Genomic DNA, 42,252 nt, shown 5'->3' with positions numbered 1-42,252 from the left:
GAGGGTGTGGGAGAGTAGGTCACCGCCGGACAATCTTTGATTGTCGGGATTGGGCTCCACGCATACGCGTGGGGCCCTTTTCTGCGTTACGGGGTTGGACGCGTGGGTGGGGTGTGGGTAGGTGCGGGGAAGGACCGTGGCGGGCCAGATAAGGACCGTGGCGGGCCAGATGTGGAAGGACTGTAGCGGCCCGCTGGGGCGGGCGGTTGGCGGCTTAAGGGCCGCGGAAGGGCTGTAGTCCGTTGGGGCTGTTCGGGGCTAAGGGCCGCGGCGCGCTGGGACCGTAACGCCGACCGGCATGGGACGGACGCGCCGACCGGTCGTTGATCGACGACCTTTGTCGGCCGATGAACTAGAGTCGTCCGCCATGGCCGAATCCTCCCCCTACCTGACCGCGACCGCGGACGCCTACAACGCTGTCGCCGACCTCTACGCCGATCTCGCCCGAGACTCACTTGACCGCCTGCCACTGGATCGCTCGATAGTCGCCGCGTTCGCCGAACTCGTACGGGCCGCCGGACCCCGGCCCGTCGCCGAGGCCGGCTGCGGTCCCGGGTACATGACGGCACACCTGCGTAACCTCGGGCTGGACGCCTTCGGCGTCGATCTGTCTCCCGCACTGATCGACATCGCCCGCAAAGACCATCCTGACCTGCGTTTCGAGGTCGGTTCGATGGGCGCCTTCGATGTGGCCGACGGCGAGCTGGGCGGTCTGCTCTCCTGGTACTCCGTCATCCACATCCCGCCACCGTCGCTGCCGCCGTACTTTGCCGAGTTCCGCCGAGTGCTGGCCCCGGGTGGTTACCTCCTGCTCGGCTTCTTCGAATCCGAGGGCGGTCCGGTGCTGCAGTTCGACCATAAGGTCACGCCGGCCTACCGGTGGCCGATCGACGACTTGGCCGACCTGGCCCGCAAGGAAGAGTTCGTCGAGGTGGCGCGGATGCTGCGCGAGCCTTTGGAGGATGAACGATTCCGCCGCGGCCACTTGCTGATGCGCAGACAAACCGCCGACATGTGCTGATGCGCGCACGATAGGCCCCGATACCACACACCAGACGGGCGGGTACGCGGGCGGCCTGGCACGGAACGGGCACGCCCGCTGCCCGAATGCGCCACGAAACGCCTCTCAATAACTGCGACCTGCCCCAAGACCGCAGGCACACAGATCCAGGCCGACTGGAGGTCGACAGGGGACGCGCTCGAGTGGACGGTCGCCCGTCATCGTGGGTGTCAGCGGCAGCAACTCGTGATGCCCACGCCCAGCCGTTAACGTCTCCTCGACGGTAGCGCGATGTCCGCATTCAGGCGTTACTGGCCCTCGGCGATAATGCGGCTTCCCACTCAAGCGTTGGCGGCTCCTCGACGGGAGTGCGATGACGCGTCCGAGCTTCACCGTGTCCGGCACTTGAGTTGACGCATCCGAGCTTCACCGTGTCCAGCACCTGAATTGACGCATCCGGGCTCAGCTCCACGGCGTCCATCACCTGAGCTAACGCGGTGTGACCAGGCCGGCTTCGTAGGCGGCGATGACGAGTTGGGCGCGGTCTCGGGCTTGCAGCTTGGCCAGCAGGCGACTGATATGAGTCCTCACGGTCCCAGGGCTTAGCCGGAGCTGGTCGCTCAGCTCAGCGTTGGACAGTCCGTGGGCGATCAAAGTGAGCACTTCGCGCTCCCGATCCGTCAACTTGTCGAGCCCGTGGAAGACCGGCTGGGCCGGCCGCCGGACGAACTCCGCGATCAATCGCGTAGTAACGCTCGGCGCGAGTAGCGTCTCGCCCGACGCGACCACCCGGATCGCCTTCAGAAGATCGTCGGGGGGTGCGTCCTTGAGCAGGAATCCGCTGGCGCCTGCCCGCAGCGCTGAATAGACGTACTCATCGAGGTCGAATGTAGTCAAGATGAGCACCCGGGTATCCCTGGCGATCTGCTTGGTCGCGGTGATGCCGTCCATTTCCGGCATCCTGACGTCCATGAGCACCACATCGGGAGACTCCGTCCGCACGAGCGACACCGCTTGCTGTCCGTCGGCCGCTTCCCCGACCACGGTGAGATCGTCCTCCGAGTCGATCAGCAAACGGAAGCTGCCACGCAGCAGTGCCTGATCGTCGGCGACGAGCACTCGAATCAAGAGATCTCCCACAACACGCCCACCATCAGCGGGCTTGGCCTGATCCGCTGGGCACTGTCCCAGTCGACGCCGCCTTCTGTCTTTATGCCACTCAACACCACGGATGCCGACTTACGCTCACGATCCACCATTGCGCGCACCATGGCGGATCAACCCCTGGCGCTCGCGCACAGATCGGGACGGTCCGGCAAACGGTGGGAGCGTGGTCGAACGCAGGTGGCGGGCACTGCGCTTACCAGCCGGAACGGTCCCTCCACTGCCGACTTAACGCCACTCGCCGGGACACTCTCCACAGATCCGCCGCTGTCCCGGGACATCGCCGTCTTCGAGCTGCGTCGCACGGGTGTGGCGAAGCTCCCCAGAGCCCAAGCACGCTGAGGGATGGCGCCGCCCGGAGCATGGCGCCGTCCACCATAGGGTCCCGGGAATCCGACGCGAGGCGGAGCTGTACGCCGGGATTTCTGGTGACCGGGGTGAGCCGAGGCGGTCAGTGGAGCCGTACGTCGCGATCTCTGGTGATCGGGATGAGCCGGGGCGGTCAAGGGATCTTCCATGATGCGTACACCCCGAACCCGCTCCCTGGCAGAGGCCCGGCCTCGAAGGTGCCGCCGTTCAGCGCTGCTCGTTCGCGCATACCCGTGAGACCGTGTCCGCCCGCCTCGCCCGGCAGTCGTCGCTGCCCCGCCCCGTCGTCGACGACGGAGATGCTCAATATCCCATCGATGACCGACACGCTGGCCCGGCAATGGGCGGGAGCGGCGTGTCTGACGACATTGGTGATCGCCTCCTGCACGATGCGGTAGACGGATAATTCCATGCTTTCGGGCACGGCCCCGCTCACCGAGAGGTCGACGCGCACGCCGGCCTCGGCTGCCCGGTGTGCCAGCGACGGCAGGTCGGCGAGGCCGGGCAGCGGCGCGTTGTCGGGTGCGCTGCCGGGTGCGCGCAGCGCGCCGAGGAACTGGCGCATCTCCGTGAGCGAGCTGCGCCCGATCTCCTCGATGGCCCGTAACGCCTCGCGCCCTTCCTCTGGGTGTTTGTCCATGACCTTGGCCGCCACCCCTGCCTTGACAGTGATCATGCTCATCGAATGGGCGACGACGTCGTGCAGTTCACGTACGATCCGCAGGCGCTCATTGACCACTGCCTTCTCGGCCTGCCTCCCGGCCTCGCGCGCGGCGAACTCACGGCGGGTGCGCGCTGTCGTGCCGAGGCTCCAGCTCGCTGTCAGGACGAGCCAGGCCATGCCGACGACAAAGACGGGGTCCGGCCAGCCGTCCGTCCGTGGTGCTGTGCTCATCGCCGAGGCCAGCAGGGCGCCTCCGGAGACGAGCAGGGCCGCCACGAGGGCGATCGCCGAACGCCGTGCGGGCCGGGTGCACGCCACCAGGTAGACGGTCAAGGCCGCCACCATGACAGGCATCAGCCGGTTCGCCTGCAGCGCGAGCACCGGGAGGCCGCCCATGAGCGCACCGTAGTGCGCGGACTCCGGCCAGATCCGCCGCACCGCCACCGGTATCGCGAGCAGCCAGCAGCTCAACGCTGACACGGTGCTCACCTCCAGGCCGGGCGGATTCATCGTGGACGCCAGCGCGAGCAGCACCGCGACAACGGTGTCGGCCATAATGAGCAGCCTGTGCGAGGGCCGTCGGGCGAGCAGGTTCACGGCCCGACGTTATCGATGAACGAGCGCGGGCGAATCGGAGCACGGGCCGTCAGACCGCAGTCGTACTCCGCTCTCGCAGGCCTGCACCGTACGACCCTGGTCGGATAGGCAAGATCGGATCTGGCTCCGATGTGCGCACCCGCCGCCGTGCAGCATCGTGGCCCGCATGAATCGACGCGGACTCATCGCCCTGTGCCTCGCCGCCTGCCTCGCCGTGTCATTCGGCGGCATCGCGCTGGCCTCGGCGCGGGCGTATCGCCTCGTCTGGAAGGAGTGTGGTGACGGCTTGCGCTGCGCCGAGCTGGTCGTTCCGGTGGACTGGGCCGATCCGGGCGGGCCCAAGACCTCGGTGCATGTGGCCAAACTGCCCGCGACGGGCACGAGCATGGGGCCACTGATCGTTAACTTCGGGGGTCCGGGCACCAGCACATCAGTGCTCAGGCGGAAAACCGATCCCGATACCCCACCGGAACTACCGGTCCTGCTCAACGAGCTGCAGCGCCGGTTCGACGTCATCGCCATCGACCCGCGTGGGCTGTCCGAGCCCCAGAGCGGCAAAAGAGTGAGTTGCGCGGAGCCAGATGCCTCCGTCTACGGCTTGATCCCGGCGCGGACGAAGCAGGACTGGGACGCCCACGCCGCCAAGAACGCCGCCCATCAAGCAAGCTGCCGCAAAATGGCCAAGTCGGCGTGGTACAGCATGACGGCGTGGAATGTGGCACACGACATCGACGCGCTACGCGCCGCACTCGGTCAGGACAAACTCATCTACGCGGGCAACTCCTACGGAACCGTCTACGCCCAGGCCTATCTGGAGCTGTTCCCGCAGCGGGTCGGCCGAATGTACTTCGACGGAACCGCCGATCACACCCAGCAGGGGCTCGAGCCTTGGTTGCGTAACTATGCACGGACGCAGGAGCGACATCTCACCCGCTTCCGTGACTGGTGTGCCGGCCGCACCGACTGCGCCCTGCACGGCAGGGATGCGGGCAAGGCATGGGACGAGTTGGCCGCAAGAGCGCGCCGCGCGCCCCTACCGGCGTCGGCCGGACGAACGGTGTACGAGGGGCAGCTGTACGCAGGCGCGGTCAAGGGCATCAACCCGGCGCTTTGGCCGCTGTTCGCGACCGCCCTGCGCAAGGCCCTCGACGGCGACGCCGGAGACTTCCTGACAAAGCTGGCGCCGGATCAGGGCGGCTCGTCCGTGAGCCAAGACTCCTTGTGCAACGACTTCATGCCGAACCTGCCGACGTACGAGGAGTTCCAGAGCATCGAGGCCAGACTCCGTGAAATCGCACCGAGGTTCGGCTGGATCGAGGGACGCTTCGAGCTCGGGCGGTGCTGGGGGCGCAGCGGCGGCGCGTCCTGGGCGCCGCACCCGTTGCGCGTCAAGGACGTCCCACCGATCCTCTTCGCGATCGGGGAGCTCGACAACAACACCAACTATCTCGGGCAGCACCACGTCGCTGAGCAGATTCCTTCCGCGCAGGTCCTGTGGCACGGCGACGGCCACGCGTCATGGGCGACCAACACCTGCCTGCGGCGGCACGTCTTCACCTACCTGACAACGGGCGCGCTGCCCGCCCAGGGCACGCGCTGTCCCGCCGAACGCATCCAACGGGTGGGAAAATGATCGAAGTCGCAGATCTGACGAAGGTGTACGGCTCCACGCGGGCAGTCTCGGGACTGACGTTCGACGTCAAGCCCGGACAGGTCACGGGCTTTCTCGGGCATAACGGGGCCGGCAAGTCCACCACCATGCGAGTGATCCTCGGCCTTCATGCGCCCACGTCGGGCAAGGCGTTGATCAACGGCGTATGCAAGCGCGACCTTCATGATCCCATGCGTCAGGTCGGTGCCATGCTCGACGCCGCCGAGGTGCAGGGCGGGCGCAGCGCATTCGATCACCTCCAAGCGCTGGCGTATGCCGGCGGGATCGCGCGCGGCAGGGTCGTACAAGTTCTCGAGGAGGTGGGCCTGGCCGGAGCGGCGCGTAAGCGAATCGCTGGGTTCTCCCACGGGATGCGGCAGCGGCTCGGCATCGCGGCGGCGCTGCTCGGCGACCCGGGCGTGCTCATTCTCGACGAGCCGGTCAATGGCCTCGACCCCGACGGAATCCGCTGGCTCAGGACGCTGCTGAGATCGCTGGCGGCCGAAGGGCGCACCGTCCTGCTGTCGAGCCATCTGATGACCGAGATGTCCCTCACCGCCGACCGGCTCATCATCATCGGCCACGGTCAGCTGATCGAGGACACCACGACAGCCGAGCTCCTGGCGCGCTTTCAAGAGGGCGTATTAGTCCGATCGCCCCATGCGGACCGCTTGGCCAGGGTGCTCGAAGCCGCTGGGGCAACCGTGCGCCCCGCGCAGGAGACGAGCGTGGGCCCCGAGCAGAAGACGGGCGCGCCCCCCGTGCAGAAGACGGGCGCGCCCCCCGTGCAGAAGACGGGCGGGGGCCCCGTGCAGAAGACGAGCCCCGTGCAGAAGACGGGCCCCATGCAGAGGACGGGCGGGGGCCCCGTGCAGAGGACGGGCGTGCCCGCCGCGAGCGAAATCGCCGCGTCTCCGGCCTTCCTCTCCCAGGTCAGTGGGGAGTTGCTGGTGTCCGGCTTGCCCGCGGCTGCCATAGGCGACGTCGCCCTGGCGAACGGCTGCGCCGTCCACGAGTTGGCGCCGCGCCGGACGTCGCTGGAAGAAGCCTTCATGGAGATAACCCAATGATCAACCTTGTCGCGTCGGAATGGCTCAAGCTGCGCTCGCTCCGATCCACGTACTACGTCTTGGCCGCCACGCTCTCGGCCCTGGCGCTCACCGGCTTCGCCGCTTTCTCGATCTCGCACTACTTCGACACCAACGGTTTCGGCGGGGAGCCCGTCGGCACCGGGCTCAGCTTCAGCGCCGACATCACCCCCATACTCTTCGGCATGCTGGGCGTGCTCGCCATCTCCGGCGAGTACGGCACCGGCATGATCAGGCTGACGCTGACCACGGTCCGGCGCCCGTGGATGGTCCTCCTGGCCAAGGCTGCCGTCGTGGCCGGCGTAGCCGCGGTCGCGGGCCAGGTGGTGGCGTTCGCCACATACTTCACCGCACAGGCAGTGGTGGGTGGGCGCCCGATCGGCGCCTCGTTCTCCGAACCGGCCGCCTTGGCCGAGGTGCTGGCGACAGGCACCGGGTCCGCAGTCGCCGCGGTGATGGGGTTGGGCCTGGCCACGATCCTGCGGTCGACACCGGGAGCGCTCATCGGGCTGGTCGCCCTCCTGCTGGTACCGACCGGGATTGAGCGCTTCCTCCCCGCTCCTTGGAACGACTGGATGAGCTCCCTGGCGGTCCCATCGCTGACGAGGCAACTGGCCGGCGTTCCCGACTCTGGCGGCTTCGGCCCCGTCTCGGCCACCACCATCCTCACGAGTTATGTCGTGATCTCCCTCCTAGCGGCAACCCTGGCGATCACGCGTCGCGACGCCTGACCACAGCTGACCGAACGGATCGCCTTGCCGGAAGGGCCTACGCGGCGGATCGCTTGCCGGAAGGGAGCAACACGATCGAGACCGCACCGATCATCCGTATCGTCAATCGTGCGGGGCGCTTCTGCTGTGAGCGGCGCCTGCTCAACCCGCTGAGGACACAGGCCCTTTGGTTGTCAGGTGGGGCGGCTATGAACGCGAGTCACCTCGTCGGGACTGATACGGCGCATTCACCAGATGAAACGGGGCTCACTCGTTGAAGCCCAGTTCACCCCGCTGCGCGAGTTCACTCTCAACGGCACCGACCACGTTTCCCACCGTGAGCAGGGCAGCATGATCCGCCGTTACACCGCCTGGCGCAACCGCTACACCCATGACGAGCGCCTACGCAGGATCGTCAAGAGGACGAACGTGGCCTGACGCGGCACTGGCAGCCCACGGCCTGGAGGCGGTCATCCGCCGATTCCGATGCCGGGCGGGCAGGCGACGCTCTCGAAGGAGCCATCGGGGCGCTGGAGCTCGCACCCGCTCTTACTACCGCCGTCCCAGAAGCCGAAGAAGAAGAAGACCACGCCGATCACGATCGCGATGAGCCCAGCGACTATGCCGCCGTAGCTGCCGCCGGTGTTCTCCGCGGGCATGGCCGTGGTCGGGTCCTGTGGGTCGTAGAGCACCTCGGTCTCGTCGCCGGTGCCGAGGTCGGAGGTGGTCGCCGCCTCGGTGGTGATCTCTCGCCCCTCCAGTGTCGTGAAGGTCAGGACCGGCCACTGGTTCGCCCGTAAGTGCTCGCCTCGTCCCGTGAACCTGGTCCGAACGTCGCTGACCACGCCTTGCACTCGCTGCGCCTGCCGTACGAATCGCTTGCCGTTGATGATCCCTCTGATCGAAACCAGAATGAGCACTAATCCAAATGCCACGAACAGCAACGGGGCGTACTGGAACAGGTCTTTCAACGCAGATCTCCTCGGGTTGGTCTGCACGTTAGAACGTTTCGGCGAACCATGGGTTCCCGTCGGCGGTGTAGCGGTGGACTCCCTACGCGAACCCGCTCAGCCACCTGAGCAGTCTCAAGTGATCATGCTGACCGAGGCGAGGTTCCAGCGCTGCGCCTCGACGACGTGGAGCGCGCGCACCTGCTCACCCTGGCCGGTCCCGTACGGGAGCGGCGGCGCACGGCGCCAGCCGCCGCCCTGGCCTCGTGAGCTGACACCGATGCACTGAGAGGGGTCACATCCCGAAGCCCTAGCATGGAGCTCGAAGATCAGAACTCCGGGAGAAGCACTGTGACGACCGAAACCGACCTGCGGCACCTGCGGCGATGTGTGGAGTTGGCGACGGAGGCGCTGGAGGTGGGAGATGAGCCGTTCGGGTCCGTGCTCGTGTCCACTGATGGGATCGTGCTCGCCGAGGATCACAACCGCGTGGCCGGCGGCGACCATACTCGGCATCCGGAGTTTGAGCTGGCCCGGTGGGCCGCAGCGCATATGACGGTTGAGGAAAGGGCGGCCGCGACCGTCTACACCTCTGGGGAGCACTGCCCGATGTGTGCGGCCGCGCATGGATGGGTTGGGCTGGGGCGCATCGTGTACGCGAGTTCGTCGGAGCAGCTTGCCGGGTGGCTGGCCGAGTTGGGTGTTCCCGCGCCGCCGGTGCGGACACTGCCGATCCAGCAGGTCGTTCCAGGGGCCGTGGTGGAGGGGCCGGTGCCGGAGCTTGCGGCCCAGGTACGGGAGCTGCACCGCCGTCGTCACAGCTCCGCCGGCTGAGGTCCGCCCGGTACCGACGTCGCTGTCACAGCGGTCCCCGGGTGTCCGCGATACGGGCTCGGCACGTCTGTCCCGTCAAGCGTGCAGGTCTCGTCAAGCGTGCAGGTCTCGTCAAGCGTGCAGGTCTCGTCAAGCGTGCAGGTCTCGTCAAGCGTGCAGGTCCCGTCAAGCGTGCGGGTCCCTGCCAACGGTCCGCTCTTCCCGTCAGACGTGTAGTTCCCCTGACAGCACCGTGACCGCTCGCCCCGCCAGGTGTACGCGATCCCCGTCCAACCGCACGTGCACCAGTCCGCCCCTGGCCGACAGTTGCGCACCTACCATGGTGTCCCGCCCCAGCCGCTGTCCCCAATAAGGGGCCAGCGCGCAGTGTGCCGAGCCCGTCACCGGGTCTTCCGGCACCCCCACGTTCGGGGCGAAGAAGCGGGACACGAAGTCGGTCGACGAGCCCAGCGCCGTGACGATCACCCCACGGGCCTGGATGGTGGCCAGTGCCGCGATGTCGGGTTTGAGGGAACGTATCGTCGCCTCCGATTCCAGCTCCACCACCAGGTCGAGATTGCTCCTCCCGACCTGCACCGGTGCAGCTCCGAGTGCATTTTCCAAGCCGTCGGGAACGGCTGCCGGCGACACTTCCTTCGCCGGGAAATCCATCGTGATCATGCCGTCGGCCATGCGATTCACGGTGAGTGTTCCGCTGGCCGTACTGAATTCCAGCTGACCGCCGGCCGCACCTGTGGAATAGAGCACATGTGCGGTGGCCAGTGTGGCGTGGCCGCAGAGGGAGACCTCGACCGTGGGGGTGAACCAGCGCAGCGAATCACCGAGCAGGAAGGCGGTCTCCGACAGGTTCATCTCCGTGGCGACTGCCTGCATCCATGACTCGGGAGAGGGAGACTCCAGCAGGCACACTGCGGCCGGATTGCCCCGGAAAGAAGTGTCGGTGAAGGCATCTACAGTGAACACGCGCATGTATCGAGGGTATCGGGGGAGAGATATCCAGGTGATACCTGGCCGCTAGCCGTACAAAATGGAATTAGTTGTGGGCGTGTCGCACGGCGAACTTCTCGTCGTCGGTTAACGTCCAATGGTGGGACGTGCCGATTGAGGTGAGTTCCTGAGGAAAGGACAAGCCGATGGGGGCAGTGCGCAAGGTGGTGAGCTACCTTGGCCTGGGCGGGATCGACCACTACGACGACGGCTACGACGACGAGCAGTACGAAGAGGAGTACATGCCGGCGACGGAGCGGGCGGCGAGGCGCTGGCGTTCGACCGCCGACTCGTCACGAATCGTGATGGTTCAGCCGCTCAAGTACAACGACGCGCCGATGATCGGGCAGCACTTCCGTGATGGCCAGACGGTGATCATGGACGTGACGGGCATGCCGATGCCGGAGGCGACCAGGATGGTCGACTTCGCAGCCGGCCTGGCCTATGGCTGTGAGGGTCGGATCGAGCGCATCGCCGACCGCGTGTTCCTGCTCGCGCCGGCCCACGTGGAGATCGAGAGCTCCTAGGCCGCGCGCGGGCCGCGACGGATCAGCCGGGTGAGCTCGGCCGAGTCGTCCGCGGCCTGTTCCGCACGCATGACCGCCTCACGCGCGTATCCGTGCAGCGCCCACACCGCGCCATCGGCCAGCTCCTTGAGCTCGGCGATCTGCGCGGCCACGTAGCGGGCGTCCGATTCAACGGCCTTGCGGCGCCGCCAGAGTTGCCAGCCCGCCAGGCCGAGCAGTGCCACCCCCGGTGCGGCGAGCACGGGCACCCCCAGCCCGTCGGCCAGCAGCGCTCCGAGGAGGAGACCGACCCCCGCCACGATCAGCGCGACGGCCGCCCATGGCGGCCGTCGCCGCATCGTGCCCTGGGCCACGATCTCGCGTTCGGCCGCCGCGAGCGAGGCATCCTCCGGCCCCTCGGGATGCAGCTCGATGTGGTGGCCGAGCAGTGACACGGTCACCGTGTCGGGCGGCGCGAGCCGGCTGTCGGACTCGAGCTCCTCCGCGACGCCGCGCAGGATCGGGCCGGCCACGTGCAGGGCGAGCGCCGCCAGATGCGGGTCGGCGCCGGGGCGCAGGTCGTCGAGGAGGTGCGAGCTCAGCGCGGCCATCGGCCCCGCGGGGCCGCCGAGTCCGATGAGTGAGCGGAGTACGGCCAGCGGCTCGTCCTCCTCCCACGCGGCCGCGGGGCTGCCGGAGCTGTTGGTGAGCGGGGTGGAGGAGTCGTGCTCGGCCTGCCGCGTCGAGGTGATCTCCGCGCACCGGGCACGCAGCCGGGCGAGCCGCGCGGCGGCTTGGACGGGTCTGGCGAGTTCGGGGAGCTCCGCCATCTCCGGGAAGTCGAGCAGTGAAGGGGGTACGACCACCGACGGCTCACCGGGTAGGAGCGCCTGCGTCCACTGCGCCGCGTCCGCGTGTTCGGGTACGGCCACCGCGTCGAGCTTGCGGAGCACGAAGATCTTCCCGGCGGGACCGTAGGCGCCCCTGGCCGCGGCCAGCCAGAGCGCGCGCTGACCGTGGGTGACCGGTTGGTCGAGCGACAGGTCGCCGAAGGCGGTGCCGAGCCAGGAGGCGTGGATGCGGCTGCCGTGACCCGCGACGGCCAGGGCGAGAGCCAGGAAGAGCGCGGTCTGTTGCTGGTCGCGCCCGGCCGCCTTGCTCAGCGGCGCCAGCGGGTCGTCACCGGCGAGGATCGCCACCAGCGCTTCGACGGCGGGTGGCAGCCAGTAGCCAGGTTTGTCGGGAAAGTCGGGCGGGGCCGGGGGCGCGACGCCGTTGGCGGCCAGGTGAGACAGCAGCGCCTCGGCATATCGGTGCAGCTCGGTTGCTGCTTGGGGGTCGGCAGTCAGGTCCGTGCTCAAGGCAGAGAACTCCCCCATAGTGGCCTCAGTTCCATGACCGCGTAAAGCCTAGCCGGGGGGCGCGCCGTCCACGTGGAGGCGCGCCCGCACGTGCTACATGCGCTCGGGCACCGGTACGCCGAGCAGATCGAGCCCCGTTTCCAGGACTCGCAGGGTCAGCGCGCAGAGAGCGAGCCGGTGTGCCTTCGTCTCGGCGTCGACCCCGTCCTTGGCCACCGGGCACTCCTCGTAGAAGGTGCTGAAGAGGCTGGCGGTCTCGAACAGGAAGGCGCAGAGCCGGTGCGGCTCCGACAGGGTCGTGACCTGCTCCACCAGTGCGCCGAAGCCCAGCAGGTGGAGGGCCAGGGCGCGCTCGGCGGGCTGGCCGAGCACTATGTCGCCGGTGGCGTCGGCCGGTGCCACTCCCGCCTTGCGGAAGATGGAGCGGATCCGGGCCGTCGCGTACTGCATGTACGGGCCGGTGTTGCCGTTGAACCCGAGCATGCGGTCGTAGTCGAAGACGTATTCGCTGTCGTGGCTGATCGACAGGTCGGCGTATTTCACGGCGCCCATGCCCACGGCGTGCGCGATCTCGGCCCGCGCGGTCTCGTCGTAGCCGCGGTCGGCGATGGCCGCCGCGGCCCGGTCGACCGCCTCCTGCAGCAGGTCCGTCAGCTTGATCGACTCGCCGGACCGGGTCTTGAACCGGCGCCCGTCCTTGCCCAGCATCATGCCGATCTGGACGTGCTCGGCCGAGGCCGTTTCGGGCAGCCAGCCGGCCAGCTTGGCCGCCGCGAACACCATGCGGAAGTGCAGCGCCTGGTCGGCGCCCACCACGTAGAGCATGCGGTCGGACTTGAGGTCGTCGACCCGGTAGCGGATCGCCGCCATGTCGGTGGAGGCGTAGCCGTAACCGCCGTCGCTCTTCCTGATGATCAGCGGCAGCGGCTTGTCGTCGGAGCCGGTGAAGCCGGGCGGGAAGACGCAGAGCGCGCCCTCGCTCAGCACGGCGACCCCGGCGGCCTCCAGGTCCTGGCAGGTCTTCTCGAGCATCGGGTTGTACATGCTCTCGCCGGCGATGTCGGCGTCGGTGAGTGTGACGCCGAGCATGCCGTAGACCTTGTTGAAGTAGCGGATCGTGGCGTCCATGAAGACGTGCCAGAGCCGCAGGGTCTCCGGGTCGCCCGACTGGAGCATGGTCACCCGCTTGCGCGAGCGGACCTTGAACTCCTCGCCGCCGTCGAACTGGCTCCTGGCCGCCTGGTAATACTCGGTGCCCATGCCGGCTTCGAGCTGCGCGACCGCGGCCTCCTCGCCGATGTCGAGCAGATGCTCGATGAGCATGCCGAACGGCGTGCCCCAGTCGCCCAGGTGGTTTTGCCTGATGACGGTGTTGCCGAGGTGCTCGTGCAGGCGGGCCAGCGAGTCGCCCACGATCGTGGTGCGCAGGTGACCGACGTGCATCTCCTTGGCCGCGTTGGGCGCGGAGTAGTCGACCACCACGGTCTGCGGGGGCGTGGCGAAGCCGACGCCCGTGCGCGGGTCGTCGAGCATCGTGGCCGCCTCGGACTCGATCCACGAGTCGTCGAGCGCGATGTTGAGAAAGCCGGGACCGCTGACCTCGACCGTGCCGGGGAAGTCGGACAGCTCGGCCGCGATGGCCTCGGCGACCTCCCGCGGCGCCCGTCGCAGTCGCTTGGCCAGGCTCATCGCGACGTTCGCCTGGAAGTCGGCGAACTGGGAGGGCCGGATCAGCGGATCTGCGTCGGCGTACTCGGAGCCGAACGCGTGCGCCAGCGCCTGCTGGACGCGCTCGGTGAGCACTGTCTGCGGGTCGGTCATGGTCTAAGGGTACCGGCGACCTTGACCGCCACGCTGATGCCCGCGGCAGCCACCACGGAGATGCCGACGGCGGTCAGATCGTTGCTCAGATCGCCGGGTTCGAGGGCGAAGAAATGCCGGATGAAGGGGATCGCGAGGGCCAGCGCGAACAGCCCGGCCATGGCGCCGATCATGGCGATCCGTCCCAGGGTGAGCGGCTTGGTGATCAGGATGAGCACCCACCAGGTGGTGAGGAAGAGCGCGATGGTCGCCGACGTACGATCCTCGATCAGGGTGGAGGTGCCGCTGTGCGCGGCCCAGAACGAAAGGATCACCGCGCCGGCGCAGAGCAGTCCGGCGGGTACGGCGAAGCGCAGCACCCGGGGCACGAACCCGGGCTTGGCGCGCTCGAGCGTCGGCGCGAGCGCCAGGACGAACGCCGGGATGCCGATGGTCAGGGCGTTCACCAGCGTGGAATGGCGCGGCGCGAACGGGAACATCAGCCCGAGGACCCCCGTGAGCAGCGACAGGGCGATCGCGTAGAACGTCTTGGTGAGGAACAGGTTCGAGACCCGCTCGATGTTGGCCAGTACCCGGCGGCCCTCGCCCACCACGTGCGGCAGCGAGGAGAACTTGTCGTCGAGTAACACCACCTGGGCGACGGCCTTGGTGGCGGGACTGCCCGCGCCCATCGCGATGCCCAGGTCGGCGTCCTTCAGCGCGAGCACGTCGTTGACGCCGTCGCCGGTCATCGCCACGGTGTGGCCGCGCGACTGGAGCGCGCCGACGAAGGCGCGCTTCTGCTGAGGGGTGACGCGGCCGAACACGGTGTGGGTGTCCAGCAGCTCGGCCAGCTTGGCCGGGTCGTCCGCCGGCAGGGTACGCGCGTCGATCGCGCGATGGCCGTCCGGAATCTCCAGGCCGGTAGCGATCGCGGCGACGGCGTCAGGATTGTCGCCGGAGATCACCTTGACCGTGACGCCCTGCTTGGCGAAGTAGCGCAGGGTCTCGTGCGCGTCGGGCCTGATGCGCTGCTTGAGCGTGACGAGTGCGACGGCCTCCGCCTTTCCGGCGGCGGCCGCCGAGCTTGCGGACGCCAAGCCGTCCACGCCGTTCAAGCCGTTCAAGCCGTTCAAGCTGTTCAAACCGTTCAAGCTGTCCGTACGGCACAGCGCCAGTACGCGGGTGCCGGTGGAGGCCAGCTCGGCGGCCCGCTCGTAGCCGTCGGCGGTGGCGTCGAGCAGGACGTCGGGTGCGCCGAGCAGCCACACCCCGTGGGGGCCGAAGTCGGCGCCGCTCCACTTGCGCGCCGAGGAGAACGGTACGACGTCGACGGCCGCCCACCCGTCGGCCGCCGAGGGGTAGCGGGACTGGATGGCCTTGGCCGTGGCATTGGGCCGGTGGTCCACGTTGGCCAGGGCGGCGAGCGCGTCATGGATCGGCCGGCCGTCGCTCAGGGGGAGTACCTCGCCGAGGTCCATGCCGTCCGCGGTGAGCGTGCCGGTCTTGTCGAGGCAGAGCACGTCGACTCGGGCCAGGCCCTCGATCGCGGGTAACTCCTGGACCAGGCAGCTGCGGCGGCCGAGCCGTACGACGCCGACCGCGAAGGCGATCGAGGTCATCAGCACCAGGCCCTCGGGGATCATGGTGACGATGCCGGCGACCGCGCCGGTGATGGCGGTGCCGAAGTCGGCCGAGTTGCGCAGCTGGCTGTAGATCAGCAGCGAGCCGATCGGGATGACGAGCCAGGTGATGTACTTGATGAAGTTCGTGACGCCGTCACGCAGCTCCGAGCGCGCGAGGTGAAACCGGCTGGCCTCCTCGGCCAGTCGTACGGCGTAGGCGTCGATGCCGACCTTGGTCGCGACGAACGCGCCCGAGCCCGCGACGGCGAAGCTGCCCGACAGCACCTCGTCGCCCGGCAGCTTGTGCACCGGGTCGGCCTCGCCGGTCAGGAGCGATTCGTCGATCTCCAGTCCGTCGGACTCGACGACCTCGCCGTCCACCAGCAGGCGATCGCCGGGCCCGAGCAGGATCAGGTCGCCGAGCACCACCTGGCGGGGCGGGATCTCCTGGTCGCGGCCGTCGCGGCGGACCGTCACCGGTGCCTCGTTGATCACCGCGAGCTTGTCGAGCGTGCGCTTGGCCCGGAGCTCCTGCACGATGCCGATCAGCGCGTTTGCCACGATGACCAGCCCGAACAGCCCGTCCTGCCACTCGCCGAAGATCAGGACCAGCGCCCAGAGCACCCCGATGACCAGGTTGAACAGGGTGAAGACATTCGCTCTGATGATCGCGCCCAGCGACCTGCTCGACCGGCGCGGCACATCGTTGGTCTTCGCCCCCGAGACCTGTGCTGAAGTTAAGCCGTCCACACAACCCCCAGATTTGTGGATCCGCCACAGACTATGGGGTTCTCAGGCGATGCGGGCGGTGTGCGGTCGCGATTCTGTCGCCGATGCGCGCCACGACGCCCTGCGCCGACAGGTCGGCGGCGAGCCGGCAGGCGGCGCTGATGCCGGCCGCCCTGGACGAGCCGTGCGCGATCACCACGGTCCCGTTCAGCCCGAGCAGTACGGCCCCGCCATGGGCCTCGGCGTCCAGGCGGCTGCGCAGCTCGCGCAGGCGGGACCGCTGCAGGAACGCCGCCAGCCTGGCCATCCTGCTGCCGTCGATGGTCCGCCTGAGCTCGGCGAACGCGTAGCGGACCGCGCCTTCCATGGTCTTCAGCGCGACGTTGCCGGTGAAGCCGTCGGTGGTGATCACGTCGGCGATGCCGTTCAGCAGGTCGTGGCCCTCGATGTTGCCGATGAAGTCGAGGCCGGGGGAGCTTTGCAGCAGCTCGTGGGCCCGCTTGACGATCTTGGTGCCCTTCTCGGCCTCGCTGCCGATCGTGAGCAGGCCGACCCTGGGCTTGGAGATCTCGTATGCCAACTCGGCGTAGGCGGACCCCAGATGCCCGAACTGCACAAGCATTTCCGGCTTGACCTCAGCGTTCGCGCCCGCGTCGAGGAGCAGTGTGGGTTTCGGCAGCGTGGGCAGCGCGACGGCGATGGCCGGCCGGAGCACCCCCTGCTGGGCCTTGAGCCTGAGCCGGCCCGTGGCCACGATCCCGGCGGTCGAGCCTGCGGACACCACCGCCGACGCGTCGCCCCGCCGTACGAGATGGCAGGCGATCGCGATGCTGGAGCGGGGGCGGCGCAGGCTGGCCAGCGCGCCCTCGTCCATCGCCAGGGCCTCCTCGGCCCGCACGATGGGGATCTCCTTGGTCGCGTCGTGGTCGGCGAGCGCCTCGTAGAGCACCTTGGGCGAGCCGACGAGCACCACCGCCAGCCCGCGCTCGCGCACGGCGTGCACGGCCCCCGCCACGATCTCGTGCGGCGCGTGGTCGCCGCCCATGGCGTCGAGCGCGATCGGCCTGGTGTCGGACAAAAGGTCACCTCGTACGACTCGCGGAGCGTTCCTGTGGCGTGGCCGGAACGCGGTCGCGCTGCGGTCGCCCCCCATTTGCCCCCGTCCGCATCGTAGGCAGGGCGTGCGCCGGGCCGATCGGCGGGTGGCCAGGTCAGCCGACGCTGCGCAGGTTCCAGTCGGAGACCTCGCGCGAGACGATGACCTTGGAGAACATCGACCGGCCGGTGACCCGGATGAGCGGGCCGTCCTCGCGCGTGCCGCCGCTCACGTGGCGCTTGCCGAACATGGAGCCGCCCTCGTCGATCACCTGGGCGTTGTCGGGCACGAGCACGATCAGCTTGCTGAAGCGGGCGTCGGCCTCGATGGTGATCTCCCGGCCGGGCAGCACGGCGTCCGTCAGGTCGATGATCAGCGCGCCGAACCTCGCCGACAACCTGGTGTGGCGGGAGGCGACCCAGCGGCCCTTCCTGATCACCTTGCTGAACTTCGAGTCGATGGTCTGCTGCTCGATTCCGAGGGCCCCGATGTTTGGCGCCGTCACATCGGGCAGGTCAGAGGTTATGGGGGCCAACTCTCCGACGGTCTTGGCCGTGTAGGCGGCGTCGAGGCGGTCCGCGTGTTCGAGGCTGGTGAGCCTTCCGGTGGCGAGGGCCTCACCGAGCACAGCGGCCACGCGGTCGCGGTCGGCGTCAGAGGCGCGCAGAACGGGATCTGAGGTCACAGTTTTTCAGTCTATGCGCTGTCGCGATATGTCGCGAGTGGTCAAACCTCAGCGAAAACTTGGAGACCAATGGAACCGGGGACGCCGTGCATAGCGTCCGGGTATAAGAACCGTAGACGCATGACAGGCGCCAGAGGTTTACAGCGGATCGAACAAAAAAGATGGGAAAGGCTTAGTGATCTTGAACCAGGCGGGCACGCGCCGCTTCAAGGCGTACACGTCCAAGCACCTCGACGAGCTCCTGCGACGTGCGGGGCTCGACGATGAGCAGCGGCTGAAGGTACGCGCCGTCGCCACTGTGCTGCCCTTCCGGACGAACGCCTACGTCGTGGACGAGCTCATCGATTGGTCGGCAGCGCCCGACGATCCCATATACCGCCTCGTCTTTCCCCAGGAGGACATGCTTCCGGCCGCGGACGTCGCGAGGCTGGCCGACCTCCTGAAGGCCGAAGCACCCAACGCCGAGCTCCAGGCCGAGGCCAACCGGGTGCGCGCGCAGCTCAACCCGCACCCCGCTGGGCAGAAAGAGCTCAACGTCCCCCGGATCGGCGCGGAGCCGGTGCCGGGGTTGCAGCACAAGTACCCCGAGACCGTGCTCATCTTCCCCAAGCAGGGGCAGACCTGTCATGCCTACTGCACCTACTGCTTCCGATGGGCGCAGTTCGTCGGCGACGCGGACCTGAAGTTCGCCTCCGACGACATCGACCAGATGGTCTCCTACATCCGCCAGAACCCCCAGGTCACCAGCGTACTGATCACCGGCGGCGACGCCATGATCATGGGCGAGCCGGTGATCAGACGGTACATCGAGCCGCTGATCGGCCTGGAGCAGCTGGAGTCGATCCGGATCGGCACCAAGGCGCTGGCCTACTGGCCGCAGCGGTTCGTGTCCGACCCCGACGCCGACGCCACGCTCGAACTGTTCGAGCAGGTCGTGGCCGCGGGAAAGAACCTGGCGTTCATGGCTCATTTCACGCACCCGCGCGAGCTGGAGTCGCCGCTGGTCGAGTCCGCGGTCAAGCGGATCCTCGGCAGCGGGGCGACGATCAGGACTCAGGCGCCACTGATCCGGTCGATCAACGACGATCCCGCCATATGGTCGGGCATGTGGCGGCGGCAGCACGGCATGGGGATGATCCCCTACTACATGTTCGTCGAGCGCGACACCGGGCCGCAGGACTACTTCGCGGTCCCGCTCGCCCGCGCGTACGAGATCTTCAGGGAGGCCTACTCCAAGGTCTCAGGGCTCTGCCGGACCGTCCGGGGGCCTTCCATGTCGGCCACCCCTGGGAAGGTGTGCGTCGACGGCGTGACGGAGATCGCCGGTCGGCGGGTGTTCGTGCTCCACTTGATCCAGGCCCGCGACCCCTCTCTGGTCGGCCGGCCGTTCTTCGCCGAGTACGACCCGTCGGCGGTGTGGCTGACGGACCTGCGCCCGGCCTTCGCCGATCGTTTCCCGTTCGAGGTTTCCGTGGAAGACATGCTCGTGCCGGCCTGAGCGGTCAAGCGCGTGCCCCGCAAGCGGAAAGATTGAGCCCCCGGCCCGTGACAATTGTTTTCCCGACCGTTGTCGACGGGCCGTCGGGGTGCCTCTTCTGAATGCGGGTGACGTCAACGGAATGTCGGACATACACCCCGGCTATTTCCCGATTTGTCTCCCGACTCGACACCCCTCCCATGATTGCTCCTGGGCCGCTGAAGCCCGTATGACGTGGAGTTTCCGTGGCCTGCGCCCGGTCGGCCGCGGTGATACAACTGCGTCAGTAGCTCAGCCGGGACGGCGCGCTTCGTGTGGTGCCCATAGCGTGTACGCCACGGCATTCGGGGGTTATCGAGACGCATCTCAGCTTTATTCGAGAGCGCTCGATCACGAGCCGGGAAGGCAAATCATGAAACGTATTATCAAGACGGCGGTCGCCGTCGCGGGATTGGCGCTGGCCGCGGCGTCGTTCGCGTCGGCCGCCCAAGCTGAGGCCCGTTACTCCGCGGTCAGGAGCCTGCCGGGGGGCAGCGACCCGATCCAGGGTCTGGGCGGTGTGAACGGCCTGTCCGCCGGGGCCAAGCTCGGTGGGGTTCTCGACACCGAGGTGTCCGCTCCGCGAGCCACCTCCGGGCGCTCCGCCGGCGAAGGGGCCGCTCTGCGAGCCATTCCCGAGCGGAGCGCCGCCGCCGAGGGCGCCGGGGAGCTCTCGCCGTACCTCGGCGGCCGACTGATGAGCCCGCCGCCGAGCAAGCGCACGGGTCGGCACGCGGATGGGCCCAGGGGCGGCCGCCTGGACGGGCTCAGGGGCGGCCCCATGAACGGGCCTATGAACGGCCCCAAGGGCGGGCCGATGAACGCTCCCAAGGGCGGTCCCATGAACGGGCCCAAGGGCGGTCCCATGAACGGGCCCAAGAGCGGTCCCATGAACGGTCCCAAGAGCGGTCCCAAGAGCGGTCCCATGGACGGTCCTAAGGGCGGTCCCATGGACGGGCGCGCGGATGGGCCCAGGGGCGGCCCCATGGATGGCGCGGGTTGGCGCGCGGATGGGCGCAGGGACGGGCGTAGGGACAGGCGTTGGGGCTGGGGCTCGGAGGCGCATGCGCATGCGAGCACCCGTACAGGCGGCCACGCGGAGGCCCACGCAGGCGACCAGGCGGAGGCCCGCGCGGGCGACCAGGCGGACGGACGTCCGGGTGGGCGCACGGACCGGTTCGAGAGCCGGCTGAAGCACCAGCTCGAGAACCGGTTCGAGGACCGGCTCAACGACCGGCGCACGGACCGGCCTACGGGCGAGCGCGCGCGTATGGGTGGAGTGCCCGGTGCCGCGCGCCTGGCCGAGCCGGTCGCGTCCACCGACGAGATCGCCCCGCTCGTCGAGGACGCGTCCCACGCGGTCTCGACCTACGGGACGAAGGCCGCCGGGAGCTTCGGCGACACGGTGACCCCGCTCGCGGGGACCGCCAAGGCGACGACGGACGCTGTCTCGGGCTTCTCCCGCACGGCTGATCGCGGTGTGATGGCGATCTGACCCAGGCTGGTCGCGGCGGGACCGCGATCTGGCCGAGGCTGGTCGTGGCCTGCTGGCGATCTGGCCGAGGCGCCTTTCGGATGCCGGCCGTTCGAACCGTGGTGGAGGTTCGTGAGTGGCATAGGTGCGTGCGCTCGGGAACGGGCCACGACGGCGACGAGACGGCGCGTCCGGCAGGACAGATGGTCGAGGGTCGGTGCGTCCCCTGAACGTGGGACACACCGCCACAGAACCGGCGTGGCCGGTCGGCGAGCCCCCAACGGTGCCGGGGTGTTCGACACGGCCGTCGCGCATATGTCACAAGCCGCCCGCGAGAGCGGGTGGTCTTCTGGCCGGCCCGGGCGGACGCGCCCTGGCATGGGTCGCGCTCGCGCGGCGTCACACTGCAGGGCTGTGGCGCCGCGTGAGTCGCGCCCGCCGCCGGTCCCGGATCTCCGGGGCCGGCGGCATCTTCATGTCCGCGACAGGTGCCTCTACGGCAGGCGGACGCCGGTGCGGCGGCCTATCTGGGCCTGCAGCCTGGCCATCTGCCAGTGGAGGTCGATGAGTTGCTCGGTCAGTTGGGCCCGGGGAACGTCTGCCACGTCCTCGACGGCCAGATGGTCGATCGCCGCCGCTAGCTCTCCCATCGCGCGCTCCCACTCCATCGGCGTCCTCGTATCGAAACAACGTTCGAATCATATCGGAACGCCGGCCACGCTGTCAGTCATTTGCCCCGCGAGTCGCGCGGGCATGACAGAACCGCGGACGCTTGACAGCGGCGTCCGCGGGAGCGGCGGGGATCAGCCCTTGTTGTAGGCGGCGAGGACTTCCTTGGGGTCGCCGTCCATCTTGATCTTGCCCTTGTGCAGCCAGATGACCCGGTTGCAGGTCTCCTCGATGACCCTGAGGTCGTGGGCCACGAGGAAGACCGTGCCCGCCGACTCGCGGATCTGCTTGATGCGTTCCTCGCTCTTCTTGCGGAACTCGCGGTCGCCGGTGGCCAGGGCCTCGTCGATCAGCAGTACGTCGTGCGTCTTGGCCGAGGAGATGGCGAAGCGCAGCCGGGCGCCCATGCCGGAGGAGTAGGTGGACATCGGCAGCTGGACGAACTCATCGATGCCGGAGAAGTCGACGATCTCCTGGTATTTCTCCCTGACTTCGCTCGGGCTCATGCCCATGGCGTAGCAGCCGAGCACGATGTTGCGCTCGCCCGTGAGCTCGCGCATGAGCGCCGCGTTGACGCCGAGCAGCGACGGCTGGCCGTCGGTGTAGACGGCGCCCGAGTGCGGCGGCAGGAGGCCGGCGATGGCGCGCAGCAGCGTGGACTTGCCCGAGCCGTTGCGGCCGACGACGCCGATCGCGTCGCCGTGATAGGAGACGAAGGACACGCCCTTGACGGCGTGCACCTCCTTCATCTGCGGGCGACCCTGGCGCTTGACCAGCCGCGTGAGGGCGTTGACCGCGTTGCCCTTCTCGTTGTCGCTGGCCGCGCCGTAGACCCGGTAGACGATGTGGAGATCGTCGACGATGACTGTAGGCGTGCCCGTGGGGACGTCCAGGGGCCGCTTGCCGGCGGGGGCCGGGTTGGGATGCACCCTGACGTCCTTGTTGGGGACGTCCGCCTTGGGGACGACCTCGCCGGGGACGGCGGGCTCCTGGCCCTTCACCTGTGACAGCTCCTTGGTCAGTTCAGCCACGCCCGTACCTCTCCTCAGCTCGCCAGAAGTACCAGAAGCCGAAGCCGAGTGCGAACACTGCCCAGAATACGCATGACAGAACCACCATCATCGGGGGATTGTGCCCGTTCTCCGGATGGTAGGTCTTGATGAGGATGTCGCGCATCCACTCGATGTAGGAGGCCGCGGGATTGAGATACATCACGTTGGCCACCCACTGAGGCAGCTTCGCGGAGCCGACGACCTTGTCCTGGATGGAGAAGAAGACGCCCGAGGCGTAGAGCCAGGTGCGGGTGATGAACGGCAGCAGCTGGTTGAGGTCGCGCATCGAGGAGCCGAGCCGGGCGATCACCAGGCCGGCGCCGATGTTGAACAGCGTCTGCAACAGCAGCACGACCGGGATCATCAACCAGAACCACGTGGGCCATTCGCCGGTGGCCGCCACCAGCACCAGGAGCACGCCCATGGAGATGGCGAGCTGCTGGAGCTCTTGGATCGTGTAGGCGAACGGCAGAGAGGCCCTGGGGAAGTGGAGCGCCCGGATCAGTGAGAGGTTGCCCGAGATCGACTTGGCCCCGGCGGTCACCGTCCGCTGCGTGTAGGTGAAGACGAACATCCCGGTCAGCAGGAAGGCCGTGTAGTTCTCGATGTTCTTGCCGCCGCCGAGGATCAGGCCGAACATCAGGAAGTAGATGGCGGCGTTCAGCAGCGGGGTCAGGACCTGCCACAGCTGGCCCAGAGCCGAGTTGGAGTACTTCGAGACGTTGCGCGAGGTCGCGTACGTCAGGATGAAGTGTCGGCGCTCCCACAGCTGGCGCACGTAGACAGGAAACCTCGGCCGCGCGATGGCACGGCGAAGCCCGTATCTCTGGGCGAGCTTGGCCAGCGGCTCTCCGCTTCGGCCGCCCGCCTGGGCGTCCGCTACAGCGGATTCCGGCTGGCTCATGGCAAGGACTCTATTGGATCCGGCTCGTTGAGGTGTCTGCCGCGACGGTTCGCGACAGACTGTTGGACGGTGTCCCGCGATGACCGGTTCCAAGGCTGGTACCAGGGCATGCCAAGACTCGCTCAACCGTAGCTCAGCGACACGCGGGATGGCGGCTAGGGCGCGACCAGTGGCGCCAAGGGGGTATTTTTCATCAGCTGTTCACGTCCCGTAGTGTCCGCTTTAGAGGTTCTTCGGTGGCTTTAGTGCTCTATGCGAGAAATGACTGTGACGTTGGATAAGCGCACGTGTGACCGAACTGCAACGCGCCAGAGACTCCCTGGTGGCAAGTAGTAAGGGATAGTCGCGATCGACTGGCAGGGCGTCGGCTGGTTTGACCAGGTCAGCCAAACCCGGGGGACGACAAGGCACCCCCGTCAGGCTGCTCACGATCATCGCAGCTCAGCGCTTACGCCCACCTGTTTGAGGGAGGAATCTTTTTACCATGCGTGTTACTAAGGGCGCACAGATCGTCGCCGGTACCGCGCTGCTAGCCCTCGCGGTCGCCGCGTGTGGCGGCGGCGGATCCACGACCGGTAACCCCGCGTCGAGCGGAGGCGGCGACACGCCGGTCCGCATGGAACTGGGCGAGCCGCAGAACCTGCTGGTCCCGTCGAACACCACGGAGTCCGAGGGCGCTGAAGTCCTCGCTGCGGTGTTCGAGCCGCTCGTCAACTATGACGAGAACAAGCAGGTCGTCCTGGCGGCGGCCGAGTCGATCGAGAGCACCGACAACAAGGTGTGGACGATCAAGCTCAAGCCTTACACGTGGCAGGACGGCCAGCCTGTCGTCGCGCAGAACTACGTCGACGCGTGGAACTACGCGGCCAACCAGGACAACGCCCAGGGCGCCGGTTACTTCTTCGGCCGCGTCGAGGGTTACGCCGACCTCAACCCTGGCGAGGGCAAGCAGGTCACCACCAAGGAGATGAAGGGCCTCAAGGCGGTCGACGACTCGACGCTGCAGGTCACGCTCACCGCGCCGTTCTCCCAGTTCAAGACCATGCTGGGCTACACCGCGTTCTACCCGCTGCCCAAGACCGCCTTCGGCGCCGACGGCAAGGTGACGGCGGAGTACGGCGAGAAGCCGATCGGCCAGGGCCTGTTCAAGCTCGACAAGCCCTACAAGAAGGGCACCGACCAGTCCATCGACCTGTCGGTCTACGACAAGTACCCGGCCAAGAAGCCGGCCGGCTGGACCAAGCTTCAGTTCAAGCTCTACAACAGCTCCGAGACGGCCTACAACGACCTGCAGGCCGACAACGTCGACATCCACGACTCGCTGCCCGCCTCGGCGATCTCCAGCGCCAAGACGGCGCTCGGTGACCGCTACCAGGACCAGCCTGACGCCGGCGTCGGGTACATCGGCTTCCCGCTGAAGTACAACGACGAGTACAAGGACGTCAAGATGCGCGAGGCCATCTCGATGGCCATCGACAGGAAGACCATCGCCGAGACGGTCTTCTCCGGCACCCGTTCGCCGGCTGACGACTTCATCAACCCGGCCATCGACGGCTACCGCCAGGGCGCCTGCCAGGCCTGCCAGTACAACCCGACCAAGGCCAAGGAGCAGTACGCCGCGGCCAAGGGCCCGGCGAAGCTGGAGCTCGGCTACAACGCCGACGGTGGCCACAAGGAGTGGATCGAGGCCGCGGCCAACAACCTCCGCGCCAACCTCGGCGTCGAGGTGACGGTCAAGCCGTTCGAGAAGTTCGCGAGCATCCTTGACGCCCTCGACAAGAAGGAATACAAGGGCATGTTCCGGATGGGCTGGGCGATCGACTACCCGTCCGCCGAGAACTACCTGACCCCGATCTTCTCGACCGGCGCCATCAAGACCGGTTCGAACTACGCGGGCTACTCCAACAAGGAGTTCGACGAGACGGTCGCCAAGGGCGACCAGGCGGCGACTCCCGAGGAGGGGCTGAAGTTCTACCAGCAGGCGGACGACATCCTCATCAAGGACCTTCCGTACATCCCTGTGTACTTCTACCGTAACAACTCGGGGTACTCGACCAAGGTCAAGAACGTCAAGATCAACCTGCTCAACCAGGTTGAGTGGGCCGACGTCGAGAAGGCCTGACGCTGTTCGCTGGGGTGGGCGCCTAGCCGCCCACCCCTCGAGAGCCCGCCACGAAGGCAGTCATTGGGGGCCGTGAGAACCCCAGGTCCCGGCGACTGCCTTCTTGGCATGTACGGGAGGCTTGAATGGGCCGTTATGTCATCCGGCGCCTGATCCAGGCAATACCAGTCCTGCTGGGCGCCACCCTCTTCATCTTCGTCATCGTCTTCGCGCTCCCTGGCGACCCCATCGCGGCGCTGGCCGGCGAGAAGAGGCAAGATCCCAACATCGTGTTGATCCTTCGGGATCAATATCACCTCAACGATCCGGTGCTGGTGCAGTACGGGTACTACATCAGCAACATCTTCCTGCACGGCGACTTCGGCAAGACCTTCGCCGGAGTGCCCGTGACCCAACTGATGGCCGGAAAGTTCCAGGTCACCCTGAACCTGGCGCTTGTCGCCCTCGTCATGGAGGCGATCGCCGGCATCCTGCTCGGTCTGTGGGCGGCGCTGCGCCGTGGCCGGGCGATCGACACCATGATCCTCGCCTCGACGCTGCTGCTCATCTCCGTTCCGCCGCTGGTGACCGGCTTCGTGCTCCAGCTGTGGCTGGGCGTGTGGCTCAAGCAGCAGGTGGGATTCGAGATCTTCCCGATCGCGGGCATCACCTCAGGGTTCAAGGCGTATCTGCTGCCTGGGTTCGTCCTGGCGGGATCGGGGATCGCGTACCTCACCCGGCTCACAAGGACGAGTCTGGTGGAGACGCTGAGAGCCGACTACATACGAACAGCGACTGCCAAGGGACTGCCGAGACGACGAGTCATCGGCCGGCACGGGCTGCGCAACGCGCTGATCCCGCTGGTCACCTACCTGGGCGCCGACGTCGGCACGCTCATGGGAGGTGCGGTGATCACCGAGACCATCTTCAACATCCCGGGCATCGGACTTCAGATCTACCAGGGTGTATATCTGAGGGAGCAACCCATTGTCGTAGGTATCGTGACGATTCTGGTGCTGGTCTACATCTTGGCGAACCTGCTTGTCGACCTGCTGTACGCCGTGCTCGACCCGAGGATCCGCTATGAGTAATGACCCACAGGTGGGACCTGTGCAGACCGTGACCGCGCCACCTCCTCAGGCCAAGCCCAAGCGGCAGGACAAGCCCGCGAGCCTGTGGGGCGACGCGCTCTACGACCTGCGGCGCAGGCCGATGTTCATCGTCTCGGTCGGGATCATCTTGATCCTGCTGGTCATGTCGCTCTGGCCGTCGCTGTTCGCCTCGATCAACCCGTTCGATCCCAAGACCTGCGAACTGGCCACGGCGCGGCAGGGACCGAGCGCGGGCCACATCTTCGGCCGGGACAACCTCGGCTGTGACGTGTATGCCAGGACGATCTACGGCGCGCGCAACTCGATCGTCATCGGCATCACCACCATGATCGTCACGGCGGTCGTCGGTGGTCTGCTCGGCCTGCTCGCGGGCGCTCGCGGCGGAGCCGTCGACACGGTGTCCTCCAGGATCACGGAGGTCTTCTTCGCGATTCCGTGGATCCTCGGCTCGCTGCTCATCACGGCCACTTTCCGCGACGTCAACCTGGGCATCTGGATCGTGGTCATCGCGCTGGCGGTGCTGTCCTGGCCGATGACGTTCCGCATCATGCGGGCGGCGGTGATGACCGCGAGGAGTCAGGACTTCGTGCTCGCGGCGCGTGCGCTGGGTGCCGGCCAGGGTCGGATCATGTTCAAGCACCTGCTGCCGAACGCGCTCGCCCCGGTGATCGTCGTCTCGACGATCAACCTCGGCGGGTTCATCGCGGCGGAGGCGGCGCTGTCGTTCCTGGGAGTCGGGATCCAGTCCCCGAACATCTCCTGGGGTCTGATGATCGCCGATGCTCGCAACCGGTTCCTGGAGGCGCCGCTGCCGCTGTTCTTCCCGGCGCTGTTCCTGAGCATCACGGTGCTCGCGTTCATCATGCTGGGCGACGCGGTGCGCGACGCCCTCGACCCGAAGCTCAGGTAGGAGGGGGGTTCAAGTGAGAAAGGCAACAACGGACACGTTGCCCGCCGAGGGAGGGCTGGGTAACGAACCGCTGCTCGCCATCGAGGACCTGCACGTGGAGTTCCACACCCGCCCGGGAATCGTGCGCGCGGTCAACGGGGTCAGCTACTCGCTCAGCCCCGGGGAGACGCTCGCCGTGCTGGGCGAGTCGGGCTCCGGCAAGTCGGTGACCGCCCAGGCGATCATGGGCATCCTCGACATGCCGCCGGCCCGCATCCCCAAGGGAGAGATCCGCTTCCGTGGCACCGATCTGCTGAAGCTGTCGGACGAGGCGCGCACCCAGGTGCGCGGCCAGCGGATCGCCATGGTGTTCCAGGACGCGCTGTCCGCGCTCAACCCGGTGTTCACCGTGGGCTGGCAGATCAGCGAGATGTTCCGGGTGCACCGCGGCATGTCCAAGCGCGATGCCGTGAAGAAGTCCATCGAGCTCATGGACAGGGTCCGGATCCCGGCCGCCAAGCAGCGGGTGAACGACTACCCGCACCAGTTCTCCGGGGGCATGCGCCAGCGCATCATGATCGCCATGTCGATCGCGCTGGACCCTGAGGTGCTGATCGCGGACGAGCCGACCACCGCGCTCGACGTGACGGTTCAGGCCCAGATCATGGAGCTGCTCGCCGAACTCCAGCGAGAGAGCAACATGGGCATGATCCTGATCACGCACGACCTCGGCGTCGTCGCCGACGTCGCCGACAAGATCGCGGTCATGTACGGCGGGCGGATCGTCGAGAACGCCCTCGTGCACGACATCTACGCGAACCCGGCCCACCCCTACACCAAGGGGCTGCTGGAGTCGATTCCCAGGGTCGACCAAAAGGGTCAGGACCTGTACGCGATCAAGGGCCTGCCGCCCAACCTGCTCGACATGCCGACCGGCTGTGCCTTCCACCCGCGGTGCCCGTATCGCCAGGACAACTGCGTGACGGACAACCCCCCGCTCTACGAGATCAGCGGCACGCGCAGCAGCGCCTGCCACTACTGGAGGGAGGTCCTCGATGGCGACCAAGGGTGAGCGCATTCTCGAAGTCCGCGACCTCGTCAAGCATTTCCCCCTGACCCAGGGCATCGTCCTCAAGCGGCAGATCGGCGCGATCAAGGCCGTGGACGGCGTCTCGTTCGACCTCGACAAGGGTGAGACGCTGGGCATCGTCGGCGAGTCGGGCTGTGGCAAGTCCACGCTGGCCAAGGTGCTCATGGCGCTGGAGCGGCCGACCTCCGGCTCGGTGAAGATCAAGGGCCGGGACATCGCCAAGGCCAGGGGCGGCGAGCTCAAGCGGATGCGGCGCAACATCCAGATGGTGATGCAGGATCCGTACACCTCCCTGAATCCCCGGATGACCGTCGGCGACATCATCGGCGAGCCGTTCGACATCCACACCGAGGTCGCCCCCAAGGGCGAGCGCCGCCGTAAGGTGCAGGAGCTGCTGGAGGTCGTGGGGCTCAACCCCGACCACATCAACCGCTACCCGCACCAGTTCTCGGGCGGGCAGCGTCAGCGCATCGGCATCGCCCGTGGGCTGGCGCTCCAGCCGGAGATCATCGTCTGCGACGAGCCGGTCTCCGCGCTCGACGTGTCGATCCAGGCCCAGGTCATCAACCTGCTGGAGCGGTTGCAGAACGAGTTCGACCTGGCGTACATCTTCATCGCCCACGACCTGTCGGTGGTGCGCCACATCTCCGACCGGGTCGCGGTGATGTACCTGGGCAAGGTCGTCGAGCTCGGTAAGGACACCGAGATCTACGACAAGCCCGCCCATCCGTACACGCAGGCGCTGCTGTCGGCCGTGCCGGTCCCCGACCCTGAGGGCCGCGAGCAGCGCGAGCGGATCATCCTGCAGGGCGACCCGCCGTCGCCCGCCAACCCGCCGTCGGGCTGCCGTTTCCGCACCCGCTGCTGGAAGGCGCAGGAGATCTGCGCCGAGGAGGAGCCGCTGCTGCAGATCCGGCAGGGGACGGGGCACGAGAGCGCCTGTCACTTCGCCGAGACGCACGACGTGGTTCACGTCGGCTGACCACCGGCTGATCATCGGCTGATCACCGACGCCAAGGCCCTCCGCGGGAGCTTCCCGCGGAGGGCCTTGGCGGTTGTGGGGGAGCCTTGGCGGTTGTACGGTGAGCGTCGCCAAGACGGCCGAGCCGGTCAGCGGGTGGCTATGACGGCCGAGCCGTGGCCGAACAGGCCCTGGTTGGCGGCCAGGCCGACCCTGGCGCCCTCGACCTGACGCTCGCCCGCCCGGCCGCGCAGCTGCCGGGCCAGCTCGCAGACCTGGGCGATGGCCTGGGCGGGGATGGCCTCGCCGAAGGAGGCGAGCCCGCCCGACGGGTTCACCGGCACGCGCCCGCCGAGCGCGGTGTCGCCCGCCCGCAGCAGCTTGCCGGCCTCGCCGGGTGGGCAGAGTCCCACGTCCTCGATCCAGTCCAGTTCGAGGGCGGTGGACAGGTCGTACACCTCGGCGAACGAGACGTCGCCCGGCCCGACGCCCGCCTCCTCGTAGGCGGCGTGCGCGATGGCGGCCCTGAAAGGGCGCTCCGGAGGAGGTACGGCGGCGGAGGAGTCGGTCGCGAAGTTCGGCAGCTCCAGGACCGTGTTGGGGAACGTGGGCGTCACCGTCGAGACGGCGGCGATGCGCACCGGGTCGGCCACGCCCAGCCGGCGGGCGTACTCCGGAGAGGCCAGCACCAGCGCGGCGCCGCCGTCCGAGGTCGCGCAGATGTCCATGAGGCGCAGGGGGTCGGCCACCATGGGGGAGGCCAGGACCTCCTCGGCCGTGACGGCCTTGCGGTAGCGGGCCATCGGGTTCAGCGAACCGGCCAGGGAGTTCTTGACCTTGACGGCGGCGAAGTCGTCGGTGGTCTCGCCGTACAGGGCCAGCCGCCTACGCGCATAAAGCCCGAAATATGCGGGATTAGTGGCACCGAGCAGCCGGAACCGCAGCCAGTCGGGGTCGTCCGGGCGGTCGCCGCCGACCGGCTTGAAGAAACCCTTGGGCGTGGCGTCCGCGCCCACCACCAGCGCCACGTCGCAGAGCCCCGCCATGATCCGGGTACGCGCGATGTCGATCGCCTGCGCCCCCGACGCGCACGCCGCGTAGCAGGAGGCGATGCGGGCGCCGGACCAGCCGAGGGCCTGGGCGTAGGTGGATCCGGCGACGAACCCCGGATAGCCGTTCCTGATCGTGTCGGCGCCCACCAGGAACTGGACGTCGGTCCAGGCGATCCCGGCATCCCGCAGCGCCTGCCTGGCCGCCGCCACGCCGTACTCCGCGAACGGCCTGCCCTGCTTGCCCCATGGGTGCATGCCCGTGCCGAGCACCACGACGCTCACGACGCGCGCCCCCACATCCACACCAGGGGTCCGTCGGCCAGCGGGCCGTGGGTGAGCTCGACCTCCATGCCGACCTCCAGCTCGTCCACCGTCAGGTCCTTGACCTGCCCCAGCACCACGATGCCCGCGCCGGCCAGCTCCACCGCCGCCAGCGTCACGGGCGTGTACGGCTCCGCGGCCACGAACGGCTCGGGCGGTGGGTAGGCGGCGCTGGTGTACGACCAGATCCGGCCGCGTCTCGGCAGCCTGGTCTCCTCCATGGACTCCCCGTCGCAGTGCGGGTTGCGGCAGAACCCGCGCTGCGGCGGGAAGCAGACCGTGCCGCACGCCGCGCACCGGGTGCCGATCAGGTGGGTGGCGGCGTCCTCGATGACGAACCAGCCGTCGATCGCAAGGCTCATAGGGAGGAGTATCACACAAGCGCTTGCTAGGTTACATCCCTCCCGCGCCACCGGTGCCGGACGATGATCCGGCCCGACATGACCGCCGTCAGCAGGACCATGCCGAGCACCACCGGCAGCCGCGACGACGGCGGCGGGGACGACGGCGACCGGGAAACCGGGCCGTCGCCGAAGTAGCCGCCGGTCCCCACACCGCCCCCGGCGGACGCGGTGGCGGGCCTCGCCAGGTGGTCTGCCGCGCGCAGGGCGAGCAGCGCGTTGGCCACCCCGTGCCCGTACGAGCGGTTGTAGCCGTCGGCGGGCCGCCGCCTGGTGCCCTGTTCGATGGCCGTCCGCACGTGGTACGGGGAAAGGTCGGGGTGCATCGACTTGATCAGCGCGGCGATGCCCGCCACCATGGCCGCGGCCGAGCTCGTCCCGTCGCCGACCACGTACGAGTCGGCGCCGTCGGCGGTCACGATGCCGGTCCCCGGCGCGACCACCGAGAGGTAGTCCTGGCGATTGGAGAAGGGCGCCACCTCCAGCCGCCTGTCGACCGCGCCCACGGCGATCACGCCGGGGTAGGCGGCGGGGAAGTTCTTCTTGTTGGTCGTGTCGCCGTCGTTGCCGGACGAGGCCACCAGCACGGTGCCGCGGCTGATGGCGTACTGGACCGCCTCCTCCTCGGCGGCCGAGCCCTCCCAGGAGCCGCTGCCGCCGCCGAGCGACATGCTGATGACGTCGGCGCCGTGGTCGACCGCGTAGCGGATGCCTGTGGCCAGGGCGTCGCGGCCGCTGGGGTGCCGCTTCTGGCGGAGCGGGTCGCCGTTCTCCAGCGTGACCCTGACGGACAGCACGCGGGCGGCGGGCGCGACCCCGATGACCCCGCTGTCCGCGTGACCTCCGACCGCTGTCCCGCTCGCCGCTTGGCCGACTGCTGTCCCGCTCGCCGCTTGGCCGGCCGCTGTCCCGCTTGCTGCCGGGCCGCCCACCGCAGCGGTGCCTGCCGCGGCCCTACGTGTCGCGGGGATGCCTGCTGTCCCGCCGCCTGCCGTCCTGCGGGCTACGGTCGGGCCGTCTGGTGTCCCGCCGTTCGCGGCCAGGGTGTTCGGTGTCGGGGCGCTGTGGTCGTGGCCGTGGCCGGCGATGAGGCTGGCCATGGCGGTGCCGTGGTGGCCCCACATGGCGGGCTCCCCGGCGTCGCCGGTCAGGTCGGGGCCGGCGACCACCGCGCCGGCCAGGTCGGGGTGGTGGGCGTTCACGCCGGTGTCCAGCACGGCGACCAGCACGCCGGCGCCCTGACTCAGCTTCCACGCCTCGGGCAGGCGCAGGGTGGCGAGCTGCCACTGGCCGGCCCGCGCCGCCGTGCCCACGTCGTCGGAGGCGCTCGGTCCCGCCCCGGCCACCAGCACCCCGGCCGCCAGCGGCCCGGCCACCAGCAGGCCCACCGCCAGGGATCCGGCGAGCGGCCTGATCATCTGGTCAGGCTTCCGTACAGGGCCGTGGCCAGCCGGCGGGCGGTGTCGCCGAGGCGTCTGGTGACGAGCTCGCCCGGCTGGTACGGCCGGCCGTCCGCGTACCCGGCGGCCGTCGCCACGACGTAGGCGTCGTTCGACGAGATCAGCACGCCGGTGACGTACTGCGACTCGCCGAACCGCTCGGCCGGCCCATCGGGAAAGGCCACTGGCCGTACGGTCGGCAGCCGTCCGGCACCGGTCCCTGACGGCCCATCGGGCGGACGGCCGGCGCCGGTCTCTGATGATCCGGTCGGCGGGGCGCCCACGAGCGTCAGCGGGAGGTCGTCCGTCAGGCGGTCAAGGGGCCGGTGGGCGTCAGGGCCGGTCAGTACGGCGATGCCGACCGTCGCCACGAACGTCTGCGTGCTGTCCGCGTACGTGGCGCGCAAGGCCGTCACGCACCCGCGCAGCAGCCGCGCGACCCCGGGCTGGAAGGCCACCCGGCACGGCGACTCCGGGGCGACGCCGGCCAGGACATAGGTCACGCGGGCCCCGGAGGGGCTGGTGCCGGGCACGGAGCTCGGGAACACCCTGGCCACCGGCCACGCGTGCCAGCGCTCCGGCACGGGTGGCTCCGAGGACGGCAGGGCGGCGGACAGTAAAGAGAGCAGCACAACAGACAAAGGGAACAAGTGCACCTCGCGGGCAGGGGAGGGGTCGCCCGATGCCCGTGCATTCTGACACGCGATCGACGGTTCAATCTGACGCTTCGGTAAACAGACCGATACGCGGTGTAATTTCCTTTTGGCGGCTTTCGTCTCGAGGGGAGGGCGAGGGCCGCACATGGGCCTGGTCAGGGCGGGGTGAGAGTCGTACATGGGCCTGGTCAGGGCGAGGGTGAGAGTCGTACATGGGCGCCCGGTGGCAGGCCGAGGCGCTGGGCCGCGTCGCCAGAGTTGACGGCTATGGCGATCAGCCCGGCCGAGTCGGCGAAGGCCACCAGCTCGCCCGGCGGCACGGCCGCGAACGTCTCCCGGTACGGCAGTGTCAGTTGCCTGCGCCCCAGCCAGACCCCGAGCGTGTCCCCGATCCGCACGCCCAGCGCCGCCAGGTCGCCCGCCGCGATCGACAGCTGGGTGTTGCCGTAGCGGTCGACCGAGACCACCTCACCCTCGACGGCCCCCTGGCGTAGCTTCGAGGTCGGCTCCGGCAGCGAGACCAGCCGCGAGAGCGGCACCTCGGGTCCCAGCTCGGCCGGTTTGAGCCCGCCGCACAGCCGCCCGGCGACCGGCGAGAACACGTCCCGCCCGTGGAAGGTCGGTGAGACCGGATGCAGGAAGTAGTCGGCGTTGCTGATCTCGTAGGCCGCCTCGGCCCCGCCGCTGGCGTGCATGGCCCACGACAGGAGCCCGTTGTCGGGGCCGATGAACACCCGCCCGCCGGCCTCCACGGCGACCGCCCGCCTGGCTCCGCCCGCGCCGGGATCGACCGCCCCGATGTGTACGCCCTTCGGGAGATAGGGGATTGTCTGGGAGAGTATGGCGGCGCCGCGCCGTACATCGCCCGATGGGATCAGGTGGCACACGTCGATCACCCTGGCCTCGGGGGCGATCCCGGCTATCACGCCATGACAGGCGGCCACATAGCCATCTTCGAGCCCGTAGTCGGTGAGAAGTGTGATGACTGAGGTCACATTTGGTGACTGTACGTCTCTCAATCCGCCGTGAACACCCGCACTCCGCACATTACGATTGGCACGGGCCCGCGTGCCCACGATCTGATCGTCGCGCGCCCTTCCGAGGAGGACACCATGGACACTGCACCGGTCAGCGGTGACAGTGCTGCCCAGGAACCGTCCAGACAACCCCTCTCCAAACGCGATCTCGAACTCCTCGCCTTCGAGCGCCACTGGTGGCGTTACGCGGGTGCGAAGGAGCAGGCCATCAAGGAGACCTTCGGGTTCTCCGCCACCCGTTACTACCAGCTCCTCGGCGAACTGATCGATCGGCCGGAGGCGCTCCAGCAGGATCCGATGCTGGTCAAGCGGCTGCGCCGGCTGCGTTCCACGCGCCAGCGGGAGCGCGCCGCCAGACGGTTTGGCATGCGCCCCTGACCTGCTGGGTACGGCAGGCGCGTGAAGAACATCAGACAAACAGGATCGCCCGGCATGGAAGCGATCCTGAAGGATCCGGCGGGAGCCGTGATCGGGCTCGACTTCGACGGCACCCTTGCGCCGATCGTGGCCGATCCCGCCTCCGCCAGAATCCATCCGGAAGCGCCGCCCGTACTCGCCGAGCTGGGCAGGTACGTCAACGCGGTGGCGATCGTGACCGGCCGGCCGGTGGCCACGGCTCTGCGGCTCGGGACCGGCCTGACCGACGCACCCGGCTTGGCCGAGGTGCCTGGCCTGGTGGTGCTGGGGCATTACGGGTTCGAGCGCTGGGAGGACGGCCGGGTCTCGGCGCCGCCGCCTCCGCCCGGCGTGCTCGAGGCCGAGGCCGAGCTGCAACTGCTGCTCGTCTCCCTCGGCGTGAAAGGCGTGGCGATCGAGGACAAGGGCCGGGCGGTCGCCGTCCACACCCGGCGCAGCGCCGACCCCGAGGGCACGCTGGAGGCCCTGCGCGAGCCGCTGGCCGCACTGGCGAAGAAGCACGGGCTGGTCGTCGAGCCCGGCCGCCTGGTGCTCGAACTGCGGCCACCGGGCATGGACAAGGGGCACGCGCTCGGCCTGTTCCTGGCCGAGCGGGCGGCCAGGTCGGTCATGTTCGTCGGCGACGACCTGGGCGATCTGGCGGCCTTCGACGCGGTCAGGAACTCAGGGCTGCCGGGGGTGAACGTGTGCAGCGGTTCGGCCGAGGTGACCGCGCTGGCCGAGCGGGCCGACATCGTGGTGGACGGCCCCGACGGCGTGGTGGCCCTGCTGCGGGAGCTCGCTTCGGCCGTCAAAGGGCGCTGATCGACCTGCAGATCCGCAAACCGCCTACAAGGCTGCAGGTCCGCAAATCGCCTACAAGGCTGCAGGTCCGCAAATCGCCTACAAGGCTGCAGGTCCGCAAACCGCCTACAAGTAGGCAACCCGCCTGCAAGTGCGGGCCGGTACCGTCGCGGGATGTCGAAGAGATACCTCGCCGTGGCGGTCCTGTCCGTGGCCGCCGCCCTCCTCGTCCCGGCCGTCCCCGCCTCCGCGAGCATCGCGAGCGCGAACCATCCGCTCAAGCTGCGCCACGGGCTGACGCTGTCCCTGCCGAGCTCATGGAAGGTGTACGGCAAGGGCGACTGGATCCATGTCGTCACCGGCAAGTGCGCCAAGCCCAAGGGGGCGTACTTCACGCCGGAGTGCCACGGTTTCTGGGTGCTCGGGCCCGCGGCCGTCAAGGTGGGTCACGAGCTCAATCCGTACACGCCCGACCGGCCCTTCTACTCGGCGACCGACGTGCAGCCCTGCCCGCTCAACCACAAGTGGGGCCAGACGCTCAACGGCGCGGCGGCCAAGGGGCTGCGCCAGGTCGGACCCGGACACAAGGCGTACTACCGCGCGTGGAAGGGCACCTGCGTCACCGGGACGGGCAAGGCGCGGGCCGCCTTCGTCCAGCGGGAGTGGTATCTGCCCAAGAGTGGCGTGCTCGTCGTCGACTCATGGAACACCCCCGGACTGACCGGCGTGCTCAAGCACGCGGCCTGGCGATGAGCGTCCCCGGCGTGCTCAAGCGCGCGGCCTGGCGATGAGCACCCCGCCGGCGGCCAGGGCGATGAGGACGGGGACCAGCAGGAACGCGTTCCAGGTGCCGAAGCCGTCGGCGAGCGCGCCGAGCGCGAGCGGGCCGAGGGCCATCGCGGACCCGGCCCAGATCGGAGCCGCCGCGCCGGCCCGGTCGGGCCGGTCGCCCGCGTGCGTGATCAGCGCGGCCAGCGCGAGCGGGAAGTGCAGGGAGGCGCCCAGCCCGCTGAGCGCGAGACCCGCGTAGGACAGGACGGGCCAGGTGCTCAGCCAGAAGAGCAGCCAGCCCACCGCGGTGATCGCCAGCGCGCCCAGGAAGAGCCGCGCGGGCGCCAGGCGTAAGGCCAGGTACGCGCCGGCGAACCGGCCCGCCGCCAGCCCGGCCAGGAACGCGGTCAGCCCGGTGGCCGCGGCGGCCGCGCTCAGGCCGGTGCGCGAGGCGAACAGCTCGGCCGCCCATAGGTTGAACGAGAACTCCAGCGCCACGCAGCAGCACAGCACGCCGCCCGCCAGGTGGAAGCGCCACCCGGGCGGCGCCGGCCGCTCGCCGGTGGGCGAGGCCGCCACGGCCGTGGCCGGGGGCCAGACCCGCGCCATCGTCACGACCAGCAGCGCGGTGAGCGCGGGGGTGAGGAGCAGCGAGGCCCGCCAGCCGAGCGCGGTCTGCGCGCTCGCGCTGAGCAGGAAGGTCGCGGCCACGCCCACGACGACGCCGACGGCGTTCGCCTCGCTCAGCGCGGCCGGCCCGGCCGGCCCGTGGTGCTCGCTGAGGGCGGCCATGGCGCTGTAGAGGGCGATCGCGCCGAAGCCGGCGGCCACGCCATAGCCGAGCAGCGTCAGGGGCAGCGCGGAGAAGAGCACGACCAGGAGCACGCCCGCGTTCATCCCGGCCAGGCCGATCCAGGTGGTGGCCCGCCTGCCGTAGCGCCCGGTGAGGAGCGGGAGGGAGAGGCCGGCGAGGATCGTGCCCACGGCCATCGCGGTGCCGTGCAGGCCGGCGACCGTGCCGGAGGTCCGCTGCTGGAGGCGAAGGAGCGGCAGGGCCGCGCTCAGGCCGTAGATGAACGTGGCGAACGTACCGAGGATCAGGTAGATCAGCCAGGTCGGCCGGTCCCTGGTCAGCCGGGTGCTCTCTGAGATCGCCGACACGCTAGGCCAGCGCGTCCAGCTGGGCGGCGAACCACTTCTGCGGCGGGAGCGCGGTGGCCGCCGCCTCCAGCCGATCGCGGCGGCTCATGCGCTCCTCCTCGGGCATGACCAGCGCGTCGTGCAGCGCGACGGCCGTGCCGCTCACGTCGTAGGGGTTGACCATGAGCGCGTGCGGGCCCAGCTCGGCCGCCGCGCCCGCCTCGCGCGACAGCACCAGCGCGGCCCGCGGCGACAGGATCGGGCCCTCCTTGGCCACCAGGTTCATGCCGTCGCGGATCGGGTTGACCAGCAGCACGTCGGCCAGCCGGTAGGCAGCCAGCGAGCGCGGGTAGTCGTCGTTGACGTTGAGTATCAGCGGGTCCCAGTCCTCGGTGCCGAACTCGTCCTCGATCTCCTGGGCGCAGCGCTGCACCGAGGCGGTGTATTCGCGGTATTCGGGCAGGTCGTGCCGGCTGGGATAGGCGAACGCCAGGTGCACCACCCGGCCGTGCCACTCCGGATGCGCCACCAGGAACTCCCGGTAGGCCACCAGCCCGCGGACGATGTTCTTGGACAGCTCGGTGCGGTCGATGCGGACGATCAGCCGGCGGTCGCCGACCTGCTCCCTGATCGCGGCGATGTTGGACTCGACGTCGGGCTCGTGGGCCCGGGCCCACAGCGCCTCGCCGTCGACGCCGAGGCCGTGCACGCCGATGCGGGTGGTCCTGCCCTCGTGGGTGACCGTATGGCCGGCCCGGTCGACCTCCGCGCCCAGCAGGGCGCGGCAGCAGTCCATGAACGCCCCCGCCCAGCGTTCGGTGAGGAAGCCGGCGTGGTCGGCGCCCAGGATGCCTTCGAGCACCTCGCGCGCGACGTCGTCGGGCAGCAGCGAGAAGTATTCGGGTGGCGCCCACGGCGTGTGGCTGAAGTGCGCGATACGCAGGTCGGGCCGCTCGGCGCGGAGCATCGCCGGGGTCAGCGTGAGGTGGTAGTCCTGGACCATCACGCGGGCCTCGTGTGCGGCCTCCTCGGCCAGCGCCAGCGCGAACGCGCCGTTGTAGTCGCGGTAGGACTCCCACTCGCGCTCGAACCTGGTGCCGAACAGCGGCGCGTTGGGAGTGTCGTAGAGCAGGTGGTTGACGAACCACAGCGTGGAGTTGGCCACGGCGTTGTAGGCGCGGTGGAAGGTGGCCGGCGGGATGTCGAGCATCCGCAGCGCGCCGGTGTCATAGCCGGCGTGGTCGAGCCGGCCGCCGGGCGCCTGGCGTACGGCACCGCGGTCACCGTCGGACAAAGCAGCGCAGACCCACAGCACGCCGTCGTCCTTCAGGACTCCGGAGAGTCCGGACACCAGACCGCCACCGCCGCGCTTCATGGTCAGCACACCGTCGTCAGAGACGGTGAACGAGACGGGTCCTCTGTTAGAGGCGACCAGGACGCTGTTCATTAAAGCTCCCTCCGACCATAGGATCCCAGCTATGGCGCTTGATGACCTAACCGAGGAACTGGCCCGCTCCGCCGCTGCCGGAGATCATCGCGCACTGGGTGAGCTCCTGAAGCGGATCGAACCCGATGTGTTGCGCCATTGCGCTCGCATCCTGCCCTATCACCAGGATGCGGAGGAGGCTTCCCAGGACACCCTGCTGGCCGTGGCGCGCAACATCGGGCGCTTCGAGGGGCGGGCCAGGTTCAGCACCTGGCTGCACATCGTGACGGCCAACTGCGCCCGTACGACCTACCGCACGCTGAAGCGCCGCTCGGCCGAGCAGACCTCCGACGAGCTCCCCATGCAGAAGCCCGACGCGCGGCGGGTCAGTGTGATCGCCGGGTCGCGGCTCGACCTGCTCGACGCGATGGAGTCGCTGGAGGCCAGCAAGCCCGACCTGGCCCAGGCCCTCGTCCTGCGCGACATCGTGCAGCTGGACTACAACGAGGTCGCCGAGCAGCTCGGCATCCCGCTGGGCACCGCGAAGTCGCGCATCCACCAGGCGCGCAAGTACGTTCAGGGCGTCCTGGGGGAGGACTATCGCTGAGACCGTACGTCTCGCTTCGTGAGACGGTTAGTGGCTTGACGCGCCTGGCCAGGTAGAGTCAGGCCAAACAACTGAATATTGCTCATCCAGAGGGGTGGAGGGACCGGCCCTGCGAAGCCCCGGCAACCCTCCCGGATTCAGACTCGCTACAGGGCGAGGCCGACCGGGACAGGTGCCAATTCCGGTCTGCGGTCAAGGTGGCCGCAGGCGAAGATGAGGGAAGGCCTCGCTTCATGTCGCACGACTTCGGACCCGCTGTAGCCCTCTCTTGCCGCGAGTGCGGCACCCGTTACGACCTCGGTCCCAGCTTCGCCTGCCTGGAGTGTTTCGGGCCGCTCGAAGCGGCCTACTCCTTCGGTGACGTCACCCGGAAGGACATCGAGTCCGGCCCCGCCAACATCTGGCGCTACCGCTCACTGCTCCCCGTGCCCGCCGACGTCGCCACCAAGCCGAACATGAACCCCGGCTGGACCAAGCTCGTCAAGGCCGGCAACCTCGGCCGCGCGCTGGGCATCAAGTCCCTGTACGTCAAGGACGACTCGGGCAATCCCACCCACTCCTTCAAGGACCGGGTGGTGGCCATCGCCGTCGAGGCGGCGCGTAACTTCGGGTTCCACACCCTTTCCTGCTCCTCCACCGGCAACCTCGCGGGCGCGGTCACGGCCGCCGCCGCCAGGGCCGGGCTCGACGCCTGCGTGTTCATCCCCGCCGGGCTGGAGCAGGCCAAGATCGCCATGGCCCGGGTGTTCGGGGGCCGGCTGGTCGCCATCGAGGGCTCCTACGACGAGGTCAACCGGTTCTGCTCCGAGCTCATCGGCGACCCGCTGGGCGACAAGTGGGGCTTCGTCAACGTCAACCTGCGGCCCTACTACGCCGAGGGCTCCAAGACGCTCGCCTACGAGATCGCCGAGCAGCTCGGCTGGCGGCTGCCCGAGCAGATCATCATCCCGGTGGCCTCCGGCTCCCAGCTCACCAAGATCGACAAGGGCTTCAAGGAACTGATCGCGCTCGGCCTGGTCGAGGACCGGCCCTACAAGATCTTCGCCGCGCAGGCCAAGGGCTGCTCTCCCGTGTCGACCGCGTACAAGGCCGGCCACGACGTGGTCCAGCCGGTCAAGCCGGACACCATCGCCAAGTCGCTGGCCATCGGCAACCCCGCCGACGGCCCGTACGTGCTCGACATCGCCCGCCGCACCGGCGGGGCGGTGGAGGACGTCACGGACCCCGAGATCGTCGCCGCCATCAAGCTGCTGGCCGCCACGGAGGGCATCTTCGCCGAGACGGCCGGTGGCGTCACCGTGGGAGTGCTGAAGAAGCTCGTCGAGACCGGGCAGCTCGACCCGGAGGCGGAGACCGTGGTGCTCAACACCGGTGACGGCCTCAAGACGCTCGACGCCGTCGCCGACGACGCCCAGCCCTCGGCAGTGATCCGGCCCTCGCTCGACGCGTTCCGCGCGGCTGTCTGACAACCAGGAAAGGCAAGTTAATCATGAGCGTTTCTGTGCGGATTCCCACCATTCTGCGCACCTACACCGGTGGTAACGCGGAAGTGAGTGGGGAGGGCGCGACTCTCCGTGACGTGCTGGCGAAGCTCGACTCCGACTACCCGGGGATCGGCGCGAGAATTCTGGATGAATCGGGCAAGATTCGTCGTTTTGTCAACGTTTATGTTGGCGAAGAGGATGTCCGTTTTGTCGACGGACTTGACACGGCCGCCCCCGAAGGCGTGCAGATCTCCATCATCCCGGCCGTCGCCGGAGGGTAGTCACCCGCTCACTTCAGAAGGCGCTCCCATCTGGGGCGCCTTCTGTTTTTTCCGACAATTCAACGTTGAACGACTCACTCGCCGATGAAATGCGTAATTTGTTGATTGACTCTGTTGCCAAACGCTGTCCCACAGGTATGGTCGAGGGCGATCGCCTGGTTATTTCTCCATATGTCAGGCGATTGAGGGTCTCGCGTAGGAATGGGCGGGATCTAAGAGCCCAGTAAGAGGAGTCGGAAGTGGCGCAGGGCACCGTCAAGTGGTTCAACGCGGACAAGGGCTACGGCTTCATCGCGGTAGACGGTGGCAAGGATGTATTCGTCCATTACTCAGCGATCATGATGGATGGCTATCGCTCGCTCGAACAAGGCCAGCGCGTCGAGTTCGAGATCACGCAGGGGCAGAAGGGCCCCCAAGCGGAGTCCGTGCGAGCGGTCTGAAATCACGAAGCTGGTATGTACCGGCAGGTCGCACGGCAGCGCAGTCCGGGCGAAACCGCCACTCATCCTTCGTCGACTCGGCTACGGCGGGTCCGGACGGACCCGCCGTACTGACTGACCTGGGCATGCGGGTGTCTCAGCTTGCACTCGGCAGGGTAGAGTGCTAAACAGTTTGTTGGCACTCTCGGTTCGAGAGTGCCAACACTGGATCGGGACGATGGGGTCTGCCGAACGGAGATGCAGGCCCATGCCGTCGCGGGCGTCGGCTCGGTCCATTGAAGCCACCCTGCATCTGGGAGGTCTAGCCTTATGGCAGCCAAGATGATCGCGTTTGACGAGGACGCCCGGCGCGGTCTCGAGCGCGGCATGAACCAGCTGGCCGACGCGGTCAAGGTGACCCTGGGTCCCAAGGG

40 protein-coding genes and 1 riboswitch are annotated in these 42,252 nt (G+C 68.5%); of the genes, 21 read left to right on the top strand and 19 right to left on the bottom strand.

The features are described from left to right. The first annotated feature begins 367 nt into the window (after positions 1 to 367). Positions 368 to 1,021, top strand: coding sequence for a class I SAM-dependent methyltransferase (locus tag AB0H88_RS51615; protein WP_357657479.1), 654 nt, complete (start codon positions 368 to 370; stop codon positions 1,019 to 1,021). Between the two features lie 468 nt (positions 1,022 to 1,489). Here AB0H88_RS51615 and AB0H88_RS51610 read toward each other — a convergent pair whose 3' ends face one another. Both AB0H88_RS51610 and AB0H88_RS51605 read right to left on the bottom strand, forming a co-directional pair. Then, on the bottom strand, positions 1,490 to 2,128 hold the full coding sequence (locus tag AB0H88_RS51610) for a response regulator transcription factor (protein ID WP_357657477.1): 639 nt from the start codon (positions 2,126 to 2,128) through the stop codon (positions 1,490 to 1,492). Between the two features lie 538 nt (positions 2,129 to 2,666). Continuing rightward, positions 2,667 to 3,752: a sensor histidine kinase gene (locus AB0H88_RS51605; RefSeq protein ID WP_357657475.1), complete on the bottom strand. Its 1,086-nt coding sequence runs from the start codon at positions 3,750 to 3,752 to the stop codon at positions 2,667 to 2,669. A 208-nt stretch (positions 3,753 to 3,960) separates the two neighbouring features. Here AB0H88_RS51605 and AB0H88_RS51600 point away from each other — a divergent pair, with 208 nt between their 5' ends. The 4 genes from AB0H88_RS51600 to AB0H88_RS51585 all read left to right on the top strand — a co-directional run bounded on the left by AB0H88_RS51600 (position 3,961) and on the right by AB0H88_RS51585 (position 7,681). Further along, positions 3,961 to 5,427 (top strand): alpha/beta fold hydrolase, encoded by a 1,467-nt coding sequence (locus AB0H88_RS51600; RefSeq protein WP_357657474.1) that lies wholly within the window; start codon positions 3,961 to 3,963, stop codon positions 5,425 to 5,427. Continuing rightward, a complete protein-coding gene (locus AB0H88_RS51595; RefSeq protein ID WP_357657473.1) occupies positions 5,424 to 6,515 on the top strand; it encodes an ATP-binding cassette domain-containing protein in 1,092 nt (363 codons plus the stop codon). Before AB0H88_RS51600 ends, AB0H88_RS51595 begins: the two co-directional genes overlap by 4 nt. Next, the gene (locus tag AB0H88_RS51590) at positions 6,512 to 7,264 is read left to right on the top strand and encodes an ABC transporter permease (RefSeq protein WP_357657472.1); all 753 of its coding nucleotides are present in this window, start codon (positions 6,512 to 6,514) and stop codon (positions 7,262 to 7,264) included. The genes AB0H88_RS51595 and AB0H88_RS51590 overlap by 4 nt, the downstream gene beginning before the upstream one ends. Before the next feature lie 234 nt (positions 7,265 to 7,498). Further along, entirely contained in the window at positions 7,499 to 7,681 is a 183-nt protein-coding gene (locus AB0H88_RS51585) for a hypothetical protein (RefSeq protein WP_357657471.1), read from the top strand. Positions 7,682 to 7,713: 32 nt separating this feature from the next. On the opposite strand, the gene AB0H88_RS51580 is transcribed toward AB0H88_RS51585, so the two are convergent. Then, positions 7,714 to 8,214 carry a DUF3592 domain-containing protein gene (locus AB0H88_RS51580; RefSeq protein WP_357657469.1) on the bottom strand — a complete coding sequence of 167 codons (501 nt, stop codon included), beginning with the start codon at positions 8,212 to 8,214 and terminating at the stop codon, positions 7,714 to 7,716. A gap of 330 nt (positions 8,215 to 8,544) precedes the next feature. Here AB0H88_RS51580 and AB0H88_RS51575 point away from each other — a divergent pair, with 330 nt between their 5' ends. Next, the gene (locus AB0H88_RS51575; protein ID WP_357657467.1) at positions 8,545 to 9,027 is read left to right on the top strand and encodes a nucleoside deaminase; all 483 of its coding nucleotides are present in this window, start codon (positions 8,545 to 8,547) and stop codon (positions 9,025 to 9,027) included. Positions 9,028 to 9,231: 204 nt separating this feature from the next. On the opposite strand, the gene AB0H88_RS51570 is transcribed toward AB0H88_RS51575, so the two are convergent. Then, entirely contained in the window at positions 9,232 to 9,996 is a 765-nt protein-coding gene (locus tag AB0H88_RS51570) for a PhzF family phenazine biosynthesis protein (protein ID WP_357657466.1), read from the bottom strand. Positions 9,997 to 10,160: 164 nt separating this feature from the next. Here AB0H88_RS51570 and AB0H88_RS51565 point away from each other — a divergent pair, with 164 nt between their 5' ends. Then, positions 10,161 to 10,541 carry a cell division protein SepF gene (locus AB0H88_RS51565; RefSeq protein WP_225302506.1) on the top strand — a complete coding sequence of 127 codons (381 nt, stop codon included), beginning with the start codon at positions 10,161 to 10,163 and terminating at the stop codon, positions 10,539 to 10,541. Here the strand turns inward: AB0H88_RS51565 and AB0H88_RS51560 are convergent. From AB0H88_RS51560 to AB0H88_RS51540, 5 genes are all read right to left on the bottom strand, one after another. Then, complete coding sequence (locus AB0H88_RS51560; protein ID WP_357657464.1) at positions 10,538 to 11,881, bottom strand: hypothetical protein; 1,344 nt, start codon at positions 11,879 to 11,881, stop codon at positions 10,538 to 10,540. The genes AB0H88_RS51565 and AB0H88_RS51560 overlap by 4 nt on opposite strands. A gap of 93 nt (positions 11,882 to 11,974) precedes the next feature. Further along, positions 11,975 to 13,702, bottom strand: a complete 1,728-nt coding sequence (argS, locus tag AB0H88_RS51555; protein WP_357657463.1) for an arginine--tRNA ligase — start codon at positions 13,700 to 13,702, stop codon at positions 11,975 to 11,977. Continuing rightward, positions 13,699 to 16,056 (bottom strand): HAD-IC family P-type ATPase, encoded by a 2,358-nt coding sequence (locus tag AB0H88_RS51550; protein ID WP_357657462.1) that lies wholly within the window; start codon positions 16,054 to 16,056, stop codon positions 13,699 to 13,701. The genes argS and AB0H88_RS51550 overlap by 4 nt, the downstream gene beginning before the upstream one ends. Before the next feature lie 31 nt (positions 16,057 to 16,087). Further along, entirely contained in the window at positions 16,088 to 17,113 is a 1,026-nt protein-coding gene (gene plsX, locus AB0H88_RS51545) for a phosphate acyltransferase PlsX (RefSeq protein ID WP_357657461.1), read from the bottom strand. Between the two features lie 133 nt (positions 17,114 to 17,246). Continuing rightward, positions 17,247 to 17,816 carry a DUF1707 domain-containing protein gene (locus AB0H88_RS51540; protein WP_357657459.1) on the bottom strand — a complete coding sequence of 190 codons (570 nt, stop codon included), beginning with the start codon at positions 17,814 to 17,816 and terminating at the stop codon, positions 17,247 to 17,249. Positions 17,817 to 17,991: 175 nt separating this feature from the next. Here AB0H88_RS51540 and AB0H88_RS51535 point away from each other — a divergent pair, with 175 nt between their 5' ends. Further along, positions 17,992 to 19,314 (top strand): lysine 2,3-aminomutase, encoded by a 1,323-nt coding sequence (locus AB0H88_RS51535; protein WP_357657458.1) that lies wholly within the window; start codon positions 17,992 to 17,994, stop codon positions 19,312 to 19,314. 391 nt (positions 19,315 to 19,705) lie between these two features. Then, entirely contained in the window at positions 19,706 to 20,827 is a 1,122-nt protein-coding gene (locus AB0H88_RS51530; RefSeq protein WP_357657456.1) for a hypothetical protein, read from the top strand. Positions 20,828 to 21,300: 473 nt separating this feature from the next. On the opposite strand, the gene AB0H88_RS51525 is transcribed toward AB0H88_RS51530, so the two are convergent. The 3 genes from AB0H88_RS51525 to AB0H88_RS51515 all read right to left on the bottom strand — a co-directional run bounded on the left by AB0H88_RS51525 (position 21,301) and on the right by AB0H88_RS51515 (position 23,431). Further along, entirely contained in the window at positions 21,301 to 21,456 is a 156-nt protein-coding gene (locus AB0H88_RS51525; RefSeq protein ID WP_357657455.1) for a hypothetical protein, read from the bottom strand. Positions 21,457 to 21,609: 153 nt separating this feature from the next. Then, positions 21,610 to 22,506: an ABC transporter ATP-binding protein gene (locus AB0H88_RS51520; RefSeq protein WP_357657453.1), complete on the bottom strand. Its 897-nt coding sequence runs from the start codon at positions 22,504 to 22,506 to the stop codon at positions 21,610 to 21,612. Then, the gene (locus AB0H88_RS51515) at positions 22,499 to 23,431 is read right to left on the bottom strand and encodes an ABC transporter permease (RefSeq protein WP_357657451.1); all 933 of its coding nucleotides are present in this window, start codon (positions 23,429 to 23,431) and stop codon (positions 22,499 to 22,501) included. Before AB0H88_RS51515 ends, AB0H88_RS51520 begins: the two co-directional genes overlap by 8 nt. A gap of 484 nt (positions 23,432 to 23,915) precedes the next feature. On the opposite strand from AB0H88_RS51515, the gene AB0H88_RS51510 reads away from it, so the two are divergent. From AB0H88_RS51510 to AB0H88_RS51490, 5 genes are all read left to right on the top strand, one after another. Continuing rightward, complete coding sequence (locus AB0H88_RS51510) at positions 23,916 to 25,553, top strand: ABC transporter substrate-binding protein (RefSeq protein WP_357657449.1); 1,638 nt, start codon at positions 23,916 to 23,918, stop codon at positions 25,551 to 25,553. A 125-nt stretch (positions 25,554 to 25,678) separates the two neighbouring features. Continuing rightward, positions 25,679 to 26,623 (top strand): ABC transporter permease, encoded by a 945-nt coding sequence (locus AB0H88_RS51505; protein WP_357657447.1) that lies wholly within the window; start codon positions 25,679 to 25,681, stop codon positions 26,621 to 26,623. Beyond that, positions 26,616 to 27,554, top strand: a complete 939-nt coding sequence (locus AB0H88_RS51500; RefSeq protein WP_357657445.1) for an ABC transporter permease — start codon at positions 26,616 to 26,618, stop codon at positions 27,552 to 27,554. Before AB0H88_RS51505 ends, AB0H88_RS51500 begins: the two co-directional genes overlap by 8 nt. 13 nt (positions 27,555 to 27,567) lie before the next feature. After that, entirely contained in the window at positions 27,568 to 28,605 is a 1,038-nt protein-coding gene (locus tag AB0H88_RS51495; RefSeq protein ID WP_357657443.1) for an ABC transporter ATP-binding protein, read from the top strand. Beyond that, the gene (locus tag AB0H88_RS51490) at positions 28,589 to 29,605 is read left to right on the top strand and encodes a dipeptide ABC transporter ATP-binding protein (protein WP_357657442.1); all 1,017 of its coding nucleotides are present in this window, start codon (positions 28,589 to 28,591) and stop codon (positions 29,603 to 29,605) included. The genes AB0H88_RS51495 and AB0H88_RS51490 overlap by 17 nt, the downstream gene beginning before the upstream one ends. A 128-nt stretch (positions 29,606 to 29,733) precedes the next feature. On the opposite strand, the gene AB0H88_RS51485 is transcribed toward AB0H88_RS51490, so the two are convergent. From AB0H88_RS51485 to AB0H88_RS51465, 5 genes are all read right to left on the bottom strand, one after another. After that, a complete protein-coding gene (locus tag AB0H88_RS51485) occupies positions 29,734 to 30,933 on the bottom strand; it encodes a lipid-transfer protein (RefSeq protein ID WP_357657441.1) in 1,200 nt (399 codons plus the stop codon). Next, positions 30,915 to 31,319 carry an OB-fold domain-containing protein gene (locus AB0H88_RS51480; RefSeq protein ID WP_357657440.1) on the bottom strand — a complete coding sequence of 135 codons (405 nt, stop codon included), beginning with the start codon at positions 31,317 to 31,319 and terminating at the stop codon, positions 30,915 to 30,917. The genes AB0H88_RS51485 and AB0H88_RS51480 overlap by 19 nt, the downstream gene beginning before the upstream one ends. A 26-nt stretch (positions 31,320 to 31,345) precedes the next feature. Then, positions 31,346 to 32,776, bottom strand: a complete 1,431-nt coding sequence (locus tag AB0H88_RS51475; protein ID WP_357657439.1) for a S8 family serine peptidase — start codon at positions 32,774 to 32,776, stop codon at positions 31,346 to 31,348. After that, the gene (locus AB0H88_RS51470; protein ID WP_357657437.1) at positions 32,773 to 33,429 is read right to left on the bottom strand and encodes a hypothetical protein; all 657 of its coding nucleotides are present in this window, start codon (positions 33,427 to 33,429) and stop codon (positions 32,773 to 32,775) included. The genes AB0H88_RS51475 and AB0H88_RS51470 overlap by 4 nt, the downstream gene beginning before the upstream one ends. 212 nt (positions 33,430 to 33,641) lie before the next feature. Continuing rightward, entirely contained in the window at positions 33,642 to 34,448 is an 807-nt protein-coding gene (locus AB0H88_RS51465) for an SAM-dependent chlorinase/fluorinase (RefSeq protein ID WP_357657435.1), read from the bottom strand. Between the two features lie 117 nt (positions 34,449 to 34,565). Here AB0H88_RS51465 and AB0H88_RS51460 point away from each other — a divergent pair, with 117 nt between their 5' ends. From AB0H88_RS51460 to AB0H88_RS51450, 3 genes are all read left to right on the top strand, one after another. After that, positions 34,566 to 34,868, top strand: coding sequence for a DUF3263 domain-containing protein (locus tag AB0H88_RS51460; RefSeq protein ID WP_357657433.1), 303 nt, complete (start codon positions 34,566 to 34,568; stop codon positions 34,866 to 34,868). A gap of 54 nt (positions 34,869 to 34,922) precedes the next feature. Continuing rightward, positions 34,923 to 35,711 (top strand): trehalose-phosphatase, encoded by a 789-nt coding sequence (gene otsB / locus AB0H88_RS51455; RefSeq protein WP_357657432.1) that lies wholly within the window; start codon positions 34,923 to 34,925, stop codon positions 35,709 to 35,711. A gap of 153 nt (positions 35,712 to 35,864) precedes the next feature. Next, positions 35,865 to 36,443, top strand: coding sequence for a hypothetical protein (locus AB0H88_RS51450; RefSeq protein ID WP_357657430.1), 579 nt, complete (start codon positions 35,865 to 35,867; stop codon positions 36,441 to 36,443). Between the two features lie 15 nt (positions 36,444 to 36,458). Here AB0H88_RS51450 and AB0H88_RS51445 read toward each other — a convergent pair whose 3' ends face one another. Together AB0H88_RS51445 and AB0H88_RS51440 are read right to left on the bottom strand one after the other, a co-directional pair. Continuing rightward, complete coding sequence (locus tag AB0H88_RS51445) at positions 36,459 to 37,622, bottom strand: MFS transporter (RefSeq protein ID WP_357657428.1); 1,164 nt, start codon at positions 37,620 to 37,622, stop codon at positions 36,459 to 36,461. 1 nt (position 37,623) lies between these two features. Further along, positions 37,624 to 39,048, bottom strand: a complete 1,425-nt coding sequence (locus AB0H88_RS51440; RefSeq protein ID WP_357657427.1) for a trehalose-6-phosphate synthase — start codon at positions 39,046 to 39,048, stop codon at positions 37,624 to 37,626. Between the two features lie 31 nt (positions 39,049 to 39,079). Here AB0H88_RS51440 and AB0H88_RS51435 point away from each other — a divergent pair, with 31 nt between their 5' ends. The 4 genes from AB0H88_RS51435 to AB0H88_RS51420 all read left to right on the top strand — a co-directional run bounded on the left by AB0H88_RS51435 (position 39,080) and on the right by AB0H88_RS51420 (position 41,839). Then, positions 39,080 to 39,634 carry an RNA polymerase sigma factor gene (locus AB0H88_RS51435; RefSeq protein ID WP_225302531.1) on the top strand — a complete coding sequence of 185 codons (555 nt, stop codon included), beginning with the start codon at positions 39,080 to 39,082 and terminating at the stop codon, positions 39,632 to 39,634. 79 nt (positions 39,635 to 39,713) lie between these two features. Then, a riboswitch (SAM riboswitch) is annotated at positions 39,714 to 39,854 on the top strand. Between the two features lie 13 nt (positions 39,855 to 39,867). Next, complete coding sequence (thrC, locus tag AB0H88_RS51430; RefSeq protein WP_357657425.1) at positions 39,868 to 41,100, top strand: threonine synthase; 1,233 nt, start codon at positions 39,868 to 39,870, stop codon at positions 41,098 to 41,100. Positions 41,101 to 41,123: 23 nt separating this feature from the next. Next, complete coding sequence (locus AB0H88_RS51425) at positions 41,124 to 41,399, top strand: MoaD/ThiS family protein (RefSeq protein ID WP_225302533.1); 276 nt, start codon at positions 41,124 to 41,126, stop codon at positions 41,397 to 41,399. Between the two features lie 239 nt (positions 41,400 to 41,638). Further along, on the top strand, positions 41,639 to 41,839 hold the full coding sequence (locus tag AB0H88_RS51420; RefSeq protein ID WP_068927743.1) for a cold-shock protein: 201 nt from the start codon (positions 41,639 to 41,641) through the stop codon (positions 41,837 to 41,839). The last annotated feature ends 413 nt before the right edge of the window (positions 41,840 to 42,252 follow it).

Origin of the sequence: Nonomuraea sp. NPDC050680, from assembly GCF_040654555.1 — a bacterium.
In the GTDB taxonomy this organism is placed as follows: domain Bacteria; phylum Actinomycetota; class Actinomycetes; order Streptosporangiales; family Streptosporangiaceae; genus Nonomuraea.
This window is presented reverse-complemented; position numbering and strand designations above follow the sequence as displayed.

Coding starts and splice junctions, on each gene's coding strand:
- AB0H88_RS51615 (WP_357657479.1), top strand. CDS start 368: ATGGCCGAATCCTCCCCCTACCTGACCGCGACCGCGGACGCCTACAAC.
- AB0H88_RS51605 (WP_357657475.1), bottom strand. CDS start 3,752: ATGGCCGACACCGTTGTCGCGGTGCTGCTCGCGCTGGCGTCCACGATG.
- AB0H88_RS51600 (WP_357657474.1), top strand. CDS start 3,961: ATGAATCGACGCGGACTCATCGCCCTGTGCCTCGCCGCCTGCCTCGCC.
- AB0H88_RS51595 (WP_357657473.1), top strand. CDS start 5,424: ATGATCGAAGTCGCAGATCTGACGAAGGTGTACGGCTCCACGCGGGCA.
- AB0H88_RS51590 (WP_357657472.1), top strand. CDS start 6,512: ATGATCAACCTTGTCGCGTCGGAATGGCTCAAGCTGCGCTCGCTCCGA.
- AB0H88_RS51585 (WP_357657471.1), top strand. CDS start 7,499: ATGAAACGGGGCTCACTCGTTGAAGCCCAGTTCACCCCGCTGCGCGAG.
- AB0H88_RS51570 (WP_357657466.1), bottom strand. CDS start 9,996: ATGCGCGTGTTCACTGTAGATGCCTTCACCGACACTTCTTTCCGGGGC.
- AB0H88_RS51565 (WP_225302506.1), top strand. CDS start 10,161: ATGGGGGCAGTGCGCAAGGTGGTGAGCTACCTTGGCCTGGGCGGGATC.
- argS (WP_357657463.1), bottom strand. CDS start 13,702: ATGACCGACCCGCAGACAGTGCTCACCGAGCGCGTCCAGCAGGCGCTG.
- AB0H88_RS51530 (WP_357657456.1), top strand. CDS start 19,706: ATGAAACGTATTATCAAGACGGCGGTCGCCGTCGCGGGATTGGCGCTG.
- AB0H88_RS51525 (WP_357657455.1), bottom strand. CDS start 21,456: ATGGGAGAGCTAGCGGCGGCGATCGACCATCTGGCCGTCGAGGACGTG.
- AB0H88_RS51515 (WP_357657451.1), bottom strand. CDS start 23,431: ATGAGCCAGCCGGAATCCGCTGTAGCGGACGCCCAGGCGGGCGGCCGA.
- AB0H88_RS51510 (WP_357657449.1), top strand. CDS start 23,916: ATGCGTGTTACTAAGGGCGCACAGATCGTCGCCGGTACCGCGCTGCTA.
- AB0H88_RS51505 (WP_357657447.1), top strand. CDS start 25,679: ATGGGCCGTTATGTCATCCGGCGCCTGATCCAGGCAATACCAGTCCTG.
- AB0H88_RS51500 (WP_357657445.1), top strand. CDS start 26,616: ATGAGTAATGACCCACAGGTGGGACCTGTGCAGACCGTGACCGCGCCA.
- AB0H88_RS51490 (WP_357657442.1), top strand. CDS start 28,589: ATGGCGACCAAGGGTGAGCGCATTCTCGAAGTCCGCGACCTCGTCAAG.
- AB0H88_RS51480 (WP_357657440.1), bottom strand. CDS start 31,319: ATGAGCCTTGCGATCGACGGCTGGTTCGTCATCGAGGACGCCGCCACC.
- AB0H88_RS51475 (WP_357657439.1), bottom strand. CDS start 32,776: ATGATCAGGCCGCTCGCCGGATCCCTGGCGGTGGGCCTGCTGGTGGCC.
- AB0H88_RS51460 (WP_357657433.1), top strand. CDS start 34,566: ATGGACACTGCACCGGTCAGCGGTGACAGTGCTGCCCAGGAACCGTCC.
- otsB (WP_357657432.1), top strand. CDS start 34,923: ATGGAAGCGATCCTGAAGGATCCGGCGGGAGCCGTGATCGGGCTCGAC.
- AB0H88_RS51450 (WP_357657430.1), top strand. CDS start 35,865: ATGTCGAAGAGATACCTCGCCGTGGCGGTCCTGTCCGTGGCCGCCGCC.
- AB0H88_RS51440 (WP_357657427.1), bottom strand. CDS start 39,048: ATGAACAGCGTCCTGGTCGCCTCTAACAGAGGACCCGTCTCGTTCACC.
- AB0H88_RS51435 (WP_225302531.1), top strand. CDS start 39,080: ATGGCGCTTGATGACCTAACCGAGGAACTGGCCCGCTCCGCCGCTGCC.
- thrC (WP_357657425.1), top strand. CDS start 39,868: ATGTCGCACGACTTCGGACCCGCTGTAGCCCTCTCTTGCCGCGAGTGC.
- AB0H88_RS51425 (WP_225302533.1), top strand. CDS start 41,124: ATGAGCGTTTCTGTGCGGATTCCCACCATTCTGCGCACCTACACCGGT.